We start from the raw sequence: 56,119 nt of genomic DNA, 5'->3' as shown, positions 1-56,119 counted from the left end.
CGAAGTGCGGCGTCTCGCGCGCCGCAAGGAAGACGGCAAGCGCGCGGGCAAGGTCGCGCAGAAAGTGTTGGACTGGGGCGTGCCCGTGCTCGAATCGTCGATCACGCTGATCGCGGACGGCAAGCTGCTATACCGTGGCCGCGACGCGATCGAGCTGGCGCGCACGGCCACGCTGGAGGAAGTCGCGGCGCTGCTGTGGGAATGCAGCGCGCGGCGCATCGCCGATGCGCCCGCCGCGCCGCTCGCCGCCGCGCAATGGTCGGCGTGGCTGAAGCTGTGGAGCGACAGCGCGCCGCTCGACCGCGCGCTGGTGCTGCTGCCCGCAGCCGCCGCGCAGATGCCGCGCGTCTGGGCGCTCGGCCGCGACGCGCAACTCGACAACGCCTGCGCGCTGATCCGGCTGCTGGCGGGCGCGATGATTTCCGCTGCGCCATCGAACGAGCCGCTGCACAAGCAGCTCGCGAGCGCGTGGGGCGTGCGCAATCGCGCACAGAGCAACCTGCTGCGCGCGGCGCTCGTCGCCTGCGCGGATCACGAACTGAATGCGTCGACGTTCACGGTGCGCTGCATCACGTCGACGGGCACGCATCTGTTCGGCGCCGTCGCGGGCGGACTCGCGGCGCTGTCGGGGCCTCGGCATGGCGGAGAAACGGCACGCATCGCCGCGTTGTTCGACGAAGCCGCGCGCGCCGCCGATCTGGACCGCTATCTCGCCACGCGGCTCGCGCATCCGGAGCATGGCGCGGCGGGTCCGGCGCTGTCGGGCTTCGGCCATCCGCTGTATCCGGACGGCGATCCGCGCGCGCGGCTGCTGCTCGATCTGCTCGGACAATGCGCGCCGGCGCGCTCGTCGCTGACCGAAGTGCAAAGGCTTGCGCGCGCCGTGCGCGACACGACGGGCGCCGAGCCGACCGTCGACTACGCGCTCGCGGCCATCGAGCGGGTGCTCGCCTTGCCCGCCGGCGCGGCCTTCACGCTGTTCGCCGTGGGCCGCGTGACGGGCTGGATCGCGCACGCGATCGAGCAGACCAGCGACGGCCGCCTGATCCGTCCGCGCGCAAGATACATCGGCGCGTATGAAGCGGAATGACGACGCTCGGTAGCACGAATTGCAAATCTGAAACCGCGCGTCAGGCCGTAAGCAGCCAGCGCGGCATCCACGTCCAGCGCATCGGGCGCCGCTGAACGCGCAGCGTGTCGCCCATTTCGCGCCCGCCGCCTGCAACCGTCAGCGACAGCCGCGCGCCTTCGCGTCCCGCGCTCACCCACGCGACAGCGCCGCGCTTCAGTTCGAACGACTCGCCCGGCGCGAGCCAATAGTCCTCGGCATCGCCTTCGACGGTCAGCCACAGTTCGCCCGCCAGCACGTTCACTGCGAGCGGCTGCGCGATCCGCCAGGCGCTCGCCGGCTCGCCGTGTTCGAGTTCGAAAGTACGGATTTCACGCATCGCAGTGCTCCTTGAATAGCTTTTTCGCTTGCATCCATTATTGGCGTGCGATGATGGCTGTCACATGCACAGTACTGAACAGTTTCCAAAGAACTGTACAGTCAGAAAACCTGACAGTTGCCGGCGCTTCGACCGTGACAGACGCACTGTCACCCAAAAAGGAAGCGCGAAGGAAGACACGCCATGAAGCTCGACATCGAACTGAACCGCGACAACGGTGTGCCGCTCACCGAACAGATCGTGAGCGGCGTGCAGGAATGGATACGCTCGCGCACCGCGCATCCGGGCGCGCGGCTGCCGTCGATCCGCCAGTTCGCCGCCGATAACGACATCAGCCGCTTTCCTGTGATCGAAGCGTATGACCGGCTCGTGTCGCTCGGCTATCTGGATTCGCGTCCCGGCTCGGGCTTTTACGTCGCGGAGCGGCATCGCGCGTCGATGGCGTGCCAGGGCGCATCCGATCCGCGCCGCGCCGAGGAAGAATCGGTGCACATTCTTCAGCAGTTCAATCATCCCGGCGAATCGCTGAAGCTCGGCAGCGGCTTCATCCCCGAGACGTGGCGCGACATGGACAGCCTCGCGCAGGCGATCCGCTACGTGTCGCGCACCGACGGCGCGAGCATGATCGACTACGCGACGCCGCTCGGCAACGCGTCGCTGCGCGAGCATCTGCAGGGGCGCGTCGCGCAGCTCGGCATCGAAGCGGAGGCGTCGCAGATCCTCATCACGATCGGCGCGAGCCAGGCGATGGATCTGTTGATGCGCTACATGCTCAAGCCCGGCGACACGATCTTCGTCGAAGACCCCGGCTACTACAATTTCAACGGCCTGCTGAAGCTGCATGGCGTGAAGCTCGTCGGCATTCCGCGCACGCGCACAGGACCCGATCTCGATGTGATGCAGGCGCAGTTGCAGCAGCATGGGCCGAAGCTCTTCTTCATCAACTCGGTGTTTCACAACCCGACGGGCACGACGGTCGCGCCGCCCGTCGCGTTCCGTCTGCTGCAACTGGCGCGCGAGCACGGCTTCAAGATCATCGAAGACGACATCTACGCCGACTTCCAGGCGGAGCCGACCGATCGCCTCGCGACGCTCGATCAGCTCGAACACGTGATCTACATCGGCGGCCTGTCGAAGACGCTGTCGTCGTCGCTGCGCATCGGTTATGTGATCGCGGACCACGCAACGATCAAGGATCTCGCCGACATCAAGATGCTGACGAGCATCGGCGGGTCGCGCTTCTCGGAAGCAGTGACCGTCGCGCTGCTCGAACGCGGAATGTACAGAAAGCATCTGGAAAGATTGCGCCGGCGCATGCGCGATGCACTCGGCGCGACCGTGCAGACGCTCGAGATGAGCGGCTGGCAGGTGTTCGAAAATCCGCTCGGCGGCAAGTTCGTGTGGGCGCGCGTGCCGCACGTCGACGATGCGCAGCGGCTCGTGGAATGTGGCGCGCCGCTCGGCGTGACCGTTGCGCCCGGCAGCTACTTCCGCCCGAACGCGGAAATGAGCCCGTGGATACGCATCAACGCCGCATTCGCGAACGATCCGCGCGCGCGCACATTCTTCGACGCGGCGGTGCAACTGGAGCCATGACGAACGACGAGGCGCGCGGCGTGCTAACGTTGCCTGCGTGCCTTTGCTCACGGCCTGCGCGCGTTTTGCTCGTGCGGCCCCGTCATACGGGCACAACGCTTTTTCCTTAGAATGTGGGCTCCCCCCGCCCAGCCGTTCTGCCTAGCGTTCATGTCCGAATCGACCGAAACGAGATCATCCGCCGACCATCACACTGCTCAAACCGCGCCCACTGCCCGCTCGCTGTCGGTGATGTTGTGGATCGTCGCGACGGGCTTCTTCATGCAGACGCTCGATTCGACGATCGTCAACACCGCATTGCCCGCAATGGCGACGAGTCTCGGCGAGCTGTCGTTGCGCATGCAATCAGTCGTGATCGCGTATTCGCTGACGATGGCCGTGATGATTCCCGTGTCCGGCTGGCTCGCGGACAAGCTCGGCACGCGCCGCGTGTTCATGACCGCGATCCTGATCTTCACCGTCGGCTCGCTGCTGTGCGCGAACGCGCATACGCTTACGCAACTGGTGATCTATCGCGTGCTGCAAGGCGTCGGCGGCGCGATGCTGCTGCCCGTCGGACGCCTCGCCGTGCTGCGCGTGTTTCCCGCCGAACGCTATCTGCCCGCACTGTCGTTCGTCGCGATTCCAGGGCTGATCGGCCCGCTGATCGGACCGACGCTCGGCGGCTGGCTCGTCAAGATCGCGTCGTGGCACTGGATCTTTCTGATCAATGTGCCCGTCGGCATCGTGGGCGTGATCGCGACGTTCGTCTTCATGCCCGACAGCCGCAATCCCGACACCGCGCCGTTCGACATCAAAGGCTATGTGCTGCTGATCGTCGGCATGGTGTCGATCTCGATGGCGCTCGACGGACGCACCGAGTTTTCCATTCAGCATGCAACGGTGCTGATGCTGCTGATTCTTTCGCTCGGCTGTTTCGTTGCCTACGGATTGCATGCGGTGCGCGCAACGAATCCGATCTTCTCGCTCGATCTCTTCAAGATTCACACGTTCAGCGTCGGCCTGCTCGGCAACCTGTTCGCGCGGATCGGCAGCGGCGCGATGCCGTATCTGATTCCGCTGCTGTTGCAGGTGAGCCTCGGCTATAGCGCATTCGAAGCGGGCCTGATGATGCTGCCCGTCGCGGCGGCCGGCATGTCGTCGAAGCGCCTCGTCACGAATCTCATCATGAAGTACGGCTACCGGCGTGTGCTGGTGTCGAACACCGTGCTCGTCGGCCTCGCGATGGCGAGCTTCTCGCTGACGAGCGTGCATCAGCCGCTGTGGCTGCGCCTCGTGCAGCTCGCGTTCTTCGGCGGCGTCAACTCGATGCAGTTCACCGCGATGAACACGCTGACGCTGAAAGACCTCGGCACGGGCGGCGCGAGCAGCGGCAACAGCCTCTTCTCGCTCGTGCAGATGCTCGCGATGAGCCTCGGCGTCACAGTCGCCGGCGCGCTGCTCACGACGTTCACGGGCATCATCCCGCGCGTGACGGCCGCGAACTCGCTGCCCGCGTTTCACGCGACATTTCTGTGCGTCGGCCTGATCACGGCGGCGACGTCGTGGATCTTCGCGCAGTTGTCGGCCGACATCCGGCAGCCCGCGAAGCGCGCCGATCCGCAGGAACGCACGTGATCGCGGCCCGGCCCCGAACGGGACGCGCATGATTCGCGGCACGCATCGGAACCGTTACGGGGCGCGTGCCGCACCATCGATGTGCGCGTCGTGCGCCACGCGCATGACAGCAGCCGCATTCCCGGCGCACAATCGAAGCACCCGAAGCACACGCGAAGCAAGACCCGAAGCAAGACCCGAAGCAAGACCCGAAGCAAGACCCGAAGCACGACCCCGCGCACGATCCGAAGGAAGCGGCTACGCACGACCGCGATCGACGCGATTCAGCCGCGATTCGGCCGCAAATGGCCGCGGCATTTCGTTCTGCGCATGTTTCTTGCTGACCTATCCTGTAAACTCGACCTGTCCGCGCAATGCGCGCGGCTTGCCTCGCTTTTCCACCGATGACCGACACGATGAGCATGATCGAACTCGATCCTCCCGGCTTCCAGACGCGCCCCGTGGCGGGCGACGAAGGCTCGCGCCGCACCGTCCGGTATGGCGCCTACACGGTTTTCAGCGTGTTTCAGCCTGTTTTCTCCGTTTCGCATCGACGCGCGATCGGCTATCACGCGTCGTTGCGCGCACACGATGAAAACGGCAAGCAGGTGCCGTCGGCGGAAGTCTTCACGCAGGCAGCACGCCGCGGCGATCTGCTCGAACTCGGACGTCTCGCGGAGTCGCTGCATCTGGGCAACTTCAACGCGTTCGACAGCCACGACGAATGGCTCTTCCTGAGCCTGCATCCCGCCGCGCTGATGGACACGAGCTACGGCGACGCGCTGCTCGCGGGCCTGAAGGCGCTCGGCCTGCCGCCGCAGCGCGTGGTGCTCGAAGTCTCCGAGCATTCGGGCGGCGAGACGACCCGCTTCACCGAAATCATCGATGCGTTGCGCAAGTCCGGTTTTCTGATCGCGCTCGACGGCTTCGGCGCGAAGCATTCGAACATCGACCGCGTGTGGAATCTGCGGCCCGAAATCGTCACGCTCGACCGCTGCATCCTCGCGCAGGCCACCGAGCATTCGCATATCGAGCGCGTGCTGCCCGGCATCGTGTCGATGCTGCACGAGTCTGGGCAACTGGTTCTGATGGGCGGCCTCTCCACCGAGCGCGATGCGCTGATCGCGCTCGAATGCAACGTCGATTTCGTGCAGGGCACATTTTTCGCGGGGCCGAGCGTCGAGCCCGTCGCGCGCCAGGCGACGGTGAAGCTCATGGACGAACTGTCGGCGGCGCTGCGTCAGCGCGTGGCCGAGCGCGAGCGCGCGCAGGCCGAGCGGCTCGCGCCGTTTGTCACCGCACTGGAAGCGGCGAGCACGCAGCTCGTCGAAGGCGAAACGATGGCCGATGCGACGGCGCCGCTGCTCGCGTTGCGCGAGACGGCGCGCTGCTTCCTGCTCGACGGCTCGGGCCGCCAGATCGGCGACAACGTCTTGCCTCAGGGCCGCGCGTCGCAACGCGCGAAGCGGTTCCGGCCGCTTTTGCATTCGGAAGGCGCGAGCTGGGAACGCCGTCCGTATTTCATTCAAGCCGTGCGCGCGCCAGGGCAGGTGCATCTGACGCCGCCATATCTGTCGATCAACGAGGCGCACCTGTGCGTGACGGCGTCGATCGCGGCTGAGACCGCGCGCGGCATGCAGGTGCTATGCGTGGATATCAACTGGGAGGTCGCCGCGCATCGTAACTGATGCCGCCTGGCTGCTGATCCGTTGCAAAAGCCGCAAGATCGCCGCGCGTCCGAAAACGCGCGCGGCGGGCGCGAGCCGCAGCGCGCCCGTCACGATGCGCAACGCGACGATGCGCTCGTTCTCGCCGATCGAAATATCGAGCAGCGCATCGATCTCGCCGTCGCGCATCAGCGCCACCGCGCTCGCGCCGTTCATCGATACCGTTTCCACCTGATCGCCATTGCCGTGCATCGCCAGCGTGTCTGCCACTCGTTCCGCCGACGCGACCGCGTCGACCAGTTCGGGCGCATCGCTGACCACGCTCGGCACCTCGCAGAAGAGCCGCACGAGCGCCACGCGGTCCTGCGCTTCCATCGCCGCCCGCAAGCGCTCGACGATGCGCGCATGCGCGGCGGGATCGGCGTGCTTCGCCGGCACGCCCTCGCGCCGCAAGCGCGTTTTCGCGCGATGCACGATCTGCCGGCAATGCGCGGGCGTCTTCGCGAGAATCTTCGCGATCTCCGCGTAGTCGCAATCGAATGCCTCATGCAGCACGAACGCGGCGCGCTCCTCGGGCTTCAGGCGCTCGAGCAGCAGCATCACGCCGTACGACATCTGCACGGCCTGCAACGCGAGATCTTCCGCCGACGGCGCAAGCCCATCGAGCCACGGGTCCGGCAGCCAGCCGCCCGAATGCGTCGCGCGCTCCGTCTGCAGATGACGCAGACGGTCGATCGCGAGGCGCGTCGTGACCGTCGTGAGCCACGCAGCGGACGAGCGCAACTCGCTGGCGTCGGCCGCGTGCCACTTGAGCCAGGCGTCCTGCACGATGTCTTCCGCTTCCGCGCGGCTGCCGAGCATCCGGTACGCGAGCGCGAAGAGCTTCGCGCGCACCGCTTCGAACTGCGCCGGCTTGTCTTGTGCTGACTGGTCCATGCATGCCACTCCTCTTGCGTTCCCATCAGTTCTCATCGGCTAGACGGACCAACCGCCCGAGATGTGACACGCCGACGCAAAAATTCTTCTGTCACGCGCGCCCACGCTTTCGCGTCTTGCGATGGGAGCCGCGCACGGCGCGGCCCTTTCGCACACACGAGCCCATCAGCGAGGAACGCATGCACCGTCATTTCATTTCACCGACGTACTCCGGATTCAATCTCGTGCCGACCGTCATCGAGCAATCGAACCGCGGCGAGCGCGCCTACGACATCTATTCCCGCCTGTTGCGCGAGCGGATCGTGTTTCTGGTCGGCCCGGTCAACGAACAATCGGCGAGCCTGATCGTCGCGCAGTTGCTGTTCCTCGAATCGGAGAACCCTGACAAGGATATTTCTTTTTACATCAACTCGCCTGGCGGCTCGGTCTACGACGGTCTCGCGATCTTCGACACGATGCAGTTCATCAAGCCCGATGTGTCGACGCTATGCACCGGCTTCGCGGCCAGCATGGGGACGTTCCTGCTCGCGGCGGGCGCGCCCGGCAAGCGCTTTGCGTTGCCCAACGCGCGCATCATGATTCATCAGCCTTCGGGCGGCGGCCAGGGCACGGCATCGGACATCGAAATCCAGGCGAAGGAAGTGCTGTACCTGCGCGAGCGACTGAACGCCGTGCTCGCGCAGCGCACGGGCCAGAGCGTCGCGCAGATCGAGAAGGACACCGACCGTGACAATTTCATGTCGGCGGATGCGGCGAAGACATATGGTCTGATCGACGACGTGCTCACGACGCGGGAAGCGGGTGTGATCGACGCCGCGCATCGCGCGATGTGACGGGCCGATGTGATGGGTCGATGTGAAGCGCCGACGTGAAGCGCCTAGCGCAGCCGCGCGGCCAGGTAGGATGAAACGACCGTCTTGTATTCGTCGACGAGCGGCTTGCGCTCTTTCGGCTTCGCGGCTGCGTAGAGCGGACTCAGGCTCTTCACAACCTGCAGCGTGACTTCGGCGACGCGAAACGCGTCGTCGTCCGACAACGCCGGACTGTAGCGTTGAAACTGTTCGGCGAACTTGCCCCGCAAGCGGTTGCGCGCGGCGGCATCGCGCCGGAAATTCAGCGACACTGACAGCAGCGGCAGATACGCGGGCCGCGCCGCCATGAAATCGACGATCAGCGCGAACAGCCGATCGACGAGTTCTTCGACGCTCCACGCCTGCGCCGCCTCGCTGAGCGCGCTCCATTGCGCATCCATTTCGTTGCCGTAGCGCGTGCGCAGCGCAAGCACGAGCGCATGCTTGTTCGGAAAGTATTGATAGACCGCGCCGATCGACGTGCCCGCGCGCCCGGCGATGGCCGTCATCGTCGCGGCCTCGAAACCGCGTTCGGCGATCACTTCGCCAGCCGCATCGAGCAGCGCATCGACGCGCTTCGCTGCGCGCTCCTGCTGCGGCACGCGCCGCACTTTCGGATTATCTGAGGCCGGACTCATATTTCTGTCGTATCATGATATGAGCACATCCTCACATATAGGTGACATATGGCGCAAGCGCTTTCCATCGACCCACGCAGCACGGCCATCGTGCTGATCGATCTGCAGAACAGCAACGTCGGACGGCAACTGGAGCCGCATTCGGCCGCCGACGTGGTCGCGCGTTCCCTGCGCGCCGCCGACGCGCTGCGCGCGGCAGGCGGCACGGTCGTGTTCGTGCGCGTCGATATCCCGCAACTGCTGTCGCTGCCCGCCGACGCGCCGCTGCGTCCGCGTGACGCGCCCGCCCCGCCGCCGCAAGCGTCGGAACTCGTGCCCGAATGCGACGTGCAGGCCGGCGACGTGATCGTGACGAAGCGCCAATGGGGCGCGTTCTACGGCACCGATCTGGAACAGCAATTGCGTCGCCGTGGCATCCGCACGATGGTGCTGACGGGCATTGCGACAAACTTCGGCGTCGAGTCGACCGCGCGCGCAGCATTCGATCGCGGCTACGAACTGGTCTTTATCGAAGACGCGATGTCGAGTTTCTCCGGCGACGTGCATCGCTTTCCCGTCGAGCATATCTTTCCGCGCATGGGCTTCGTGCGCTCGACGGAGGAATTCGTCGGCGCGGTTGCCGAAACGGGCTCGTTCGGCGGCGCCTGATCGTATTGCGCGCAGGCGGGTAATCGCGCAAGCACTCGATCGACGCCGCGTTGTATGAGACGATCGTGCCTGCACTTCATTGGAGAGATACATGGCGTCATCCCAGGATACCGTCAGCATGGCGCTGTTCTGCGATTTCGAAAACGTCGCGCTCGGCGTGCGCGACGCGAAATACGAGAAATTCGACATCAAGCTGGTTCTCGAACGGCTGCTGCTGAAAGGCAGCATCGTCGTGAAGAAGGCGTACTGCGATTGGGACCGCTACAAGGGCTTCAAGGCCGCGATGCACGAAGCGAACTTCGAGCTGATCGAAATTCCGCATGTGCGCCAGTCCGGCAAGAACTCGGCGGATATCCGGCTCGTCGTCGATGCGCTCGATCTCTGCTATACGAAGTCGCACGTCAACACGTTCGTCATCATCAGCGGCGACTCGGATTTCTCGCCGCTCGTGTCGAAGCTGCGCGAAAACGCGAAGCAGGTGATCGGCGTCGGCGTGCAGCGCTCGACGTCGGATTTGCTCACGGCCAATTGCGACGAGTTCATTTTTTACGACGATCTGGTGCGCGAGAGCCAGCGCGCCACCGCGAAGCGCGAGAGCGCGAAGGCTGCGCAACAGGCCGCGCAGCAGGCGATGAAGCGCGCGTCCGATGACGAGAAGCGCAAGGAAGATCTGGAAGCGCGCAAGACGAAGGCGATCGAGTTTGCCGTGCAGACTTTCGATGCGCTCGCATCGGAGCGCGGCGACAGCGGCAAGATGTGGGCGTCGGTGCTGAAGGACGCGATCAAGCGCCGCAAGCCCGGCTTCAACGAGACGTACTACGGTTTCCGCGCATTCGGCAATCTGCTCGAAGAAGCGCAGTCGCGCGGGCTTCTGGAAGTGGGCCGCGACGAGAAGTCAGGCACGTTCGTGTATCGCAGCGCGAGCGCCGTCGTGGGCACGAGCGATATCGCGAGTTCGCGCGACACAGGTGACGAATGGACCGCGATGCCCACAAGCGCTGCAATGGCTGAAACGGATGATGCGGTTGAAAGGCGCGAAGAGGATAGCCTGACCGTTGAAGACGCGGGAGCAGTCGAGCAGGCAGCCGTGCCACAGCACGAACACGCGGACAGCGAAAGGAACGGCGCACGCCGCAAGGGCCGCGGCACGCGCAAGCCTGCAGCAAAGAAGGCGAAGAAAGCGAGCAAGGCGAATACCGAGCGAACGGATGCCGCCGATACCGATGCCGGTTCACACGTTTCTGCCGATGCACCGCCCGTTACCGGCCACGTCGCAGCGGCAGAGCCGCATGTCATGACGCCTGACGCGGAACCTCAAGCAGCCAAGGCTCCCGCCGCCAAAAAGACGCCGCGTAAATCGGCGACGCGAGGTCGCCGCCCGCGCAAATCCGAGCCGACTGGCGACGCCGGTTGAGCAGTGTCATCCGTATTGGTCCGGATGACTAAAGATATACGTCGCACGCCCGGTGCAGCGGAAACAAAAAAGCCCTCGAAACGAGGGCTTTTCTCTGTGCAAATCCTGAACTTCAGGTCAAGCAAAAGAAGCAGGACTTACGCAAAGTTCTTTTCAGCGAAATCCCAGTTCACGATGTTCCAGTACGCTTCGACGAACTTCGGACGTGCATTGCGATAGTCGATGTAGTACGCGTGTTCCCACACGTCGATCGTGAGCAGCGGCTTTGCGTCCGTGGTCAGCGGCGTGGCGGCGTTGCTCGTCGACACCAGGTCGAGCGTTCCGTCAGCCTTCTTCACGAGCCATGCCCAGCCCGAACCGAACGTGCCGACTGCCGTCTTCGTGAATTCTTCCTTGAACTTGTCGAAGGAGCCCCACTTCGCATTGATCGCGTCCGCCAGCTTGCCCTTCGGCGCGCCACCGCCTTGCGGCGACAGGCTGTTCCAGAAGAACGTGTGGTTCCACACTTGTGCGGAGTTGTTGAAGACACCGCCCGACGACTTCTTGACGATCTCTTCCAGCGACAGCTTCTCGAACTCAGTACCCTTGATCAGATTGTTCAGGTTCGTCACATAGGTCTGGTGATGCTTGCCATAGTGAAATTCAAGCGTCTCTTCCGACATGTGCGGAGCGAGCGCGTTCTTTGCGAAAGGCAGCGGCGGGAGCGTATGTTCCATGGTGCTATTCCTTTGTATCTGTTTATGGGGAGTCTGCGGATAACGCTGTGGAGCACTCGATTGTAGGCGAGTTGGAATAACCCCGCAAACACAAGCCCTTTATGGTGTTCATTGCGAAAACGCGCGGCGCGGGCAGCGTAATTAATGCTCGCGCAACGCGTTTTCACACGTCATACGAAGGTCAAAAGTACTGTGCCTCGCGCACGTCAAAAGCCATCCGTAAGACGCGGCTGCACATCTGAAAGCGCGATGTCCGCAGAGCCTTCCGCGAGATGAAGCGTCATGCGCCGGCCGGGCTTCAACGCCGATGGCGCACGCACTGCGCGTCCGCTTTGCGCATCGAGAAGCGCCGCGTAACCGCGCTCGAGCGTGCGTTGCGGACTCAATACTTCGAGCCGCGCAGCAAGTGTTTCCACTCGGGCGACGTGTCTTTCATGCTGACGCAACAATGCACGCTCCATCCGTTCGCCAAGCCCATTCACGGTTGCACGATGCTGCGAGAGATCGGGACGCCAGCGCTGCCAGCGCATCTGCACGAGCGCGAAACGCGCGCGCGCATCGCGCACGGGCCGCGCGCCCGCCGACGCAAGACGCGCACATAGCTGCTGAAGATGCGTGCGTTGCCGCGCGAGTCTTTCAGCGGGCGATACGAGACGTCGCGAGAGCCAGTCGAGTTGTTGAGCGCGGCGCTCCATCATGCGGCCGAAGCCGCGCGCAAGCGATGCGTGCCGATGATCGAGATCGCGCAGCAGCAGCACGCGCTGCGGACTGACGAGTTCGGCGGCGCCCGTGGGTGTCGGCGCACGAACGTCGGCGGCGAAGTCGGCGATCGTGAAGTCGGTTTCGTGACCGACGCCGCTCACGACGGGCACCTCGCTCGCCGCGATCGCGCGCGCGAGCACTTCTTCGTTGAAGGCCCACAGGTCTTCGATCGAGCCGCCGCCTCGACAGACGATCAGCACATCCACTTCGCGCCGACGGTTCGCCGTCTCGACCATCGCGGCCAGCTTCGCGCCGACGCCCGCGCCCTGCACGGGCGCCGGATAGATCACGACGGGAATATGCGGCGCGCGGCGCGCGAGCGTCGTCAGCACGTCGCGCAACGCCGCCGCCTGCAACGACGTGACGATGCCGATCGAGCGCGGATGCGCGGGCAACGCGCGCTTGCGTTGCGCGTCGAACAGGCCTTCGGCTTCGAGTTGCGCCTTCAGACGCAGGAACGCTTCGTACAGCCGGCCCTGGCCCGTGCGGCGCACGGCTTCGACATTCAGCTGAAGCTCGCCGCGCGGTTCATACATCGTGACGAGCGCGCGCACTTCGATCTTGTCGCCTTCGCGCGGCGTGAATTCAGCGTACTGCGCGCGGCCACGAAACATCACGCAGCGCATCTGCGCCTGCGCGTCCTTGATCGAGAAGTACCAGTGTCCGCTGGCGGCGCGCGTGAAGTTCGACACTTCGCCGGACACCCAGACGAGGGGAAACGAGCGTTCGAGCATCGTCCCGATTGCACGGTTGAGCACCGATACGGGAACGACAGCATCGCCGCCCGCTCCGGCGGCAGACGAGAAAGGACTTTCGGAATTCATGCGAGGAATGGTGTGAACAGGCCGGACAGACGATAGACCGATCGGCCAGTCAGGTCCAGCACCTCGTCAGTGCCTTTAGCCGGATTGTTAAAAGTGTCCACATGTCGGGAGCGCCTTGGTTTGGCGGCGCGAAAGTGCTCAGGAGCCCACTTAATACCATCCAACTTCATGATTTTTAAACATTTTTTCGCCGACAAGAGTTCTCATTCGCCGATCCGAGGCTTGCGCGACGGCCTTTCCAACAGTTTGCAAGGGGCGTTCTCCACAAAGTTATCCACAGGTTATGGATTGAGCATGAGCGGTGCCTGCCCCGCGCACGAAAGCCGTCCCGACTTGCGGCCGACGCCGCTCGCGCGCTAGAGTGCCGGGTTCGGGCGCGCTCTGGCCGATATGATGCGCGCCCTGTCGGGGATGGTTCGTCTCGTGCTTGTCTTGCGCTTGGGCCGTTCGGTGGCTGACCCGCTGTTGCCGCATGGCCGTTGCCGCTTCGCTGTTGTCACATTGCAGTTGCCACTTTTGTCGTCCGCGTTTCGTGGTTCCCTTCGTCCCTGTCTTTCAACCGTCGGTGCAGCCGACCGCCCGGAGATGCCCGTTGATGTCCGCACTGTCCGTCCCGTCTGACGCGCCGCGCCGGCCGGCTTGCTTCCGATGAGCGAACTCGCGTCCCGCATCGAAGCGCGTATCGCGCGCGAGTGGCAGCAGCGCGGCCCGCTCGCGTGGGCGATGACGCCGTTCGCGTGCGTCTTCGGCGCGATCGCGCTCGCGCGCCGCGCCGCGTACTCGCTCGGCTGGCTGAAGTCAGTGCGCGTTCGTGTGCCCGTCGTCGTCGTGGGCAACGTGACGGTCGGCGGCACGGGCAAGACGCCAACGGTGATCGCGCTCGTGCAGGCATTGCGCAGCGCGGGCTTCACGCCGGGCGTCGTGTCGCGCGGCTATGGCGCGAAGATCACGCTTCCGACGCTCGTCACGCCGACTTCGAATGCAACGCAAGCGGGCGACGAGCCGCTGCTGATCGCGCGCCGCACGGGCGCGCCCGTCTTCGTGTGCCCCGACCGCGTGGCCGCCGCCGAGGCGCTGTGTCTTGCGCATCGCGATGTCGACGTGATCGTCAGCGATGACGGCCTTCAACACTACCGGCTCGAGCGTGACGCGGAGATCGTCGTGTTCGATCACCGGCTCGGCGGCAACGGCTTTCTGCTGCCCGCCGGCCCGTTGCGCGAGCCGCTGTCGCGCAAGCGCGACGCGACGCTGATCAACAATCCGTACGACCGCGCGCTACCGCCGTGGCCGAACACGTTCTCGCTGGAGCTTGCGCCCGGCGACGCCTGGCATCTCGACAATCCGCGCCTGCGCCGCCCGCTCGCGCAGTTCGCGGGCGAACGCGTGCTGGCGGCCGCGGGCATCGGCGCGCCGGAGCGCTTCTTTGCAACGCTGCGCGCGGCGGGCCTCGCGCCCGAGACGCGCGCGCTACCCGATCATTACGCGTTCAGCGCGAATCCGTTCGTCGACGTGGACGCCGACGCCATCCTGATCACCGAAAAGGATGCGGTAAAATTGGCGTCCTGGCATGATGCGCGGCTGTGGGTCGTTCCCGTCGAAGCCACGCTCGATCATCGCCTCATTGCACTTGTTGTGGAGAAAGTCCGTGGACGCTCGCCTGCTTGAAATCCTCGTCTGCCCGATCTGCAAAGGCCCACTCAACTACGACCGCGCCGCGCAAGAGCTGATCTGCAACGCAGACAAGCTCGCCTATCCGATCCGCGATGGCATTCCCGTGATGCTCGTCGACGAAGCGCGTCAGACGGTCGAGGGCACGCCCGTCGATCTGAATCCCGGCTCGGTTGCGTGACTCGCCTGCCGACTCCGCGCAGATGATGACGCGCAACGAGTCGCCGTAACCGACACGCTGTTGTCCGCTGACGGCAAGCGAAAGCACCGAACCCAAACGCGCCGCCGATCATGGCGGCGCTTTTTTCTCGACGCTTCGGACCCGCTCCGGACCTTATCGCGGCCCTTTACTCTGGCTCTTTCACGCTGGCCGTTTTACGCTGAGCCCCTTTCGAGCCTTCTTTAAGTCGAGCCCAACACGGCCGCTCCACCGATGACCGATACCCAGCACACTCCGCCCTTCATCGCCGTCGTTCCGGCGCGGCTTGCATCCACGCGCCTGCCGAACAAGCCGCTCGCCGATATCGGCGGCAAGCCGATGGTCGTGCGTGTCGCGGAGCGTGCGCTCGAATCGGGCGCGCAGCGCGTGCTCGTCGCCACCGATGCGCAATCGGTATTCAACGTCGCGCGCGCGCACGGCATCGACGCGATGATGACGCGTGCCGATCATCCGTCGGGCACGGACCGTCTCGCGGAAGTCGCGTCGCATTACGGATGGAACGAAGACACGATCGTCGTCAACGTGCAAGGCGACGAGCCGCTGATCGATCCCGCGCTAGTGCGTGGCGTTGCGTCGCATCTCGCGGCCACGGACGGCTGCGCGATCGCAACGGCCGCGCATCCGATCCACGAGCCGGCCGACGTGTTCAATCCGAACGTGGTCAAAGTGGTGCTGGACGCGCGCGGCGTCGCGCTGTATTTCTCACGCGCGCCGATTCCGTGGGCCCGCGACGCGTACCAGCCGCACTGGCCGAACGTCGCGCAAATGCCCGCGCCATCCGCCCCCGCCACCGTCTACCGGCATATCGGGTTGTACGCGTATCGCGCGAAGTTTCTCCGTACTTACCCGAGCTTGTCGATTTCGCCGATCGAGCAGGCGGAAGCCCTCGAACAGTTGCGCGCGATGTGGCACGGCGAGCGGATCGCCGTCCTCGTCACGCAGGACGCGCCACTGCCGGGCGTCGATACACCGGAAGATCTTGCCCGCGTACAGGCGTTTTTTAGGTCGTCTGTGTAAAAAGGCATGGCATAATCGGTCGTTCATGCGATTCATTCCGATATCGGTGCGCATCAATCGATATCGCCATTCGCCCGTAGTTATAAGCCGCTTGTTCTGTCGTCTGTTTCGCAGCGCCGTATATGACGTGCTGCGCGAAGCTCGCAGCGAAGACCTGCCCGACGGAACCAGCGTGCCACGAAAAATCAAGAGCGCAGGCTGCCGCAAATAGCGCGCAGCGCGCCGCACAGAATTTACATAGATCTGGAGATATCAAATGCGTTTGATCCTGTTGGGCGCTCCTGGCGCGGGCAAGGGCACCCAGGCCAACTTCATCAAGGAGAAGTTCGGCATTCCGCAAATCTCGACGGGCGATATGCTGCGCGCCGCGGTCAAAGCAGGCACGCCGCTCGGCATCGAAGCGAAGCGCTACATGGATGCGGGTGAGCTCGTCACCGACGAACTCATCATCAACCTCGTCAAGGAACGTCTGCAGCAGCCGGACTGCGCGAACGGCTATCTGTTCGACGGTTTCCCGCGCACGATTCCGCAGGCGGAAGCGATGAAGCAGGCGGGTGTGCCCATCGACTACGTGCTCGAAATCGACGTCCCGTTCGACGAGATCATCACGCGCATGAGCGGCCGCCGCACGCACCCGGCATCGGGCCGCACGTATCACGTGAAGTTCAATCCGCCGAAAGTCGAAGGCATCGACGACGTGACGGGCGAGCCGCTGATCCAGCGCGACGACGACAAGGAAGAGACGGTGAAGAAGCGCCTCGACGTGTATGTCGCGCAGACGAAGCCGCTGATCGACTACTACAACACCTGGGCGCAGAAAGGCGACGCGTCCACTTCGCTGAAGGCGCCGCAATACCGCCGCATCTCGGGCCTCGGCTCCGTCGATGAAATCCGCGCTCGCGTGTTCGACGCGCTGAAGTAAGCAGCACGCTTCGCCACGCAAAGCCGCGCAAGATACGAAGAACCCGCCTCTCACGGCGGGTTTTTTGTTTGGCATAGCACTTTGGCTTTCCGGCGCAGCCGTTCATTCGGAGCACTGAGCGGGCCGCACGCAATATCGGCGCACGCGTGACAGCCGTTGCCGTATTGCGCGGTTTGACGCGTCGGGTCGAGCCGTTAAAATCGTTCAGCGATAAATATTCGAATCACGCGATCAACGCATCCAATCAAGGAGAAGACATGGACATCAAGGGCAACGTGTTTCTGATCACGGGCGGCGCATCGGGGCTCGGCGCCGCGACGGCGCGCATGATCGCGGAAAACGGCGGCAAGGTCGTGCTCGCGGACCTGAATCACGAAACGGGCGAGACGCTCGCGCAGGAACTGGGCGGCGTGTTCGTCAAGTGCGACGTGAGCCGCGAAGACGATGCCGTGCAGGCCGTCGAAGCGGCGACGAAGCTCGGCACGCTGCGCGGCCTCGTCAACTGCGCGGGTGTCGCGCCCGCGATGAAAACGGTCGGTAAGGACGGCCCGCATCCGCTGCACTCGTTCGCGCGCACGATCTCGATCAACCTCGTCGGCACGTTCAACATGATTCGCCTCGCGGCCGCCGAAATGTCGAAGCACGAGCCGAATGCGCTCGGCGAACGGGGCGTGATCGTGAATACGGCATCCGTGGCCGCGTTCGACGGACAGATCGGCCAGGCCGCGTATGCTGCGTCGAAGGCAGGCGTTGCGGGCATGACGCTCCCCGTCGCACGCGATCTGTCGCGCAATGCGATCCGCGTGATGACGATCGCGCCCGGCATCTTCGAAACGCCGATGCTGCTCGGCATGCCGCAGGAAGTGCAGGACGCGCTCGGCGCGATGGTGCCGTTCCCGCCGCGCCTGGGCAAGCCGAACGAGTACGCGATGCTCGTCAAGCAGATCTTCGACAACCCGATGCTGAACGGCGAAGTGATCCGCCTCGACGGCGCAATTCGCATGCAGCCGAAGTGAGTGCAACGCGCGCCGTACACGAACGGCCGCTGCAATGAAAAACGCCTGCGCACTGTTCTGCGCAGGCGTTTTCGTTTGGGCCGGAGCGGCGCGTCAGCCGATCAATCGCGATCGTTGTGCGTGCGCTGCCGCAATTCGCTCAGCTGCGATTCGACGACCGTCGCGTCTTCGGCATCCGGCCGGTCGTCGAGATAGCGTTCGAGGTCTTCGAGCGCGGGCCGCAGGTAATCCAGCCGCGCATACGCGAAACCGCGATCGCGGACTTCCTCGATGTTCTCCGGCAACAGGATCACGAGACGCTGCTGCACGGCGAGCAGCCGCTGCCAGCGTTCCGTCTGCAGATACGTCGCTTTCAGGTTGCGCAGCATGCGCGCGACGATCTCGCGGCGCGTCGCCGGCTGCAGCAGCATGCGCAGGGCGCGGCTCACCGACTCGCCCGCCTTCGCGACATAAGGCTCGAGCATCTCGACCATCTCGTGTTCCGTCAGCGGATGCCCCGTGGTCGGGTCGATCATCGCGTCGCCTTCGGGCAGCGTGACGCGCAACAGGAAATGACCGGGGAACGACACGCCGCGCACGGGAATGTCGATCTGCGACGCCATCTCCAGATACAGCACCGCGAGCGAGATCGGAATGCCGCGCCGGCGTTTCAGCACCATATTCAGGTGGCTGTTGTCGGGATCGTAGTAGTCGTTGACGTTCGCCGCGAAGCCCAGTTCACGGAAGAAGTAGCGATTGAGAATGCCGACGCGCTGCTGGATGTCGGCGTCGTCGGGAATGCGGCGTTTGACGCGCAGCGCGAGTTCGTCTATCTCCGCGAGCACCGCTTGCAGATCGAGATCGGGATAGGCGTCCTGCGCGAGCGAGAGCGCCGTTTCAGTGAGCGGAAACCCATCGTCTTCGGCGACGAGCGCGCTGAAATAATCGAGAACCCGCGTCATCGTGATCACTTCACTCGCCTTTTGAAATACGCGTACTTGAAGCCCATCAGCCACAGCATACCGAAATATAGCGCGGCAAACAGCACCAGGCACGCCGCCAGCAGCACCATGCGCCGCACCGGCTGCGCATGCATGCCGATCCAGTCGAAGTTGATCGCGAACCAGTGCATGACGCCCGCGAGCACGAGACACGCGCCGATCATCTGCACGAAGAACACCGTCCAACCCGACGATGGCATATAGATGCCGCGCCGCCGCAAGCCGATGAAAAGGCACAGCGCGTTGACGCAAGCGCCAAGCCCGACCGACAGCGTCAGCCCCGCATGCGCGAAGATCGGCACGAACACGTAGTTGCTCAACTGCGTGACGACCAGCACGAAGACGCCGATCTTCACGGGCGTCTTGATGTCCTGCTTCGCGTAGAAGCCGGGCGCGAGGATCTTGATCAGAATGAGGCCGATCAGGCCGATGCCATACGCCGCCAGCGCACGCCCCACCATCACGACCGCGTTGCCGTCGAACTTGCCGTAGTGGAAAAGCGTCGCCGTCAGCGGCTCGGCGAAGAAGAACAGCGCGATCGCGCTCGGCGCGGCGAGCAGGAACGTCACGCGCAAGCCCCAGTCGAGCAGCGCCGAGTACTCGTGCGCGTCGGCATCGACGTGCGCCTTCGACAGGCTCGGCAGCAAGATCGTGCCGAGCGCGACGCCGAGCAGCGCCGTCGGGAACTCCATCAGGCGGTCCGCGTAGTTGATCCACGACACGGCGCCCGGCCCGATGTGCGACGCGATGTTCGTGTTGATGATGAGGCTGATCTGCGCAACGGACACCGCGAACATCGCCGGCACCATTTTCGCGAGCACGCGCTTCACGCCGCGATGCGCGATCGCCTTGAACGGATCGAGCCCGATGCGCGGGATCATGTCGATCTTCTTCAGGCCCGGCAGCTGCACGGCAAACTGCGCGACGCCGCCCGCGATCACCGCCCACGCGAGCGCGAAAACGGGCACCTTCATGTGCGGCGCGACGAACACGGCCGCGACGATGAACGCGACGTTCAACAGCACGGGCGCGAACGCGGGCAGCGAGAAGTTCTTGTACGTGTTCAGCACGCCCGACGCCAGCGACGTCAGCGAAATGAACACGATGTAAGGGAACATGATCCGCGTCATCGACACGGCCAGCGTGAACGCCTGGCCGTCGCTGCGCAGGCCGGACGCCACGACGAACACGACCCACGTCGCGCCCGCCACGCCCAGCAGCGAGAGAATCGCCAGCGCCCAGGCGAGCACCGTCGAGGTCGCATCGACGAGCGCCTTCGTCGCGTCGTGGCCCTTCTGGTTCTTGAACTCGGCGAGGATCGGCACGAAGGCTTGCGAGAACGCACCCTCGGCGGAAATCCGGCGCAGCAGATTCGGGATTCGGAAAGCGACGTAGAACGCGTCGGTGTACTGGCTCGCGCCGAATGCGCGGGCGATCAGGGTCTCGCGGGCCAGTCCGGTCACGCGCGAAAGCAGCGTGAAGCCGCTGACCGTCAGCAGGGCTCGGAATAGATTCATGGGGCGCTTATTATACGGGTGCGTCCAAGGCGGTCAGCATGTCAGGGCAAGATTCCTCTTAATCGGGACCGAATGGGACTGTTTTGCGCGAAATACGTTCGATTCGACGGCGAATTTGTGGGGAGATTGGCGTCTTTCGAGCGGTCGTGCGGGCTAGCGAGACCGTCCGCTCGCGACATCGGATGGCCTTCGACGGCGCACACGCCACCGGTCCTCACCCGTGAGTCAGCAAAGCCGAGACTGCACGCGGTTGCCACGTGTCTGATTTTGTTGCTATAATCGCCCGTTTCGAAGCTCGCTCACCTTACTGCCCTGCTCCATTGGAGTCGGAACGAGCGGGACTTCACGTAGTTCTCAGTTGTTTGTCTATTTGTTTGCGCCCTTGGGCAATCGCTCTCAGGGGTTCGATCTAAAAGCAGCGCCCGCCGCTATCAAAGGCAGGCACTGGAAACAGGAACAGGATAAGGAACCGTCATGGCTAACTCCGCACAAGCACGCAAGCGCGCCCGTCAAGCCGCCAAGGCAAACTCGCACAACTCGGCGCTGCGCTCGAAGTACCGCACGGCTGTCAAGGCTGTCCGCAAGGCAATCGAAGCCGGCGACGCAGCACAAGCCGCTGAAATCTTCAAGGCATCGGCAAAGACGCTGGACATCATTGCCGACAAGAAAATCGTTCACAAGAACAAGGCAGCTCGCCATAAGAGCCGCCTCGCTGCAGCCATCAAGGGTCTGCAAGCGCCCGCAGCGCAGTAAATTGTCGAATCCGGCAGCTCGCTCGCGCGAGCTGCTTCCTGTTTCCGCTGCGTCATCAAAGCCCGCCATCGCGGGCTTTTTTGTTTTTCGCGCGGCTGAGTATCACACCGCACGTCCTGCTTCGATCGATGATCGCGCGCGAAGCCGATCCAGTCGCACGCACAAAAAAACCCGCCGATGCGGGTTCCATTGTTCATCCAGCCTGCTGCCGATGCCGCGCGGACCCGGCGCCTGACTCAACGCGACGACGCTTTTTGCGCCTCATGCTCCGGCGGAAGCTCGCACGCCTCGGTGACGAGCAGATCGTTGTCCTTGGCGAAATTCATCACGAAGTCGAAAGCCATCGGCTCGATCTCCCGCAGCCGCGAATCGAGAATCACGCACTTCAGGTCGCCGATCATCGTGGGACGCACGTAGTGGGAATACTGAAGACGGGCGTTCGGCCCTTTCGCGCCCGGACCAAAACACGACATCACGCCCGCCAGTCGCTCCGACCAGTCGCTCGGACGAAACTTTCGCCCAGACGACGTGATGCCCTGAATGAAATACTCGGTTGGGGGTGTATCGGCCATGTACGAAACCCTGTGTGACTGCCCGGCGATCTGCCAGTGACGAGCCGGCGAAAGATGGCGCTGCCTGAAAACGCTGTTCAAACACGTCTTGCGACCACCCGAACCCACAGTGAATCCTGCATCGAGCCTTGGAGTCCGGCCGCCGCAGCGAGCCAGCGAGGACGCGAGGACGCTTCGGGCAGCGATCAGATGGCGCACGATACGGCGCATACCGGATGTGCGAAAGCCGTGTCCTGCAAGCGTGAAGCCTGCCCGCCGGGCTTTGAGAAAACTCCGAGATTATAGCGCAGCCAGGGTTTTTCCGCACTGCACACAAGCCCTTTGGAACAGTCCTTTGCACGTTGCGGCATATCGCCGATGCCTTTTGGCCGACTCGTCAAAACATTCAAAATCCTTTATGCTGCATTGAGTTACCACAAACGACGGCGGCCCAGTCCGGCAATTTCGCCCGGGTGAATCCGCCGTATTTGTTTCATGACCTCCAAGACAATCCGCCACTATCTGCAGTTCAACGATTTCTCGCTGGAAGACTACGAGTACGTGCTCGAACGCGCCCGCATCCTGAAGCGCAAGTTCAAGAACTACGAGACGTATCATCCGCTGCACGACCGCACGCTCGCGATGATCTTCGAGAAGAACTCGACGCGCACGCGCCTGTCGTTCGAAGCCGGCATCTTCCAGCTGGGCGGTCACGCCGTCTTCATGAGCACGCGCGACACGCAGCTTGGCCGCGGCGAGCCGATCGAAGACGCAGCGCAGGTCATCTCGCGGATGGTCGACATCATCATGATCCGCACGTTTGGCCAGGACATCATCCAGCGTTTCGCAGAAAATTCGCGCGTGCCCGTCATCAACGGCCTGACGAACGAATATCACCCGTGCCAAGTGCTGGCCGACATCTTCACGTACTACGAGCATCGCGGTCCGATTCGCGGCAAGACGGTCGCCTGGGTCGGCGACGCGAACAACATGCTCTATACGTGGATCGAAGCGGCACAGATCCTCGGTTTCAAGCTGCGCCTGTCCACGCCGCCGGGCTACAAGCTCGACCGTGGGCTGGTCTCGCCGGAAAGCGCGCCGTTCTACGAGGAATTCGACGATCCGAACGAAGCGTGCAAGGGCGCCGATCTCGTCACAACGGACGTGTGGACCAGCATGGGCTTCGAAGCCGAAAACGAAGCGCGCAAGAAGGCGTTCGCCGACTGGTGCGTCGATGCCGACATGATGTCGCGCGCGAACAAGGACGCCCTTTTCATGCACTGCCTGCCCGCGCACCGCGGCGAGGAAGTGAGCGCGGAAGTGATCGACGGGCCGCAGAGCGTCGTGTGGGACGAGGCGGAAAACCGTCTGCACGTGCAGAAAGCGCTGATGGAATTCCTGCTGCTCGGCAAGCTGAATCACTAGGCATCCGCGCAAACGCAGCACAAGCCGCCGGATCGATCTGGCGGCAAGCATTTCAAAGCAACAAGGCAACACGCAGATAAAACGCCGGGCAATAACCCGGCGGCAGACAGGCAGCAGAAAGGCGGCAAGCAGAAACGGGACATCGACGATGTCCCACGCCGACTCTCCAGCGGGGCGCACCGTCCTGCAACAACGCGTTGACTCGCTGGCCGCCGCACCCGAAATCGCGGGACATGCGGCGGTTTAGTGTCAAAATATGGTTTTTCCGCGCGCCGGACCGGCCGACGCGCTCAGTTCTCCCAGCTACGAGTTCACCATGAGCGATATCAACAAAGTCGTGCTCGCCTATTCGGGCGGTCTCGACACCTCCGTCATCCTGAAATGGTTGCAGGACAACTACGACGCCGAAGTCGTCACGTTCACGGCCGATATCGGCCAGGGCGAAGAACTGGAACCGGCTCGCAAGAAGGCGCTGCAACTCGGCATCAAGCCGGAAAACATCTATATCGAAGACCTGCGCGAAGAGTTCGTGCGCGACTTCGTGTTCCCGATGTTTCGCGCGAACACGATCTACGAAGGCGAATATCTGCTGGGCACGTCGATCGCGCGTCCGTTGATCGCGAAGCGCCAGATCGAAATCGCGCGCGCAAGCGGCGCACAAGCCGTGTCGCACGGCGCGACGGGCAAGGGCAACGACCAGGTGCGCTTCGAGCTCGGCTACTACGCGCTCGAACCGGGCATCAAGGTAATCGCCCCGTGGCGCGAGTGGGATCTGCTGTCGCGCGAAAAGCTGCTCACCTACGCGGAAAAAGCGGGCATTCCCATCGAAATGAAGCACAAGCAAGGCGGCGCGCCGTACTCGATGGACGCGAACCTGTTGCACATCTCGTTCGAAGGCCGTCACCTCGAGGACCCGAAGGCGGAAGCCGAACCGGAAATGTGGCGCTGGACGGTATCGCCGGAAGAAGCGCCGGATCAGCCGGAATACCTCGACGTCGAGTACGAGCACGGCGACCCCGTCGCGCTGAACGGCAAGCGCATGTCGCCCGCCGAAGTGCTGACCGAGCTGAACCGCCTCGGCGGCAAGCACGGTATCGGCCGCCTGGATCTCGTCGAGAACCGCTACGTCGGCATGAAGTCGCGCGGCTGCTATGAAACGCCGGGCGGCACGATCATGCTGAAGGCGCACCGCGGCATCGAATCGATCACGCTCGACCGCGAAGTCGCGCACCTCAAGGACGACCTGATGGCCCGCTACGCGTCGCTGATCTACAACGGCTATTGGTGGAGCCCGGAGCGCCGCGCGATCCAGGTGCTGATCGACCACACGCAGGAAAAGGTGAGCGGCTGGGTGCGCGTGAAGCTCTACAAGGGCAGCGTGTCGGTCGTCGCGCGCGACTCCAAGGAGACGCTGTTCGACAAGACCATCGCAACGTTCGACGACGACGGCGGCGCCTACAACCAGGCCGACGCCGGCGGCTTCATCAAGCTGAACGCGCTGCGTATGCGTATCGCTGAAAACGCACGCCGCAAGCGTGGCTAAGCGATAAAACGCTGCTGCAAAAAGGAAGCGCCGGGTTCACACCCGGCGCTTTTTTCATTTCAGACTCGCTTGAGTTCGCGTACAAGCGAGCCGTTCAAACTCAAAGACAAACCGGCTCAGCCTCCAGTTCGACGCCGAACCGCTGCGCCACGTCCTGCTGGATCGCTTTCGCGAGCGCCAGCACTTCCGCCCCGCTCGCGCCGCCGCGATTCACGAGCACGAGCGCCTGACACTCATGCACGCCCGCCGCCCCCATCGCGCGGCCCTTCCAGCCACAGCGGTCGATCAGCCAGCCCGCGGCGAGCTTCACGCGTCCATCCGCCTGCCGATACGACACGATCTCCGGCTCCTTCGCGAGCAAGGCGTCGAACTGCGCTGCGTCGACGACAGGATTCTTGAAGAAGCTCCCCGCGTTGCCGAGCGCGAGCGGATCGGGCAGCTTTGCGCGGCGCACGGCGACGACGGCATCGAAGATCGCCCGCGGCGTGGGCGTCGCATCGACCAGGCCGACGGCGGAAAGCTCGCGCGCGATGTCTGCGTAACCGGCGCGCGGCGTCCACGCTTTCGGCAATCTGAACGTCACCGACGTAATCACGAAACGGCCGCGCCCTTCCTGCTTGAAAAAGCTGTCGCGATAGCCGAAACGGCAATCGTCGGCATCGAATTCGACCGTCTCGCCCGTTGCGAGCTCGATTGCGCGCAGCGACGCAAAGCGCTCGCACATCTCCAGCCCATACGCGCCGATATTCTGGATCGGCGCCGCGCCGACCGTGCCCGGAATCAGCGCGAGATTTTCGAGGCCTGGCATGCCCTCTGCAAGTGTCCACGAAACGAAGTCGTGCCAGTTCTCACCCGCAGCGGCTTCGACGTACCACGCATCGGCGTCCTCGCGGACCCGCTTGCGGCCGCGCAGCCCGATTAGCAGCACGAGGCCGTCGAAATCGCCCGTCAACACGACGTTGCTGCCGCCGCCCAGCACGAGGCGCCGCAAGCCCGCCACGCGCGGATCGCGCACGGCCGCAAGCAGCTGCGCCTCGCTTTCGATATGGCATGCGAGACGCGCGCGCACATCGAAGCCAAATGTGTTGTGCGGCTTCAGCGGGAAGCCGGCGGTGAACGGGAGCAGATCGGACTCGGACATCAGGTGTTCTGGCAAGCGCCCTGCGAAGCGCGAACGGTACGGCGCAATCGGTTCGCGAGCCTTGGGCAAAAGGGAAAGGGGTCGGTAAAATGACACCGGTTCGTGATTATAGCGAGTGCGTCGCGCGCAGCCGTCTGACGTTAGGCGGAGCGCCGCCGCTCGATACAAATGGGAGAATGCAATGCCATCGTTTGACGTCGTCTGCGAAGCCAACATGATCGAAGTGAAGAACGCCGTCGAGCAGTCCAACAAGGAAATCTCGACGCGCTTCGACTTCAAGGGCTCGGACGCCCGCGTCGAGCAGAAGGAGCGCGAACTCACCGCGTATGCCGACGACGAGTTCAAGCTCGGCCAGGTGAAGGACGTGCTCGTGTCGAAAATGGCGAAGCGCAGCGTGGACGTGCGCTTCCTCGACTACGGCAAGATCGAGAAGATCGGCGGCGACAAGGTCAAGCAGGTCGTCACCGTGAAGAAAGGCGTGTCCGGCGATCTCGCGAAGAAAATCGTCAAGCTCGTGAAGGACAGCAAGATCAAGGTTCAGGCGAGCATTCAGGGTGATGCCGTGCGCGTGTCGGGCACGAAACGCGACGATCTGCAAAGTGTGATCGCGCTGCTCCGCAAGGACGTGACCGATACGCCGCTCGACTTCAACAACTTCCGCGACTGATGTGTGCCGACATGTGCCGTCCGCCGGACGGCGCATGTCGATTGCTTGGGTATACGGCTTGAGCAAGAAGCGGCGATGCGGCCTCGCCGCTGCTGCGAATTCAATGCTTGTGCGACGCCGGCCGCGTGGCCGCTTCCGCTTTCTTCTTGTCGCCGATGCGGCTTTCCTGCCCTGCCACCAGCTTCGCGATGTTCGCGCGGTGACGCCAGATCAGTAGCGCGCTCATCGCGACGATCGCCAGCGCAATCACGTTCGCGCCGAACAGAAAGCCGTCGAACAGCGGCGCGAAAATGGCCGCGCACAGCGCAGCAAGCGACGAGTAGCGCGTGAAGAACGCGACGATCAGCCAGGTCAGCAGCGTCGCGATGCCAAGCACGGGATTGATCGCGAGCAGCACGCCCGCCGCCGTCGCGACGCCCTTGCCGCCCTTGAAGCGAAAGTAGACGGGATACAGGTGGCCGAGAAAAACGGCGATCGCGGCGATCGCGACGGACGTATCGTCGAGTCCGAAACGCGCCGAGAAATGCCCGGTGAGCCACACGGCGATCCAGCCTTTGAACGCGTCGCCGATCAACGTGATAATCGCTGCCTTCTTGTTGCCGCTACGCAGCACGTTCGTGGCGCCGGGGTTCTTCGAGCCGTACGAGCGCGGATCGGCGAGTCCCATCGCGGCGCTGACGATCACGGCAAACGACACCGAGCCGATCAGATAAGCCACGACGGCGACAATCAGGTTTTCCATGTTGAAACTCTTATCAGTATTGGAAAGCGCAGCAAGCGGCGCAGGTCTCCTGGCAGCGCAGGCGCAACGGCGCACATTCTACCGCCGCGTTCACGCCGTTTTACAGATGCAGGCGCGCGCGTCAATCGACGCTCGCGCACTGCACCGGCTTCGCGGACAGCAGCGACGTGAGCACGCCCGGCGCGATGCTGACGAGAAAGCCGCGCCGCCCGCCGTTGATCCATATCCTGTCCAGTTCGAGTATGGTCGATTCGACGTACACGGGCATCGCTTTCTTCGTGCCGAACGGCGACGTGCCGCCGATCAGATAGCCCGAATGCCGGCTCGCCACTTCGGGCTTGCACGGCTCGACACGTTTCGCGCCGATCTGCCGCGCGAGATTCTTCGTCGACACCGTGCGATCGCCATGCATCAGCACGATCAGCGGCTTGGCCTGCTCGTCTTCCATCACGAGCGTCTTGACGACATGATGTTCGTCGACGCCAAGCTGCCGCGACGATTCACCTGTGCCGCCGTGATCGACGTAGTCGTACGGATGCTCGCCGAATTCGACCTTGTGACGGCGCAAGAACTGCGTGGCAGGGGTTTCGGAGACGTGTCTGGATTTACTCATCGGCGCATTGTAATGTCCGCGCGACGCATCGACCATTTGCCAGATGGCCAATTGTGCGCGTCCGCGGATTATGGCACGCTCGTTCGACAGCCTTCCGGCGCAGCGGCATGCAGCCGGTTCAGGCGCACGGATCGTCCATGAAGGAGACATCGTTGAAGCCAGTCTCACAGCCGCCTGACGTCGCGGTAGACGCGCCGCAGCGCATCGACGCCGCCGCCCTGCTCGCGTCGCTCCCAGCGCGCATCGCCGATATGCCGGCGCTGATCGCCGCGCGCGATCCCCAACGTGTCGCGCTGATCGAGGACGAACGGCGTCTCACGCGCGCGCAACTCGCGCAAGCCGTGGATGCCGTCGCCGCGCTGCTGGGCGAGCAAGGCGTGCGCGCCGGCGACCGCGTGATGATCGTCGCGGAAAACAGCATCGTGCAGATCGTGCTGCTGTTCGCGGCCGCGAAGCTCGATGCATGGGCGCTGGTGTCGAACGCGCGGCTGTCGGCGGGCGAACTCGATGCGATCCGCGCACACGCGCAGCCGCGCATCGTCACGTATGCCGTCGACGCATCGCCCGATGCGCGGCAGCACGCCGAACGCCACGGCGCGAAGCACGCGTCCGGCATCGACATCGACATCGGCGCGTGGTGCTACGCGGTCGACGACGCAGCGCAAGCGGAACCCGTCGAAACCGCCTCCGACCGTCAATGCGCCGCGCTGATCTACACCACGGGCACGACGGGCGCGCCGAAGGGCGTGATGCTGTCGCATCGCAACCTGCTGTTCATCGCGACGATGTCGAGCACGCTGAGGCGCGTCAACGCCGATGACGTCGTCTATGCCGTGCTGCCGATCTCGCATGTGTACGGGCTTGCGTCGGTGTGTCTCGGCAGCCTGTATGCGGGCGCGACGCTCAGGCTCGCGCCGCGCTTCTCGCCCGAAGCCGTGCGCCGCGCGCTCGCCGAAGAACGCGTGTCGATCTTCCAGGGCGTGCCCGCGATGCACGCGAAGCTGCTCGAATATCTGCAGGCAAACGGGCTGCCGTGGTCCGCGCCGCAACTGCGTTTTGCGTACTCGGGCGGCTCGTCGCTCGACGCCGCGTTGAAGGCGCGTGTCGAAGCCGTGTATGGCGTCACGCTTCACAACGGCTACGGGATGACCGAGAGCAGCCCGACCGTCTCTCAAACGATGATCGACGCGCCGCGCGCCGATTGCTCCGTCGGCCAGCCGATCCCAGGCATCGAAGTGCGTTTCGTCGGCGTAGATGGAGTGGATGTCGCGCAAGGCGAAGTCGGCGAACTGTGGGTGCGCGGCCCGAACGTGATGCTCGGCTACTATCGCAATCCGCAGCAGACGCAGGCCGCCATCACCGAAGACGGCTGGCTCAGGACGGGCGATCTCGCGCGTGAGGTAGCGGACGGTGCGCTGCATATCGCCGGGCGCAGCAAGGAGCTGATCATCCGCTCGGGCTTCAACGTCTATCCAGTGGAAGTCGAACAGGCGCTGAATGCGCATCCCGATGTCGTGCAGTCCGCGGTGATCGGGCGCGCGATCGAGGGCAACGAGGAAGTGGTGGCGTTCGTCGAGCTGATCGGTGGCGCGGCCACGACGCCCGCCGATCTGGCCGAATGGTGCGAAACGCGGCTCGCGCCGTACAAGCGTCCCGCCGAAATCAGGGTGCTGGCCGCACTGCCAGCCGCATCGACGGGCAAGATCCTCAAGCACCGGTTGCGCGATCTCGCATGAGCCGCGCGGTAACGGTTAGCGCAAGAAAAATCAGCCGCTCGAAAAATCAGCCGCAAGAAAGATCAGCAGCGAGAAAGCGATCACCCGCGCGGATGATGCGCCGCGTGCAGCGTCTTCAGACGCTCGCGCGCGACGTGCGTGTAGATCTGCGTCGTCGAGATATCGGTGTGGCCGAGCAGCAGTTGCACGACGCGCAAGTCGGCGCCATGGTTCAGCAGATGCGTCGCGAACGCGTGACGCAGCGTATGCGGCGACAGCGGCGCGTGAATATGCGCGGTCATCGCGTGGCGCTTGATGATGTTCCAGAACTGCTGGCGCGTCATGCCCTCGGCGCGCGCGGTGACGAACAGCGCATCGGCTGAACGCTGGCCGAGCAGCGCGGGCCGCGACTCGCGCAGATAGCGCTCGATCCACCCGTGCGCCTCTTCGCCGAACGGAATCAGCCGCTCTTTCGAACCCTTGCCCATCACGCGCACGACGCCTTCGTTCAGGCCGACTTCCACCGTCTTCAGCGTCACGAGTTCGCTGACGCGCAAGCCGCTCGCGTACATCAGCTCGAGCATCGTGCGATCGCGCAGGCCCAGCGGCGTCGTCACATCCGGCGCGCCGAGCAGCGCTTCGACCTGCGCTTCCGTCAGCGTCGACGGAAAGCGCGGCGGCTGCTTCGCCGAGCGGATGCGCAGCGTCGGATCGGCCGCCGCGCGATGCTCGCGCACGGCCCACGCGTAGTAGCGGCGAAACACGGAAAGACGCCGGTTCGCCGACGTCGACTTGTCCTTCGCGCGCGCGGCGCTATAGGCCGTCAGATCGGCTTCCGTCGCCGTATCCAGCGATGCATCGCGCGTGTCCGCGAGCCATTCGGAGAAAAGCCGCAAGTCGCCCCGGTACGCATCGAGCGTGTTGCGCGCGAGCCCATGCTCGAGCCACAGCGCATCGCAGAACGCGTCGATCGACGCGCCGCTCGTCAGCAGCAAAGGTGACGCGGGCCGCGCGTCTTCGGTCAGCACATCAGTCATGCGTAGGGTACGCCCTCGTGTTTCAGCAGCCATCGTTTGACGTTGCGATAGTAGCCGTCGCCGCCCGTATGCGCAAAGCCGCCGATGCCGCCCGACGCCACCACGCGATGACACGGAATCACGATCGGAAAGAAGTTCGATCCGCACGCCTGGCCGACGGCGCGCGGCACGCTGCCGATGCTCTTCGCAAGCTGCCCGTAGGTCAGCACCGTCCCCGGCGGAATCTCGCAGATCGCTTGCCACACGCGCCGCTGGAAAGGCGTGCCGACGCTGGCGAGCGGCAGATCGAAAGTGGCGGACGCGCGCTGCAAATAGTGCTCGATCTGCTCGACAGCCTGTTTCGCGAGCGACGACTGCGGCTCGACGTTCGCAACCGAATCGGGCAGATAGACGATTTCGCGCACGGTCTCGCCATCGGGCCCGCCCTGCACGCGCAAGCCGATCTTGCCGAACGGCGCATCGATCACTGCATCGAACATGATGTGCTCACCTCTTCCGGAAGGTCCATTCAACGTTGCTATGCCGCTTCCAGCGCCCACTCGACGTGCTCGCGCACGAGCGGCGACGGATCGTCGGCGCGCTTGCGCAGCGCGTCGACGATGGCGGCGCGCGCGTCGGCGGAAAGGCTCTGCGGCGCGGCCCGCAGCGCATTGCCCATGCCGACGGCGAGATTGCGCAGCCAGCACTCGTAGCCGATGCGGCGGATCGCGCTGCCCTGCATGCGCGTGTCGAAGTCCTCGGCGCTCCAGCCGAACAGTTCGACGAGTGACGCGCGATCGAGTCCATGACGCACGTCGAAATCGTCGACGGGCGCGGCCTGCGCGAACTTGTTCCACGGACACACGAGCTGGCAATCGTCGCAGCCGTACACACGATTGCCGACCAGCGGCCGCAAGTCCTGGGGAATACTGCCCTTCAGCTCGATCGTCAGATAGGAAATGCAGCGCCGCGCATCGACCTGATACGGCCCGACGATCGCGCCCGTCGGACATGCGCCGATGCAGCGCGTGCAACTGCCGCAATGCGCGCCCGGCGTTTCGGGCGCGCGTTCAGGCGCCGTCCCGGCATCCGTCGGCAAGGGAAGATCGACGAAGATCTCGCCGAGGAAAAAGAGCGACCCCGCATCGCGTTGCAGCAGCAAAGTATGCTTGCCGCGCCAGCCCGTGCCCGCCTTCTGCGCAAGCTCGACTTCGAGCACGGGCGCTGAATCGGTGAACACGCGATGACCATACGGGCCGACTTCCGCTTCGATCCGTCCGGCCAGTTGCTGCAGACGGTTGCGCATCACCTTGTGATAGTCGCGGCCGCGCGCGTAGATCGACACGACAGCCGCCGACGGATCGTCGAGACGCGCACGCTCTTCCAGTCGCCAGTCGTGCTGAACGCTTCGAGTGTCCGCGCTCGCACTTTCATCATCCTTTCGCACATCCGAAGAACGAGGCAAATGAGCGGGCAAATAGGCCATTCGCACGGAGATCACGCGTCGCGTTCCGGCCACAAGCTCGGCTGGCCGCGCACGTTTCATCCCATGTTTGGCCATATAATCCATCTCGCCGTGGCAACCCGCGTCGAGCCATGCAGCAAGGCCCGCTTCGGCGTTCGACAGGTCGATATCGCTGATGCCGACCGCGCCGAAACCCAGCTCGCGTGCCCAGTTCCGGATACGCAAAGCAAGCGCCGCCAGTTGCGCTTCATCGTAATGACGCGTGGCAGGTGCTTCGTCGTTCGCCGCACGGGGTGGCGAATGCGCGTCGGGACGTCGCTCCCGATCTTGCTCCGACAAGGCGTCGGGATGCTGCTGGCTTTGGTTCATAACGCCATTTTACGAGAATGCCCGATCAATCACGTCTCGCGAATCAACCGTCTGCTGCCGTCCTGCTGGAGCGCCATTTCGCGCTCGCGGACGAATCCGCCACGATGGCATTCGGCGAACGCTTCGCGCATGCAATCGACAGCGTGCGCAGCGCAGGCAGCGGGTCGGGCGACCTCGCATTCAGCGGCCTTCAGGTGCAGCTCTTCGGCGACCTGGGCGCCGGCAAGACGACACTCGTGCGCGCAACGTTGCGCGCCCTCGGACACACGGGCCGCGTGCGCAGCCCCACCTATACGCTCGTCGAGCCTTATGCGGTCGAACGGCCGGATGGGGAACTCGAGTTGTATCACTTCGATCTTTACCGTTTCAACGATCCGGCCGAATGGGCCGATGCAGGCTTTCGCGAGTACTTCGACAGCGGCGCTATCTGCCTCGTCGAATGGCCGCAACGCGCGGGCAGTCTGCTAGGCGTGCCGGATCTCGTGTTCTCGCTCGACGTCGACGGCGATGGCCGCAGGCTGGTCGCCCGGGCGTATAGCGAATCAGGAAAGGCATGTCTCGAAAGATGTTGATCAAACCGTTCCGCTCGATCGAATCGGCGGCCACGGCGACGCACAACTGGCGTCGCCGGCAGATTCTTCGCGCGGGCGCTTCCACCCTCGTCCTCGGGCTTGCCGCTCCTCGCTTCGCATGGGCGTCGTCGGTACTCGGCGTGCGCGTGTGGCCCGCGCGCGACTACACGCGCGTGACCATCGAGTCCGATCAGCCGCTGCAGAACACGCAGCAGATGCTGCAAGGCCCCGACCGGCTGGTGGTCGATCTGAACGGTCTCGACCTCGATCAGGCGCTGAAGGATCTCGTCTCGAAGATCGCGCCGAACGATCCGCAGATTCAATCAGTGCGCGTCGGTCAGTATCAGCCGCATGTGGTGCGGATGGTGTTCGACCTGAAGGGCTCGGTGAAGCCGCAGGTGTTCACGCTGCCGCCCGTCGGCACGTACAAGTACCGTCTCGTGTTCGATCTGTATCCCGCCGTCGCGCCCGATCCGCTGATGGACCTGCTCGCGCAGACGGAGCGCAAGCAGCAGCAGCTCGACAAGCTCAACGAAGAGTCCGCGCCGCCCGCCGCGACGCTGGGCGGCCCGACCACGCCGCCCGCCGACAACAGCGACGCCTTCTTCGAGAAGTACGCGCAGAACAACGGGCCCTCGTCTTCCGCACCCGCGCCGCGTCCGCCCGCGCATGCGGCGCCGGCGCCGCACACGCCTAAGCCCACGCCGACGCCCGCGCCGCCCGTCATCGCGCGCAACAACGACAACGATACGGATAACGAAGGCGACAACGGCGACGACACGTACAAGTTCACCACGCCGAAGAAGGGCAGCACGACGGTGCGCCTGCTGACGGTCGCGATCGATCCGGGCCACGGCGGCGAAGACCCCGGCGCGATCGGCGGCAGCGGCACTTACGAGAAGCACGTCGCGCTCGACATCGCGAAGAAGCTGCGCGCGAAGATCGACGCGCAGCCGAACATGCGGGCGATGATGACGCGCGACGCCGACTTCTTCGTGCCGCTGAACGTGCGCGTGCAGAAGGCGCGGCGCGTCGGCGCGGACCTGTTCGTGTCGATTCACGCGGATGCGTTCACGACGCCCGAAGCGAACGGCTCGTCGGTGTTCGCGCTGTCGGAGCATGGCGCGTCGAGCGCGGCCGCGCGGTGGATGGCGAACAAGGAAAACTCGTCGGATCAGATCGGCGGCATCAACATCAAGTCCGCCGATGCGAGCGTGAACCGCGCGCTGTTCGATATGTCGACGACGGCGCAGATCCGCGACTCGATGCGCTACGGCACATTCGTGCTGAAGGAAATCGGCGGGATCAACAAGCTGCACAAGGGCAGCGTCGAACAGGCGGGCTTCGCCGTGCTAAAGGCGCCCGACATTCCGTCGATCCTCGTCGAGACCGCGTTCATCAGCAACCCGGATGAGGAGCGCCGTCTGAACGACGACGCGTATCGCGAGAAGATGGCGAACGCGATCCTGAGCGGCATCAAGCGCTACTTTGCCGCGAACCCGCCGCTCGCGAAGAGCCGGATGACCTGAGTCCCAGGCTTTTCACTCATCCCGCGCCGCAAGCAAAACGGCCGCACTGCGAAGTGCGGCCGTTGCCGTTTTACGAGTCGCCAAAGATCAACTCGACGCGGTTCAACGCGCGGGCGCGAGCCTTTGCACGACCCAGCCGCCGAACACGTTGACAGCGAGGCCCGCCATCACGAGCGCCGCGCCGCCGATCTGCGCGGCCGACAGCGACTCGCCGAGCAGCACCGAGGCCGACGCAAGCCCGATGATCGGCACGAGCAGCGAGAACGGCGCGACCTGCCCCGCCGGATACCGCGACAGCAAGCGGCTCCACAGCACGTAACCGAGCAGCGTCGCGACGAACGCGAGGTAGACGATCGCGAACACCGACGTCGCGCCGATGCCCGTCAACGCAGCCTCGATGCGCTGCGGCCCTTCGAGCAGATACGACAGCGCGAAGAACGGCACGGGCGGAACGAGACTGCCCCACACGACAAGTCCGACCAGATCGACCTTGCCGACCTTCTTCGTGACGATATTGCCGAGCGCCCACATCACGGCGGCGCACAGCGTGAGGATGAAGCCGGTGAGCGTCATCGCGTGGCCGCCCTGCATGCCGATCACCGCGAGCCCGATCGCCGCGATCATGAGACCGAGCACGTTCTGCGCGCGAAAGCGCTCGTGCAGGAACAGCGCGGCAAAGCCGAGCGTGAAGAACGCTTGCGCCTGCAACACGAGCGACGCGAGACCGGCCGGCATGCCGACGTACATCGCCGAGAACAGGAACGCGAACTGGCCGAGCGAGATCGTCGCACCATACGCGATGAGCCAGCGCCAGGGCATCTTCGGCCGCCTGATGAAGAACACAGCGGGAATCGCGGCGAGCGTGAAGCGCAGGCCGCCGAGCAGCATCGGCGGCACGCCATGCAAGCCGACCTTGATCACCACAAAGTTCACGCCCCACGCGAGAACGACGACCAGCGCCAGCAGCAGGTCTTTCGGCGACATCTGGACTCCTCTTCTACTTGTTCTGAAAGAAAAGAGTGTAGCGGAGCGGCGGCAAAGGCATCTTCTGCTTTGCGAAACGCGTGCGCCCTGTCGCGTCATCCTCGCGCGCAGCCCGCCGGCATGGGCAGTAGAATGACCTGCCCTGTCCCCACCCATCGAGCCTGTCATGTCCTCATCGATCAAAGCGGTTCTCAAGCCTCATGTCCGCGACATCGGCAATCTGGCCGTGCGGCGCGTGCTGCCCGCGATGGCCGCGCGTCTCATCGGCCCGTTCATCTTCTTCGACCACATGGGCCCCGCGACGCTGCCAGCAGGAACAGGACTCGACGTGCGTCCGCATCCGCACATCGGCCTTGCGACCGTCACGTATCTGTTCGAAGGCGCGATCATGCATCGCGACAGCATTGGTTCCGAACAGAGGATCGTCCCCGGCGACGTCAACTGGATGACGGCCGGCCGCGGCATCGTGCATTCGGAGCGCACGCCCGAACCGGAACGCGCGAACGGCTCGACGGTGCACGGCATCCAGACCTGGGTCGCGCTGCCGCTCGCCGATGAGGACGCCGAGCCGTCGTTCGAGCATCATCCCGGCTCGACGCTTCCGGAGATCGAACGAAACGGCGTCATCTTGCGCATCATCGCGGGCACGTCGTTCGGTCATACGGCGCCCGCGCGCACGTTCTCGGGCACGCTGTATGCTGCCGCGCACTTTTCGCCCGGCAGCGCGCTTGCGCTCGAACCGGAGCACGACGAGCGCGGCGTGTACCTCGTCGACGGCGATCTGTCGCTCGACGGCCAGCCGCTCGAAGCCGAGCAGATGGCCGTGCTCGCGCCCGGCGAAACCGTCACGCTCGCGAGCGTGAAAGGCGCGACGGTGATGCTGCTCGGCGGCGAGAAGCTCGACGGCGAACGCTTCATCGAATGGAATTTCGTTTCGAGCTCGCGCGAGAAGATCGAGCACGCGAAGGCCGCCTGGACGAATCAGGAAATGGGCAAGGTGCCGGGCGAAACGGAATGGATCCCGCTGCCGGAGCGCAAGCCGCGCTAGACTCGCAAGCATCGGCAGGGGCGGCGCCGAAAGCGCAATGAAACCAGACGAATCGAAGACGGGCGTTGAAACCGCGCCGGCCGCCCCCATTTATTTTCAAGTACAGATTCAAGGAAGAGATTGCAATGGACACCACTCTCGCCACCTTTGAAAAGGACGTCATCGGCGCATCGATGCTCACGCCCGTACTGGTCGACTTCTGGGCGCCGTGGTGCGGACCGTGCAAGACGCTCGGCCCGATGCTCGCCAAGCTCGAAGCCGAGTACGAAGGCAAATGGCGTCTTGTGAAGGTGAACGTCGACGAGAACCAGGAACTGGCCGCGCACTTTCAGGTGCGCAGCATTCCGCACGTCGTCGCCTTCGCGGACGGACGCCCCGTCGATCAGTTCATCGGCGTGCTGCCGGAAGGCCAGTTGCGCCAGTTTCTCGACCGCCTCGTGCCCGACAGCGCGGAAGCGGCGCGCGCCGAAGCGGCCGTCGCGGTCTCCGAAGGCCGCCGCGAAGATGCGTATGACGCGCTGAAGGCCGCGCTTGCATTCGATCCGGGCTACGACGAAGCACGGCTCGATCTGATGGAACTGCTGCTCGAAGACCATCGCGTCGAGGAAGCGCAGAACGAAAACGATCTGCTGTCGCCGAAAACGACGCAGGGCATCGACGCGCGCTACAACGCGATCAAGACGCGGCTCGATGCCGTCGACGCCGCCGCCGATCTGCCGCCCACGGATGCGCTCGAAGCCCGCGTCGCCGACAATCCCGACGACCTCGAAGCGCGTTTCGACCTCGCGAGCGCGCTCATCGCGCGGCGCAAGTACGATCCGGCGCTCGAGCATCTGCTCGCGATCGTGCAGCGCGACCGCACGTTCCGCGAGGACATCGGCCGCAAGACGATGCTGTCGGTGTTCGATCTTGCCGCGCATCAGCCGGAACTGGTGTCGAAGTGGCGGCGCAGGCTGAGCGCGGCGCTGAACTGACCATCTCATTCCGACGCGGCATGAAAAAACGCGGCCACAGGCCGCGTTTTTCGTTGATGCAAGCGATGCGCTTCAGGCCGCCTGCTTCGCGAGCGCTCGCAACACATGCGACACGGCGGCAAACCCGAAGCTCGCCGTCACGCACACGCTCGATCCGAAGCCCGCGCAGTTCAGGCCCACGGGCCCATGATGACCGGGCGACGTCGTGACGTGCTCCGCCTCGTCGTCGATGTCGCAGACGGCTGCTTCCGGATAGATCAGCGGCTCGTCCGAATACACGGCGCTCACCTTGAACTTCGCTTTCGGCCCGCGCGGAAAGCCGTGCTGCTTGCGCAACTGGCCGCGCACTTTCGACAGCAGCGGGTCCTGAATGGTGAGCGCGAGATCATCGATGCGAATGCGCGTCGGGTCGAGCTGCCCGCCCGCGCCGCCGACGGTGATCAAAGCCTGCTTGTGCTCGACGCACCATGCGATCAGCGCCGTCTTCGTCCGCACGCTGTCGATCGCATCGATCACATAGTCGAAGCCGACGCCCAGCACCGCGTCGAAGTTATCCGGCTCGATGAAATCTTCGATCACGCGCACATCGCACTGCGGATCGATCAGCCGGATGCGCTCGGCCATCGCGTCGACTTTCGGCTTGCCATAGTTGCCGTCGAGCGCGTGAATCTGCCGGTTCGTGTTGCTCTCGGCCACGTTGTCGAGATCGATCAGCGTGATCTTGCCGATCGCCGTGCGCGCGAGCGCTTCCGCCGCCCACGAACCGACGCCGCCAATGCCGATCACGGCGACGTGCGCACGCTCGAACGCCGCCAGTGCATCCGCGCCGTACAGACGCGCAACGCCTCCGAAGCGGCGCGCGCGGTCGGATGCATCGTGCGTATGGTGCGTTCCGTGCGCGCTGTGGTCGGTAGTAAGATCGGATTGCTCGGTGACGAGAGGCGTGGACATGATGTATGACTTGGCGAATTCAGGCGTGAGCGTGCAGCTATCGTGCGGATATCCGCATGCATCCAAGCCCGTATTTTGCCTGATCGCGCCCGCAAGCGCCCGACGCGCACCGCCGCCTCTTCGCGCTCGAGCCGTCGATACGACAAGACTCAATACAGAAATTCGCGTCCTTCGCTATACTGGCCCCACTGTAGCGCTTGCATAAAAATATGAGCACTCTTGCCGACCTCCGCAAAAACTATTCGCTCGGTTCTCTCGACATCGCCGATGTCGATCCCAATCCGTTCCGTCAATTCGACAAGTGGTTCAAGCAGGCAGTCGATGCGCAACTGCCCGAGCCGAACACGATGACGCTTGCGACCGTCGACGCGCGCGGCCGACCTTCGGCACGCATCGTGCTGATCAAGGGTGTCGATGAGCGCGGCTTTGTGTTCTTCACAAACTACGAAAGCCGCAAGGGCCGCGAACTCGCGGAGAATCCGCACGCGAGCCTCCTCTTCTACTGGATCGAACTCGAACGCCAGGTGCGCATAGAAGGCACCGTCGTCAAGACGAGCGACGCGGAAAGCGACGCGTACTACGCGTCGCGGCCGCTCGGCTCGCGCATCGGCGCATGGGCATCGGACCAGAGCAAGGTGATTGAAAGCCGTGCGCTTCTGGAAGCGCGCGAACGTGAATTCAGCGCACAATACGGAGAGAATCCGCCGCGTCCGCCGCACTGGGGCGGATACCGGCTGATCCCCGACGCGATCGAATTCTGGCAAGGACGGCCGTCACGTCTGCACGACCGGCTGCTCTACACGCGCAGCAGCGGCGGCGCCGACTGGACGATCGACCGTCTGTCGCCCTGAGTCATCGATAGGCCGGCCCGGGCGCCGCATTGCGCATCCGATGCGCGACGGCGGCGCAGCACGCGGACGGCTGGATCGCGCGCTGCCCGGCGTTCGAATGCGCACAGCCAACGCATGCCAGGGAGGCACGCGCAGCGCACTGCGATCCAACAGGCTTTGCTTTGATTCATTGGACACGGAGAAATCACATGTTCTGGGAGAAGAAGCTGGCGCAGTGGGTAGAAGAAGTTAAAACGAAGGCCAATATTCCGGCGCGCCTCGTGCTGTGGGATGGCCAGCAACACGACTTCGGCACGTTCGCGGCGCCGCAGGTCACGCTGAAAGTGAATAGCGCTTCCGCGCTGCCCCTCCTGTTCGAACCGAGCCTCGACAATCTCGGCGAAGCCTACGTGAAGGGCAAGATCGACATCGAAGGCAAGCTGTCGGACATCATCAACATCGGCTATTCGCTTGCGCGCAGCACGGTGACGAACGCCAGCAAGCTCGCCCGCGTGCGGCGCTATTTCAACCACTCGAAAACGTCGGACAAGAAAGCGATCCAGTACCACTACGACGTCTCGAACGAGTTCTACAAGCTGTGGCTCGACGAGAACATGGTGTACTCGTGCGCGTACTTCGAGAACGGCGACGAAGACCTCGCCACCGCGCAGATCAAGAAGATCGATCACATCCTCACGAAGATCGGGGTGCAACCCGGCCAGCGCCTGCTCGACATCGGCTGCGGCTGGGGCGCGCTCGTGCTGCGCGCGGCGCAGAAGTTCGGCGCACAGTGCGTGGGCGTGACGCTGTCGCAGAACCAGTTCGATCTCGCGACGCAGCGCGTGAAAGCCGCTGGCCTCGAAGGCCAGATCGAAATCCGTCTGCAGGACTATCGCGATATCGAAGGCCAGTTCGACCGCGTGACGAGCGTCGGCATGTTCGAGCACGTGGGCCGCAAGAATCTGCCGACGTACTTCCAGAAGATTCACGATCTGCTCACCGACGACGGCATCGCGATGAATCACGGCATCACGTCGACCGATTACGACAGCGGCGAAACGGCGCTCGGCGGCGGCGAGTTCATCGACCGGTACGTGTTCCCCGACGGCGAGCTTCCGCATATCAGCCTCGCGCTCGAATCGATGCAGCGCGGCGGGCTCGAAGCGATCGACGTCGAAAGCCTGCGCCGTCACTATGCGCACACGCTCGACATCTGGACGGAAAACTTCGAGGCGAACGCGGAACAAGCGAGAAAGCTCGTCGACGACGAGAAGTTCCGCATCTGGCGCGTGTACCTCGCGGGCTGTGCGTACGCGTTCGAGAACGACGACGTGTCGATCTTTCAGGTCGTGTGCCGCAGGGCGGGACGCAGCGCGAAGACGCTGCCGTGGTCGCGCCGCTATATGTACGAGAAGGCGCTGTAGAATCGCGCAGCATACCGCTTCGGACGGCTATCGCGGCAAGTTGCGCCGGGGCGGCCCGAAGCAGGTGCGGTTCACATCAGCGCACTCTCTCTCGCAACGCATCGATGAAAGAAGAAACGCCGGAGCACTCCGCGCAACTCGACATGTTCGGCAATCCCGTCGGCGAAACGCCTGCCGCCGACGCTTCGCCGCCCACGGCGGCATCGGATGCCGCTTCCGGCACATCTCCCGATTCCTCTTCCAACACCGCTTCCGGCGCATCGTCCGCGCAGGCCGGCGCGCCGCCGAAAAAGCGCCGTGCGCGTGACGTCCTCGCCGCGCAGCCGTCCGCAGATATCGTCGAGCTCGCGAGCCAGTTGCCGCCGCACGTGCATCTGGGCACATCGACGTGGTCGTTTCCCGGCTGGAAAGGCATCGTCTACGGCGACGATTACAGCAACAGCAAGCTGTCGCGCGACGGCCTCGCGGCATATGGCGCGCATCCGCTGCTGCGCACGGTGAGCATCGACCGCTCTTTCTATGCGCCGCTCACGCTCACCGACTATCTGCGCTACGCGCAGCAGGTGCCGGATAACTTCCGCTTCATCGTGAAGGCGCCCGCGCTCGTCACCGATGCGACCGTGCGCGCCGAGCGTGGCGAGCCGGTGTCGGAGAACCCCTGCTTCCTGAACGCGCAACTGGCCATCGACGAATTCGTGCGGCCGTGCATCGACGGTCTCGGCAAGAAGGCAGGCGCGCTCGTGTTCCAGTTCTCGCCGCTGCCAAACGAAATGCTCGCGCAGCCCGCGCTTTTCGTCGAGCGGTTGACGGCGTTCCTGTCGGCGCTGCCGCCGCTCGAAGGCGACACCTGCTATGCCGTCGAAATCCGCGACGCGTGCCTTTTGACGCCGCGCCTGATCCGCGCGCTGAAGGCGACGGGTGTGCGGTACTGCGTCGGCATTCATGCGCGGATGCCCGATCCTTCGCGCCAGGCGGCGGCTCTCGCGATGCTCGACGAAGCGCCGTCGGGTCCGCTGATCGTGCGCTGGAGCCTGCATGGCGGCTTCAAGTACGAACAGGCGAAGGCGAAGTACGAGCCGTTCGACAAGCTCGTCGACGAAGACCCGGATACGCGTACTGCGCTCGCCGAACTCGCCGCGCGCTACGCGATCGCCGGCCAGCCGGTGCTGATCGCCGCGAACAACAAGGCCGAAGGCTCGGCGCCGCTGACCTGCGTGAAGCTCGCAGCGGAAATCGCGGCCGCGTGCGAGCGGCTTCGCAATGCGCAAGGGGAAAACGCGGCACAGACCGTATAGCCGATCTCAACTGAAACGCAGCGCAAGCCACTTGGGCCCGCGCTGCATGCAACGTCAAAAGCGCGCCGTGGCGCGGCTCGAGGATCAGCCGCCCGCCTTGATCCGATGAGCGAACTTCTGGCGGAACTTCGCCACCTTCGGCGCGACGACGAACGCGCAATAACCCTGATTCGGATGCTGCGCGAAGTAGTTCTGGTGATACGCCTCGGCGGGCCAGTAGTTGTCGCCGAGCGGCAGCACCTGCGTGACGATCTGGCCGTCGTAGATGCCTTCCGCGCCGATCTCGCGGATCGCCTGCAAGGCCATCTCGCGCTGCGCGTCCGTGTGCGTGAAAATCACCGACCGGTACTGCGTGCCGACATCGTTGCCCTGGCGGTTGAGCTGCGTCGGATCGTGGATCGCGAAGAAAATGTCCAGAATCTCACGGTAGCTGATACGCGCCGGATCGAACTCGACGTTGACGACTTCCGCGTGCCCGGTGTCGCCGTCGCACACCTGCTCGTACGACGGGCTTTCGACCTGCCCGCCCGCGTAGCCCGACTCCACGGACGTCACGCCATCGACGCCCAGATACACCGCCTCAAGACACCAGAAACATCCGCCGCCCAGCGTGGCGGTTTCGACCGACTGAATCATGTTCGCTCCTTGGATTGGCTCGCTCGCCTCGCCGCCGCGCTTCGATGCGCGGAACGGGCTGACTCGCCACAGTCACCTTGAAACCCGATGCTTCATCGCATCCGGCCGGCGGGACGTTCGTGCGGCACCGTCCTTCTGTTCGACGTGTGACGCACGCACCATCCATACCATGCGCGATTCGCGACATCAGGCGCAACCCTTGCGGCTCGCGACGGCGGATTGCGCCGCCACGCCGACCGCCTGCTGCGCCAGGCCCTCTGCGATTGCAGTTAAAATTGGGACAATTCGCCGAATTTCTACATGACCTTCAAACCGATTTTTTCCATCTGGTCGCTTCATCAAGCGGTCCGTTCGCCGGAATGCCTCACGCGATGAAGCGCGCCGCCCCGCCCAATTTCGACGATGCAGCGTTTCGCCGCGCACTCGGCCAGTTCGCGACGGGCGTCACCGTCATTACGACGCGCGCGCCGTCCGGCGCTCTGATCGGCATTACGGCCAGTTCGTTCAACTCCGTCTCGCTGACGCCGCCCCTCGTGCTGTGGAGCCTCGCGACACGCTCGGCGTCGATGTCCGTGTTCCAGGCGAACAGTCATTATGTCGTCAATGTGCTGGCCGCGTCGCAACTCGATCTGTGCAAGCGCTTCGCGACCGTCAAGGGCGACCGTTTCGAAGGCGTCTCGCATGCGGCGGGCGACACGGGCATGCCCGTGCTCGACGGCGCGCTCGCGTGGTTCGAATGCCATAACCGCAGCCGCTACCAGGAAGGCGACCACGTCATTTTCGTCGGCGAAGTGGAGCGCTGCGGCGTCAATGAAAGCGCCGGCCAGGTCCAGCCGCTCGTGTTTCAGAACGGCGATTTCCACGGGTTGAAGCCGCTGGGCTGACGGCTCGCGTCATTTCGGCGGCGGCGACGAGAAAGAAGGATTTCGCGGGTTTTTCGCGCGACGCGTTTATGCAACCCCGCGCCGCCCACGCGGCTATCCGTTCGATTGCACTTTCGCGCCCGACACCAGCGACACCGGCACGCCCGAATCCTCCTTGAGCGTCTGCAGCACGATGTTCGAGCGGATGTCCATCACGCCCGGCGCCTTGTAGAGCCTGCCGAGCACGAAATCCGAATAGTGCTTGAGATTGTGGGCGAGCACCCGCAGCAAATAGTGCGTCTCCCCCGTCACGACGAACGCGCCGACCACTTCCGGCCAGTCGCGCAGCGCTTCGGCGAAGCGCTCGTGCCAGTTTTCCTGGTCGTTGCGCATCGATACCTGCACGAACGCTTCCAGTTCGAAGCCGAGCACTTCGCGGTTCAGGCACGCCCGATAACGCTCGATCACGCCCTGCTCTTCCAGCAGGCGCAAACGGCGCAGACATGCCGACGGCGAAAGCGAGATTCGCTCCGCCAGATCGAGATTGCTGATTCGTCCTTCGTGCTGCAGCACCGTCAAGATACGGCAATCGGTGGCGTCGAGTGAGATCGCGTTCATTTTCGGTCTCCCTTTCCCGTTTGCCTCAAATTATGTTCCAAAGGGGTCGAAATAAACAGTTTTTTTAGCAAGCACATTTCGCTTCATGCCGCCTATCATCCAAAGATCGACGTACAACGATATGACAGACGCATGGAGACACTTTGGGATATCACGCCCGCCGTCGATACGGCGACGCCCGTCTGGCCGGGTGACACGCCCGTCGGCATCGAGCGCGTGTGGCGGATGGAGGCGGGTTCGCCCGTCAACGTCGCGCGGCTGACGATCTCGCCGCACACGGGCGCGCACACCGACGCGCCGCTTCACTACGACGCCCAAGGCGCGGCGATCGGCGCGGTGCCGCTCGATGCGTATCTGGGCCGCTGCCGCGTGATTCATTGCATCGGCGCGAAGCCGCTGGTGACGCCTGAGCACGTCGCGGCATCGCTCGACGGCGTGCCGCCGCGCGTGCTGCTGCGCACCTATCGCGCGGCGCCGACGACAGCCTGGGACAGCGGCTTCTGCGCCGTCGCGCCCGACACGATCGATCTGCTCGCCGCGCGCGGCGTGAAGCTGATCGGCATCGACACGCCGTCGCTCGATCCGCAGGAGTCGAAGACGATGGACGCGCATCGCCGCATACGCGCGCATCGAATGGCGATTCTCGAAGGCATCGTGCTCGACGCCGTGGAGCCCGGCGACTACGAACTGATCGCGCTGCCGCTCAAGCTGACGACGCTCGACGCGAGCCCGGTACGCGCCGTGCTGCGAGCGTTGCCAGGGTGACGACAAGCCTGACGACAACCCACAGCCTCGCGCCTCGACACACACTCTTTCGATCAACTCAACCGAACCATCATGAATCAACGTGACGAAGCACTCGCGCTCGACGCTGCCGATCCGCTCGCGCCCCTGCGCGATCAGTTCGCGCTGGCGTCGGGCGTCATCTATCTGGACGGCAATTCGCTCGGCGTGCCGCCCGCCGCAGCCGCGCAGCGCGCGCAGACGGTGATCGGCGCCGAATGGACGCAAGGCCTCATCCGCAGCTGGAACACGGCCGGCTGGTTCTCGCTGCCGCGGCGCCTCGGCAACAAGCTCGCGCCGCTGATCGGCGCGGCGCACAACGAAGTCGTCGTCACCGATACGATTTCGATCAACCTGTTCAAGGTGCTGTCGGCGGCGCTGCGCATGCAGGACAAGCGCGACCCGAAGCGTCGCGTGATCGTGTCGGAGCGCTCGAATTTCCCGACCGATCTGTACATCGCGCAAGGGCTGATCAAGCAGCTGGACCGCGGCTATGAACTGCGCCTCGTCGACGATCCGTCGGATCTGCCCGCCGCCATCACCGACGACGTCGCCGTCGTGATGATCACGCACGTCAACTACCGCACGGGCTACATGCACGACATGGCTGCGCTGACGCAGCTGATCCATCGGCAAGGCGCGCTCGCGCTGTGGGATCTCGCGCACTCGGCGGGCGCCGTGCCCGTCGATCTGAACGGCGTCGGCGCGGATTGCGCCGTCGGCTGCACGTACAAGTACCTGAACGGCGGTCCGGGCTCGCCCGCGTTCGCGTGGGTGCCGCATCGTCATCAGAGCGACTTCGAGCAGCCGCTGTCGGGCTGGTGGGGTCATCGCGCGCCGTTCGCGATGGACGCGACGTTCGCCGCCGACGACGGCATCGGCCGCTTCCTGTGCGGCACGCAGCCGATGGTGTCGATGGCGCTCGTCGAATGCGGGCTCGACGTGTTCCTGCAAACCGACATGCAGGCGATCCGCAAGAAGTCGCTCGCGCTGACCGATCTGTTCATCGAGCTGGTCGAAACGCGCTGCAAAGAATTTCCGCTCAAGCTCGTGACGCCGCGCGCGCATTCGCAGCGCGGCTCGCATGCGAGCTTCGAGCATCCGCACGGCTATGAAGTGATGCAGGCGCTGATCGCGCGCGGCGTGATCGGCGATTATCGCGAGCCGCATGTGCTCCGGTTCGGCTTTACGCCGCTGTACACGCGCTATGTCGATGTGTGGGATGCCGTCGAGCATCTGCGCGACGTGCTCGCGCACGAGACCTGGCGCGCCCCCGAATTCGCCGCGCGCGGCGCCGTGACCTGAGGAACGACGATGACCGATCACATGAAGATGATGGAAGAGAAGCCCGCGCAAGGCTGTCCGTTCGGACACGGCGGCACGCAGACGGCGCACCCCGATCACACCGGGCACGCGTCGCACATGGCCGCCGACGAAGACAAAGGCTGGCACGACGCGCAACTCGATTTCTCGAAGTCGATGAGCTATGGCGACTATCTGTCGCTCGGCTCGATCCTGCATGCGCAGCATCCGCTTTCGCCCGATCACAACGAGATGCTGTTCATCATCCAGCATCAGACGAGCGAACTGTGGATGAAGCTCGCGCTGTACGAACTGCGCGCGGCGCTTGCGTGCGTGCATCGCGATGAATTGCCGCCCGCGTTCAAGATGCTGGCGCGCGTGTCGCGGATTCTCGAGCAGCTCGTGCAGGCCTGGAACGTACTGTCGACGATGACGCCATCCGAATACACGTCGATGCGGCCGTTCCTCGGCAGTTCGTCGGGGTTTCAGTCGTATCAGTATCGCGAGCTGGAGTTCATGCTCGGCAACAAGAACGAGCAGATGCTCAAGCCTCATGCGCATCACCCGGATATTCATGCCGAAGTGAAGGCGGCACTCGAAGCGCCATCGTTCTACGACGAAGTGATCCGTCTGCTTGCACGGCGCGGCTTTGCGATCGATCCGTCGCGGCTCGAACGCGACTGGACGCAACCGACGCAGCACGATCCGTCAGTCGAAGCGGCCTGGCTCGAGGTGTATCGCAATCCGTCGCAGCATTGGGAGCTGTACGAGATGGCCGAAGAACTCGTCGATCTCGAAGACGCGTTTCGTCAGTGGCGCTTCAGGCATGTGACGACCGTCGAGCGGATCATCGGGTTCAAGCAGGGGACGGGCGGGACGAGCGGCGCGCCTTATCTGCGGAAAATGCTGGACGTGGTGCTGTTTCCTGAGTTGTGGCACGTGCGGACTGTTTTGTGATTTTTTTGTCTGCGACGGCTTTTCTGTTTTTTTGGCTTGCTGCCGGCATTCGCGATGCGTAGCCGTTTCAGCGTGCCGCTGGCATTCGCGTTTGCGCCTCGCGGCGCAGGCGTTGCCCCTGTGCGGGGCGGCACTTGCTTTTGTTTGCAAGGGCTTTTCTTGTGGTGTTTTTACCTTTGCGCTGGCATCCGCATATGCGCCTCGCGGCGCGGGCGTTGCCCCTGTGCGGGGCGGCACCTACTTTTCTTTGCCGCCGCAAAGAAAAGTAGGCAAAAGAAAGCGGGCTAACACCGCCAACCCTTGACCTCTACCCACGGGCTCTCAACGTCCCCATCGTTCGCGCGGCAGCGTGCTCGCTTATGTTCGTTGCCAACGCTCTCGCTAAACGCCTCACCCGCTTCATGCACGTGTGGCACGGCTAAAGGTATCGAACATTCAACGCCGTATGTCGGTAGTGAATGAGGGTTGCCGTGTCGTGCAGGACACCGCCGGTACTTGCAGGCGCATCGCGTAGCGAGGGTGTCCTGTGCGGCGCGAATGCCTACACACAGTTTGCCGCAAAGGGGCGTGGAAAACTTCGGTGTCGCGAGCCGCAACGCGAGTGCATGAAGCAGGTGAGGCATCCGTTAAATGCGCTGGCAACCTGCATGGGCCGGTAGATTGCCGTGTGAAGGACGGGGACGTTGAGAGCCCGTGGGTAAAGGTCAAGGGCTAGCGGCGTTAGCCCGCTTTCTTTTGCCTACTTTTCTTTGCGGCGGCAAAGAAAAGTAGGTGCCGCCCCGCACAGGGGCAACGCCCGCGCCGCGAGGCGCATATGCGGATGCCAGCGCAAAGGTAAAAACACCACAAGAAAAGCCCTTGCAAACAAAAGCAAGTGCCGCCCCGCACAGGGCCAACACCCGCGCCGCGAGGCGCAATCGCGGATGCCAGCGGTACGCTGAAACGGCCACGCAATCGCAGACGCCAGCGATAAAGGCGAAAAACCAACAGCATCACCTCGCCGTATACCCCCCATCAATCGGCAGCGTCACGCCACTGATCATCGAAGCCGCGTCGCTCAGCAAGAACAAAATCGGCTCGGCCACTTCACGCGGCTGCGCGAAACGCTTCAACGGAATCGCCTGCAATGCGGGATCGCGTTTCGCCGGTTCGCTCCACGCCTTCACGGCCATCGGCGTCAACGTCACCGTCGGATTCACGCTGTTCACGCGTATGCCATGCGCTCCAAGTTCGACGCAGAGGACACGCGTGATCGCATCCATCGCCGCCTTCGACGCGCAATAGCTCAGATGATCGTCGAGCCCGACGAGCGCCGCCTGGCTCGACACATTGACGATGCTGCCCGCGCGCTTCGCATCGATCATCGCGCGCGCCACATGTCGCGCAACCAGCGCCGCGCCGCGTGCGTTCACGTTCATCACGCTGTCGAAGCTCGCCGCCGTCGTATCGACGGCCGGTTCGAGCACCGTCGTGCCGGCACAATTCACGAGACCATCAAAGACATCGAGCGATGCCAGCGCGTCATCGATAGCCCCTTCATCGCCAACATCCAGAATCAAGGGCTCGCAGCCCGTCTCCTCCGCAAGGCTCGCAAGCTCGTTGACGTTGCGCGCCGCCGCGACGACTTGCGCGCCGCTCGCGCACAGTCGCTCAACGGTCACGCGGCCGATGCCGCTCGATGCGCCCGTCACGAGGTACGAGCGCCCGGAAAAATCGAAGGTCGCGTTCATTTCGCTTGCAGCCGGTGCATGACGGGCTTCAGTGCCGGATACAGATCCGTGTAGATGGAAAAGCGCTCCGCATACAGGGCCTGGCGCGCAGGATCGGGCTTCACGCGCTCGACGAGCCTGACCCAGCCGCCGCGCGCCGCTTCCTGCGAGATCAGCTTCACCCCATATGCCGCCAGCAGCGCCGCGCCCATCGGCGCTTCCACCTCCTGCTCGATCGTATAAACGGGAAAGCCGGTGACGTCCGCGATGATCGACATCCACAGGTCCGAATGCGCCGCGCCGCCGACGACGATCAGCTTGTCGTCAAGCGACTTCGCGCCCTTGCGCCCCGCGACGATGTTGTGTTGCAACGCGAACGCGACACCTTCGAGCACCGCGCGATACAGATGCGCGCGCGTGTGATAAAGACTCAGGCCGACGAACGCACCGCTCGCCTTCGCATCCCACACGGGGCTGCGCTCGCCCATCAGATACGGCAGGAACATCACGCCTTCCGAGCCCGCCGGTATGTGCGCCGCGTCTTCTTCGAGCAGCTGATGCGGATCGCCGTCCGGTATCGCTTTCGCCGCTTCGACTTCCGCCTGACAGAACTGCTCGCGATACCACGTCACCGATGCGCCCGCCGTAATCGCGCCGCCGAACACATAGATGTCGTGTTGACCGTTGAACACATGCGGCATGCTGACGAGACCGTGCCGCGCGTCGACGCTCTGGTTGATATAGCCCCAGCACATGCTCGTGCCGATCATCGCGACATGCTGGCCCGCGCGCGTGACGCCCGCCGCGTAGGTGGCCATTGCCGCATCGACGCCGCCCGCGACGATCGCCGTGCCCGCTTCGAGTCGGAGCTGCTCCGTCCATTGCGACAGCAGGCCGCCCACCACGTCCGACGATTCGACGAGATGCTCGGGCATCATCGTTGCGGGAATGCCGAGCATGTCGAGCGCTTCATCGGACCAGTCGCGTTTCGCGATGTCGTACACGCCGCCGATGTTGCCCGCCGAGCTGTGATCGACGGCCACTTCGCCCGTCAGCAGATAGATCACATACGCATTCGGCGGCAGGAAGAAGCGCGTATTGGCCCATACGTTCGGCTCGTTCTCGCGCAGCCACAGCATCTTCGTGTAGCCGTAATAGCTGTCGACGCCATTGCCTGTGATCGCATAGAGCCGGTCGAGATCGACGTTGTTGCGAACCCACTCGACCTGCGCCGTCGCGCGCCGGTCCATCCAGATCAGGCACGGATACAGCGGCTTCATTTCGCTATCGACGGGGATACCGGAGCCGCCATACAGGCTGCTCACGCACACGGCCTTGATCGCGTTCGACGCAACGCCCGCCTCGCGCGCTTTCGCGACACAGCGCGCAATGCATTCGACGACGGCCTTCATCCACACCGTCGGCCATTGCTCGGCCCACAACGGCTTCGGCGTATCGGGGTGATAGCTGCTCGAATGCTGCGCGACGATTGCGCCGTTCTCGTCGACGAGCACGGCCTTCGTGCTCTGCGTGCCGATATCGACGCCGATGACGTAATTCATAGTGTCTCCGTGTGCGCGCCTTCGACGCGCACTGTCTGTTTTCCTTCGGAATGACGGATCAGGCGCGGGACTATCGGGCCGGCTTCATCAGTACCTTGATCGAATCGAGCGAGTTCGCGACCTTGATCGCTTCGTCCCACTCTTCGAGAGAGAAGTCATGCGTGACGATGCCTTTCGATGTGACGAGCCCACGCGCCAGCAGGTCGATCGCGATCGGATAGCAGTAAGGCCCGAGATGCGCGCCGCGCACATCGAGTTCCTTGCGGTCGCCGATGATCGACCAGTCCATTGTAGTCTCGGCGCCGAACACGGAAAACTCGACAAAACGCCCGAGCTTGCGAATGAGGTCCATGCCCTGATTCACGCCCGCAGGCACGCCCGTCGTTTCGATGTAGACGTCGCAGCCGTAGTTGTCCGTCAACGACCGGATGATGACGAGCGCATCGTCGTTCTTCGGATTGATCGTCACGTCCGCGCCATATTCGCGCGCGAGTTCGAGACGCTCGTCGACGAGATCGATCACGACAAGTTTCTTCGGCGTTTTCAGGTGCGCGACTTGCGTCATCATCAGCCCGAGCGGACCCGCGCCCGCGATCACGACCACATCGTCCAGTTGAATGTCGCCGCGGTTGACGGTGTGAATCGCGCACGCAAGCGGCTCGATGATCGCAGCGTCTTCGAGCGAGATGCCGTCGGGAATCTTGTGGACGATGGCCGTCGGCGGAATGCGCATATATTCGGCCATGCCGCCGTCCGCGACTTCGCGCTGAAAGCCGAAGATGTTGTGTACTTCGCACATCCAGTACTGGCCGGATTTGCAGTAGCGGCACTTGCCGCACGGCACGATCTGCTCGGCGATCACGCGGTCGCCCTTCTTCACGCCGAAATGTTCCGCTGCGCCTTCGCCGAGTTCTTCGACGTAGCCGAAAAACTCATGGCCGGGAATCACGGGCGCCTTGACCCACGGGCTCGGGCCGCCCCAGAACATCTTCGCGCCCGAATGGCATTTGCAGTCGCTCGCGCAGATGCCGCACGCCGCGATGCGGATCACGAGTTCATGCGCGCGCGCCTGCGGTTTCGTCACGCGCTCGACGCGATAGTCCTTCGGCGCGTGGCACACGATCGCCGTCATGCTTTTGGTGTCCTGAGTGGTCATTGCATTGCCCTGCTTTTAAGGGGAGAACGAAGGAAAGGGAAATTCACTTCTTGCGGTCGCGGCTGATGTAGATCGCGAGCAGAATGATTCCGCCCTTGATCACGTTCTGCACGTATGGATTCACGCCGACCATGTTGAGTCCGTTGTTCAGCACGCCGAGCAGCAGCGCGCCGATCAGCGTGCCGATGATCGAGCCGCGTCCGCCCGATATCGACGTGCCGCCCATCACCACGGCCGCAATCGCATCGAGTTCGAAGCCGACGCCCGCATTCGGCTGGCCGCTCATCAGGCGCGACGTGAGCACGATGGCCGCGAACGACGACGTCAAACCCGCGAGCGTGTAGACGATCAGCTTCACGCGCGCGACGCGCACGCCGGAAAGACGCGTCGCCTGCTCGTTGCCGCCGATCGCATACACGTAGCGGCCGAACGGCATGCGTTCGAGCAGCAGCCACGCGATCGCATAGACGACGAGCATGATGAGCACGGGCGCCTGAATGCCGAATACTTTTCCGCTGCCGAAGAAGCTCACCCAGTCGGGCAAGCCGTCGATCGGATAGCCGCCCGTATAGATCAGCGCGAGGCCGCGCGCGATGCCCATCGTCGCGAGCGTGACGATGATGGGCGGCATGCCCGCGAACGCAACGAAGAAGCCGTTGCCGAAGCCGAAGCCGAGTCCGACCGCAATGCCGATCGCGATCGCCGCGACGCCGTTGAGCCCCGCGACCATCAGGCCCGCCGCGAGCGTGCCCGAGAGCGCCATCACGGAACCGACGGACAGGTCGATGCCGCCCGTCAAAATCACGGCCGTCATGCCGACGGCGATGATCGCGTTGATCGACACCTGGCGCAGCACGTTCTCGAGATTCGCCGCCGACAAAAAGCTGTCGCTCGCGAACACCATCACGATGCACACGACGAGCAAGCCGATGAACGGATAGAACAACGTCGAGCGTTTGATGCTCGCCCAGTTCAGCCGTAACGGCGCGCCTGGCGTATTGGACGCGACGGTCGATGTCTTGGGAGAAGTATCAGGCGTGTTCATGCTGCGTTGCTCCACGAGTGCCGGCTGTTGCACCAGCGGTTGCATAAGTCATCACGGCGTTCGATTCGATCTGGTCGCCTTCGAGCATCGCTTCGATGCGCCCCTGCCGGAACACGGCGACGCGATCGCACATGCCCACGATCTCCGGCAGTTCCGACGAGATCATGATGATCGAATAGCCGCGCGCAGTGAGTTCGCGCATCAGCAGATAGATTTCCGCTTTCGCGCCGACGTCGATGCCGCGCGTCGGTTCGTCGAAGATCAGGATGTTCGTGTGGTGATTGAGCCAGCGCGCGATCACCACTTTCTGCTGATTACCGCCCGACAGCGTCGCGACTTCGGTGTTCATCGTCGGCGCCTTCACGCCGACGCGCTTCATGATGTCGGCCGTTGCGCGCGCTTCGCTGCCGTGATCGATGAAGAAGCGCGCGGCGCGGTACTTGCCGAGGTTGTTGATCGAGATGTTCTGCTTGATCGAGAACGACGTGATCAGCCCTTCCGTCTTGCGGCTTTCGGGCAGGATGCCGATGCCGGACTTCAATGCGTCGGCGGGATCGGAGAGATTCGCCGGCGTACCGTTGATGCGAATGTCCTTCACATGCGCCGCGTCCGCGCCGATGACGGCGAGCGCCGTCTCCGTGCGCCCCGAGCCGACGAGTCCCGCAAAGCCGAGTATTTCGCCTTCGCGCAGCGTGAAGCGATTCACGGGGCCGTCCTTGTGCAACTGCAATGCGTTCACTTCGAGCACGACCCTCGCATCGGCGGGCAACGCGGGCTTCGGCGGAAAGCTGCTTTCGATCTTGCGCCCGACCATCATCTCGACGAGCCGGCCGACATCCGTCTTCGCCACATCCGTCATGCCGACATACTGGCCGTCGCGCAACACGGTGATACGGTCGCACACCTCGAAAATTTCTTCGAGGTGGTGCGAGATGAAAATCATCGCGACGCCGTGCCGCTTCAGGTCGCGCATGATCGTGAACAGATGCTCGGCTTCGGCGGGCGTGAGCGTGGCCGTCGGCTCGTCGAGAATCAGGATGCGCGCATTCAGCGACAGCGCCTTGCCGATTTCGACGAACTGCTGCTGCGCGACGGAAAGCTCGCGAATCGGCACGGACAGATCGATCGCGACGCCGAGCCGCTCGAAGATCTCCGCCGCCGCGCGCCGCATCCGCGTGCGATCGAGCATGCCGAAGCGATTGCGCAACTCGCGTCCGAGGAACATGTTCTCGACGGCGTTCAGATACGGAATCAGGCTGAACTCCTGAAACACGATGCCGACGCCCGCCGCGACGGCATCGTGATAGTTCGCGAAGTGCCGCGCTTCGCCTTCGATCACGATCGTGCCGTCGTCGGGCTGATAGATGCCGCACAGGATCTTCATCAGCGTCGACTTGCCCGCGCCGTTCTCGCCGAGCAGCGCGTGAATCTCGCCGCGCGCGATCTCGAGATGAATGCGCTGCAACGCCTTCACGCCGGGAAAGCTCTTCGTGATGTTGTCGAGTTTGAGGATCGTGTCCATCGCGTTTCCTTGTTCATGCAGTGACGCTTTGCCGAAGACACCAGCGCCACTGCATCGCCAACGCCTTGCTTACCAGCTGAAGCCCTTCGCGTTGTCCTTGTCGACGAGCTTCACGTCGACGGGAATCGCCTTCGGCACATTGGCGCCCCACTTCTTCGCAAGCGCCACGCCGATCGCAAGACGGATCTGGTCGCGCGGGAATTGCGCGGACGTTTCGATGAACTTCGAGTTCGGCTTCTGGATCGCGGTGATCGCTTCCGGTGCGCCGTCGACGCTCGTCAGCTTGATGTCCTTACCCGACGATTCGATCGCGGACAACGCGCCCATCGAGCCGCCGTCGTTCACGCTGAAGACGCCCTTCAGGTTCGGATGCGCCTGGATCATGTTCTCGGTGACGGACAGCGCCGTCGCGCGCTCCTGCTTGCCGTTCTGCGTATCGACGAGCTTCACGTTCGGAAACTTCGCGAGCGCCGCCTTGCAGCCGCGCACGCGTTCGAGAATCGGCACGACGGGAATGCCGTCGAGAATCGCCACTTCGCCGCTGCCGCCGATCGCTTTCGCGAGGTACTCGCACGACATCTGCCCCGCGTCGAAATTCTTCGAGCCGACGAACGAATCGACGGGACCGTTCGCGTTCGCATCGACGGCGACGACCACGGCGCCCGCTTTCTTCGCCGACGTCACGGCCGACTGGATGCCCGTCGAGTCGGTCGGATTGACGAGCAGAATATCGATCTTCTTCTGCAGCATGTCTTCGACGTCGCTCACCTGCTTGCTCACGTCGTGATGCGCATCGGTGACGACGACCGTCGCGCCGATCGATGCGGCCGCATCGTTCAGCGCCTTTTGCATCGTCACGAAGTACGGGTTGTTCAGTTCCTGGAACGTCATGCCGATTTTGAGCGGCGCGGCGTTCGCAGTCGCCGGCGCAAGAAGCGGCGCGCCGAGCATCACGGCGGCGAAGGTCAGCGCGGCGCGCAGGCGCAATGTGCGCGAAGGGTGCGAAGTGGTGTGCGTCATGGTTGTCTCCGTTTATGAGGATGAGTGCGTCTCTCGCGCGGTTTGCAGCGCGATGAGCAGGTGAAACGCGGGTGATGCTGAAGTGCTCTATGTCGCTGGGAGTGGCGAGCCCAGAGGCGGATACGCCGCATGCGCGTGGCTTCGCGCCCGCACGGCGGGCACGATCGAAGGCGCGTTCGCGATGCCCTTGCCGAGCGCCGCTGCCGCTTCGGACGCGTCGCGGCTCGCGTCGTTCAGTTGCTGGAAGCGGCGGAACTTCGAAGGAGCCATGCCCTTCGCCGTGAGGAACTGCCGGTTGAAGTTCGACAGGTTGTTGAAGCCGACCTTGTAGCAGATGTCGGTCACGCTCAGGTCGTCATCCATCAGCAGCTGGCACGCGAGATTGATGCGCATGCGGTTCACGTACTGCACGAAAGGCAGGCCCGTGTGACGGCGGAAGTATCGCGAGAAGGCACTCACGCTCTGCCCCGCGAGTTGCGCGAGATCGGATTCGCGCAACTCCGTCGCGAGGTTCTTGCCGATATACGACAGCACATGGTTGATGCGCGTCGATGCATAGCCGGTCGGGTCGCTCTGATACGCGGGGCTCGCGAGCAGTTCGCGGTCGCTCGCGTTCAGCAGGATTTCCATCATCGACAGGAACAGCACGATGCGGCGCAGGCCGCGCGCTTCGAGCAGTTCCATGAAGAGCGGCTGGATCGCGGCGCTCGTCTGCGCGCCGAACGACACGCCGCGCCGCGAATCGGCGAGCAGCGCTTCGAGCGTGCGCCATTCGGGGAAGCTCTCCGTGCAATGCGCGACGAAATCCTGGCCGAACTGCACGACGAGATTGCGCTGCGCGATCGTCACGCCCTCGGGCACTTCGCTGACCCAGTTGTGCGGCAGGTTCGGCCCCATCAGCAC

55 protein-coding genes (2 of these 55 cut by a window edge) are annotated in these 56,119 nt (G+C 64.0%); 28 read left to right on the top strand and 27 right to left on the bottom strand.

What is annotated here, in order from left to right:
- Positions 1-1,090, top strand: partial view of a citrate synthase family protein gene (locus tag VSR68_RS01015; protein ID WP_342938033.1) — the 3' portion only. It extends 143 nt beyond the left edge of the window; the window shows 1,090 of its 1,233 coding nt (coding positions 144-1,233); its start codon lies off the left edge, out of view; it ends in the stop codon at positions 1,088-1,090.
- A 40-nt stretch (positions 1,091-1,130) separates the two neighbouring features.
- Here the strand turns inward: VSR68_RS01015 and VSR68_RS01010 are convergent, their stop codons facing one another.
- Positions 1,131-1,448 (bottom strand): DUF2917 domain-containing protein, encoded by a 318-nt coding sequence (locus tag VSR68_RS01010; RefSeq protein WP_342938032.1) that lies wholly within the window; start codon positions 1,446-1,448, stop codon positions 1,131-1,133.
- Positions 1,449-1,631: 183 nt separating this feature from the next.
- Between VSR68_RS01010 and VSR68_RS01005 the strand changes: the two genes are divergently transcribed.
- The 3 genes from VSR68_RS01005 (at position 1,632) to VSR68_RS00995 (ending at position 6,328) form a co-directional block, all read left to right on the top strand.
- Positions 1,632-3,044: a PLP-dependent aminotransferase family protein gene (locus VSR68_RS01005; protein WP_342938031.1), complete on the top strand. Its 1,413-nt coding sequence runs from the start codon at positions 1,632-1,634 to the stop codon at positions 3,042-3,044.
- A 150-nt stretch (positions 3,045-3,194) separates the two neighbouring features.
- Entirely contained in the window at positions 3,195-4,661 is a 1,467-nt protein-coding gene (mdtD, locus tag VSR68_RS01000; RefSeq protein ID WP_342938030.1) for a multidrug transporter subunit MdtD, read from the top strand.
- Between the two features lie 395 nt (positions 4,662-5,056).
- Positions 5,057-6,328, top strand: a complete 1,272-nt coding sequence (locus VSR68_RS00995) for an EAL domain-containing protein (protein ID WP_342938029.1) — start codon at positions 5,057-5,059, stop codon at positions 6,326-6,328.
- On the opposite strand, the gene VSR68_RS00990 is transcribed toward VSR68_RS00995, so the two are convergent.
- Positions 6,284-7,243, bottom strand: coding sequence for a sigma-70 family RNA polymerase sigma factor (locus VSR68_RS00990; RefSeq protein WP_342938028.1), 960 nt, complete (start codon positions 7,241-7,243; stop codon positions 6,284-6,286). The genes VSR68_RS00995 and VSR68_RS00990 overlap by 45 nt on opposite strands.
- Before the next feature lie 179 nt (positions 7,244-7,422).
- On the opposite strand from VSR68_RS00990, the gene clpP reads away from it, so the two are divergent.
- Positions 7,423-8,076 carry an ATP-dependent Clp endopeptidase proteolytic subunit ClpP gene (clpP, locus tag VSR68_RS00985; RefSeq protein WP_342938027.1) on the top strand — a complete coding sequence of 218 codons (654 nt, stop codon included), beginning with the start codon at positions 7,423-7,425 and terminating at the stop codon, positions 8,074-8,076.
- Between the two features lie 44 nt (positions 8,077-8,120).
- On the opposite strand, the gene VSR68_RS00980 is transcribed toward clpP, so the two are convergent.
- On the bottom strand, positions 8,121-8,732 hold the full coding sequence (locus tag VSR68_RS00980) for a TetR family transcriptional regulator (protein ID WP_342938026.1): 612 nt from the start codon (positions 8,730-8,732) through the stop codon (positions 8,121-8,123).
- Between the two features lie 48 nt (positions 8,733-8,780).
- Between VSR68_RS00980 and VSR68_RS00975 the strand changes: the two genes are divergently transcribed.
- On the top strand, positions 8,781-9,380 hold the full coding sequence (locus VSR68_RS00975; RefSeq protein ID WP_342938025.1) for an isochorismatase family protein: 600 nt from the start codon (positions 8,781-8,783) through the stop codon (positions 9,378-9,380).
- 91 nt (positions 9,381-9,471) lie between these two features.
- Positions 9,472-10,794 (top strand): NYN domain-containing protein, encoded by a 1,323-nt coding sequence (locus VSR68_RS00970; protein WP_342938024.1) that lies wholly within the window; start codon positions 9,472-9,474, stop codon positions 10,792-10,794.
- A 137-nt stretch (positions 10,795-10,931) separates the two neighbouring features.
- Here the strand turns inward: VSR68_RS00970 and sodB are convergent, their stop codons facing one another.
- The 3 genes from sodB to VSR68_RS00955 form a co-directional block, all read right to left on the bottom strand.
- Positions 10,932-11,510 (bottom strand): superoxide dismutase [Fe], encoded by a 579-nt coding sequence (gene sodB, locus VSR68_RS00965; RefSeq protein WP_087739436.1) that lies wholly within the window; start codon positions 11,508-11,510, stop codon positions 10,932-10,934.
- Positions 11,511-11,716: 206 nt separating this feature from the next.
- Positions 11,717-13,096, bottom strand: a complete 1,380-nt coding sequence (gene xseA, locus VSR68_RS00960; RefSeq protein WP_342938023.1) for an exodeoxyribonuclease VII large subunit — start codon at positions 13,094-13,096, stop codon at positions 11,717-11,719.
- Complete coding sequence (locus VSR68_RS00955) at positions 13,093-13,293, bottom strand: hypothetical protein (RefSeq protein WP_342938022.1); 201 nt, start codon at positions 13,291-13,293, stop codon at positions 13,093-13,095. Before VSR68_RS00955 ends, xseA begins: the two co-directional genes overlap by 4 nt.
- Positions 13,294-13,744: 451 nt before the next feature.
- Between VSR68_RS00955 and lpxK the strand changes: the two genes are divergently transcribed.
- The 5 genes from lpxK (at position 13,745) to VSR68_RS00930 (ending at position 17,939) form a co-directional block, all read left to right on the top strand.
- A complete protein-coding gene (gene lpxK / locus VSR68_RS00950) occupies positions 13,745-14,761 on the top strand; it encodes a tetraacyldisaccharide 4'-kinase (RefSeq protein WP_342938021.1) in 1,017 nt (338 codons plus the stop codon).
- Positions 14,742-14,945 (top strand): Trm112 family protein, encoded by a 204-nt coding sequence (locus VSR68_RS00945; RefSeq protein ID WP_342938020.1) that lies wholly within the window; start codon positions 14,742-14,744, stop codon positions 14,943-14,945. Before lpxK ends, VSR68_RS00945 begins: the two co-directional genes overlap by 20 nt.
- Positions 14,946-15,197: 252 nt before the next feature.
- Positions 15,198-16,001 (top strand): 3-deoxy-manno-octulosonate cytidylyltransferase, encoded by an 804-nt coding sequence (gene kdsB / locus VSR68_RS00940; protein ID WP_342938019.1) that lies wholly within the window; start codon positions 15,198-15,200, stop codon positions 15,999-16,001.
- Between the two features lie 256 nt (positions 16,002-16,257).
- Entirely contained in the window at positions 16,258-16,923 is a 666-nt protein-coding gene (gene adk / locus VSR68_RS00935) for an adenylate kinase (protein WP_342938018.1), read from the top strand.
- A gap of 257 nt (positions 16,924-17,180) precedes the next feature.
- Complete coding sequence (locus tag VSR68_RS00930; protein ID WP_342938017.1) at positions 17,181-17,939, top strand: 3-hydroxyacyl-CoA dehydrogenase; 759 nt, start codon at positions 17,181-17,183, stop codon at positions 17,937-17,939.
- Positions 17,940-18,040: 101 nt separating this feature from the next.
- Here VSR68_RS00930 and VSR68_RS00925 read toward each other — a convergent pair whose 3' ends face one another.
- Complete coding sequence (locus tag VSR68_RS00925; RefSeq protein WP_342938419.1) at positions 18,041-18,880, bottom strand: SirB1 family protein; 840 nt, start codon at positions 18,878-18,880, stop codon at positions 18,041-18,043.
- Between the two features lie 5 nt (positions 18,881-18,885).
- Entirely contained in the window at positions 18,886-20,436 is a 1,551-nt protein-coding gene (gene murJ, locus VSR68_RS00920) for a murein biosynthesis integral membrane protein MurJ (RefSeq protein ID WP_342938016.1), read from the bottom strand.
- 474 nt (positions 20,437-20,910) lie between these two features.
- Here murJ and rpsT point away from each other — a divergent pair, with 474 nt between their 5' ends.
- Entirely contained in the window at positions 20,911-21,189 is a 279-nt protein-coding gene (rpsT, locus tag VSR68_RS00915) for a 30S ribosomal protein S20 (protein WP_054916931.1), read from the top strand.
- Between the two features lie 236 nt (positions 21,190-21,425).
- On the opposite strand, the gene VSR68_RS00910 is transcribed toward rpsT, so the two are convergent.
- Complete coding sequence (locus VSR68_RS00910; RefSeq protein ID WP_342938015.1) at positions 21,426-21,761, bottom strand: DUF3579 domain-containing protein; 336 nt, start codon at positions 21,759-21,761, stop codon at positions 21,426-21,428.
- 474 nt (positions 21,762-22,235) lie between these two features.
- Here VSR68_RS00910 and argF point away from each other — a divergent pair, with 474 nt between their 5' ends.
- On the top strand, positions 22,236-23,165 hold the full coding sequence (gene argF, locus VSR68_RS00905; protein ID WP_342938014.1) for an ornithine carbamoyltransferase: 930 nt from the start codon (positions 22,236-22,238) through the stop codon (positions 23,163-23,165).
- A gap of 316 nt (positions 23,166-23,481) precedes the next feature.
- Entirely contained in the window at positions 23,482-24,708 is a 1,227-nt protein-coding gene (locus tag VSR68_RS00900; protein ID WP_342938013.1) for an argininosuccinate synthase, read from the top strand.
- Between the two features lie 100 nt (positions 24,709-24,808).
- On the opposite strand, the gene murB is transcribed toward VSR68_RS00900, so the two are convergent.
- On the bottom strand, positions 24,809-25,849 hold the full coding sequence (gene murB, locus VSR68_RS00895) for a UDP-N-acetylmuramate dehydrogenase (RefSeq protein ID WP_342938012.1): 1,041 nt from the start codon (positions 25,847-25,849) through the stop codon (positions 24,809-24,811).
- 181 nt (positions 25,850-26,030) lie between these two features.
- Here murB and VSR68_RS00890 point away from each other — a divergent pair, with 181 nt between their 5' ends.
- Complete coding sequence (locus tag VSR68_RS00890; RefSeq protein WP_087739445.1) at positions 26,031-26,516, top strand: YajQ family cyclic di-GMP-binding protein; 486 nt, start codon at positions 26,031-26,033, stop codon at positions 26,514-26,516.
- A gap of 100 nt (positions 26,517-26,616) precedes the next feature.
- Here VSR68_RS00890 and plsY read toward each other — a convergent pair whose 3' ends face one another.
- Positions 26,617-27,258: a glycerol-3-phosphate 1-O-acyltransferase PlsY gene (gene plsY / locus VSR68_RS00885; protein WP_090865636.1), complete on the bottom strand. Its 642-nt coding sequence runs from the start codon at positions 27,256-27,258 to the stop codon at positions 26,617-26,619.
- A gap of 121 nt (positions 27,259-27,379) precedes the next feature.
- Positions 27,380-27,871, bottom strand: a complete 492-nt coding sequence (gene ybaK, locus VSR68_RS00880) for a Cys-tRNA(Pro) deacylase (RefSeq protein ID WP_342938011.1) — start codon at positions 27,869-27,871, stop codon at positions 27,380-27,382.
- Positions 27,872-28,023: 152 nt separating this feature from the next.
- On the opposite strand from ybaK, the gene VSR68_RS00875 reads away from it, so the two are divergent.
- The gene (locus VSR68_RS00875) at positions 28,024-29,607 is read left to right on the top strand and encodes a class I adenylate-forming enzyme family protein (protein ID WP_428983436.1); all 1,584 of its coding nucleotides are present in this window, start codon (positions 28,024-28,026) and stop codon (positions 29,605-29,607) included.
- A gap of 80 nt (positions 29,608-29,687) precedes the next feature.
- On the opposite strand, the gene xerD is transcribed toward VSR68_RS00875, so the two are convergent.
- The 3 genes from xerD to queG are packed head-to-tail and all read right to left on the bottom strand — an operon-like array spanning position 29,688 to position 32,307.
- Positions 29,688-30,623: a site-specific tyrosine recombinase XerD gene (xerD, locus tag VSR68_RS00870; protein ID WP_342938009.1), complete on the bottom strand. Its 936-nt coding sequence runs from the start codon at positions 30,621-30,623 to the stop codon at positions 29,688-29,690.
- A complete protein-coding gene (locus VSR68_RS00865) occupies positions 30,620-31,102 on the bottom strand; it encodes a methylated-DNA--[protein]-cysteine S-methyltransferase (protein WP_342938008.1) in 483 nt (160 codons plus the stop codon). Before VSR68_RS00865 ends, xerD begins: the two co-directional genes overlap by 4 nt.
- A gap of 38 nt (positions 31,103-31,140) precedes the next feature.
- The gene (gene queG / locus VSR68_RS00860; protein WP_428983442.1) at positions 31,141-32,307 is read right to left on the bottom strand and encodes a tRNA epoxyqueuosine(34) reductase QueG; all 1,167 of its coding nucleotides are present in this window, start codon (positions 32,305-32,307) and stop codon (positions 31,141-31,143) included.
- A gap of 146 nt (positions 32,308-32,453) precedes the next feature.
- On the opposite strand from queG, the gene tsaE reads away from it, so the two are divergent.
- Together tsaE and VSR68_RS00850 are read left to right on the top strand one after the other, a co-directional pair.
- Complete coding sequence (gene tsaE, locus VSR68_RS00855; RefSeq protein WP_342938006.1) at positions 32,454-33,008, top strand: tRNA (adenosine(37)-N6)-threonylcarbamoyltransferase complex ATPase subunit type 1 TsaE; 555 nt, start codon at positions 32,454-32,456, stop codon at positions 33,006-33,008.
- Positions 32,990-34,537: an N-acetylmuramoyl-L-alanine amidase gene (locus VSR68_RS00850; protein WP_342938005.1), complete on the top strand. Its 1,548-nt coding sequence runs from the start codon at positions 32,990-32,992 to the stop codon at positions 34,535-34,537. Before tsaE ends, VSR68_RS00850 begins: the two co-directional genes overlap by 19 nt.
- Before the next feature lie 102 nt (positions 34,538-34,639).
- Here VSR68_RS00850 and VSR68_RS00845 read toward each other — a convergent pair whose 3' ends face one another.
- Positions 34,640-35,521 carry an EamA family transporter gene (locus VSR68_RS00845; RefSeq protein ID WP_342938004.1) on the bottom strand — a complete coding sequence of 294 codons (882 nt, stop codon included), beginning with the start codon at positions 35,519-35,521 and terminating at the stop codon, positions 34,640-34,642.
- A gap of 166 nt (positions 35,522-35,687) precedes the next feature.
- On the opposite strand from VSR68_RS00845, the gene VSR68_RS00840 reads away from it, so the two are divergent.
- Together VSR68_RS00840 and trxA are read left to right on the top strand one after the other, a co-directional pair.
- Positions 35,688-36,569, top strand: coding sequence for a pirin family protein (locus VSR68_RS00840; RefSeq protein WP_342938003.1), 882 nt, complete (start codon positions 35,688-35,690; stop codon positions 36,567-36,569).
- 125 nt (positions 36,570-36,694) lie between these two features.
- Positions 36,695-37,543, top strand: coding sequence for a thioredoxin (gene trxA / locus VSR68_RS00835; protein WP_342938002.1), 849 nt, complete (start codon positions 36,695-36,697; stop codon positions 37,541-37,543).
- Positions 37,544-37,615: 72 nt separating this feature from the next.
- Here trxA and tcdA read toward each other — a convergent pair whose 3' ends face one another.
- Positions 37,616-38,494, bottom strand: coding sequence for a tRNA cyclic N6-threonylcarbamoyladenosine(37) synthase TcdA (gene tcdA, locus VSR68_RS00830; protein WP_342938001.1), 879 nt, complete (start codon positions 38,492-38,494; stop codon positions 37,616-37,618).
- A 209-nt stretch (positions 38,495-38,703) separates the two neighbouring features.
- On the opposite strand from tcdA, the gene pdxH reads away from it, so the two are divergent.
- The 3 genes from pdxH (at position 38,704) to VSR68_RS00815 (ending at position 42,043) form a co-directional block, all read left to right on the top strand.
- The gene (gene pdxH / locus VSR68_RS00825) at positions 38,704-39,345 is read left to right on the top strand and encodes a pyridoxamine 5'-phosphate oxidase (protein WP_342938000.1); all 642 of its coding nucleotides are present in this window, start codon (positions 38,704-38,706) and stop codon (positions 39,343-39,345) included.
- Positions 39,346-39,533: 188 nt separating this feature from the next.
- Entirely contained in the window at positions 39,534-40,748 is a 1,215-nt protein-coding gene (locus VSR68_RS00820) for a cyclopropane-fatty-acyl-phospholipid synthase family protein (protein ID WP_342937999.1), read from the top strand.
- A gap of 104 nt (positions 40,749-40,852) precedes the next feature.
- Positions 40,853-42,043 (top strand): DUF72 domain-containing protein, encoded by a 1,191-nt coding sequence (locus tag VSR68_RS00815; protein ID WP_342937998.1) that lies wholly within the window; start codon positions 40,853-40,855, stop codon positions 42,041-42,043.
- An 84-nt stretch (positions 42,044-42,127) separates the two neighbouring features.
- Here the strand turns inward: VSR68_RS00815 and msrA are convergent, their stop codons facing one another.
- Together msrA and VSR68_RS00805 are read right to left on the bottom strand one after the other, a co-directional pair.
- Positions 42,128-42,679, bottom strand: coding sequence for a peptide-methionine (S)-S-oxide reductase MsrA (gene msrA, locus VSR68_RS00810; protein WP_342937997.1), 552 nt, complete (start codon positions 42,677-42,679; stop codon positions 42,128-42,130).
- Positions 42,680-42,865: 186 nt separating this feature from the next.
- Positions 42,866-43,018 (bottom strand): hypothetical protein, encoded by a 153-nt coding sequence (locus VSR68_RS00805; RefSeq protein WP_342937996.1) that lies wholly within the window; start codon positions 43,016-43,018, stop codon positions 42,866-42,868.
- Positions 43,019-43,050: 32 nt separating this feature from the next.
- Here VSR68_RS00805 and VSR68_RS00800 point away from each other — a divergent pair, with 32 nt between their 5' ends.
- Positions 43,051-43,563: a flavin reductase family protein gene (locus VSR68_RS00800; protein ID WP_342937995.1), complete on the top strand. Its 513-nt coding sequence runs from the start codon at positions 43,051-43,053 to the stop codon at positions 43,561-43,563.
- 93 nt (positions 43,564-43,656) lie between these two features.
- On the opposite strand, the gene VSR68_RS00795 is transcribed toward VSR68_RS00800, so the two are convergent.
- On the bottom strand, positions 43,657-44,160 hold the full coding sequence (locus tag VSR68_RS00795; protein WP_342937994.1) for an Lrp/AsnC family transcriptional regulator: 504 nt from the start codon (positions 44,158-44,160) through the stop codon (positions 43,657-43,659).
- A 132-nt stretch (positions 44,161-44,292) separates the two neighbouring features.
- Between VSR68_RS00795 and kynB the strand changes: the two genes are divergently transcribed.
- The 3 genes from kynB (at position 44,293) to kynA (ending at position 47,202) form a co-directional block, all read left to right on the top strand.
- Positions 44,293-44,925, top strand: a complete 633-nt coding sequence (gene kynB, locus VSR68_RS00790) for an arylformamidase (RefSeq protein ID WP_342937993.1) — start codon at positions 44,293-44,295, stop codon at positions 44,923-44,925.
- 72 nt (positions 44,926-44,997) lie between these two features.
- Positions 44,998-46,248, top strand: a complete 1,251-nt coding sequence (gene kynU / locus VSR68_RS00785; protein WP_342937992.1) for a kynureninase — start codon at positions 44,998-45,000, stop codon at positions 46,246-46,248.
- A gap of 9 nt (positions 46,249-46,257) precedes the next feature.
- The gene (gene kynA, locus VSR68_RS00780; RefSeq protein ID WP_342932544.1) at positions 46,258-47,202 is read left to right on the top strand and encodes a tryptophan 2,3-dioxygenase; all 945 of its coding nucleotides are present in this window, start codon (positions 46,258-46,260) and stop codon (positions 47,200-47,202) included.
- A 992-nt stretch (positions 47,203-48,194) separates the two neighbouring features.
- Here kynA and VSR68_RS00775 read toward each other — a convergent pair.
- The 7 genes from VSR68_RS00775 to VSR68_RS00745 form a co-directional block, all read right to left on the bottom strand.
- A complete protein-coding gene (locus VSR68_RS00775) occupies positions 48,195-48,932 on the bottom strand; it encodes an SDR family oxidoreductase (RefSeq protein WP_342937991.1) in 738 nt (245 codons plus the stop codon).
- Entirely contained in the window at positions 48,929-50,473 is a 1,545-nt protein-coding gene (locus tag VSR68_RS00770; protein WP_342937990.1) for an FGGY-family carbohydrate kinase, read from the bottom strand. The genes VSR68_RS00775 and VSR68_RS00770 overlap by 4 nt, the downstream gene beginning before the upstream one ends.
- Before the next feature lie 70 nt (positions 50,474-50,543).
- Positions 50,544-51,629: an alcohol dehydrogenase catalytic domain-containing protein gene (locus VSR68_RS00765; RefSeq protein WP_342937989.1), complete on the bottom strand. Its 1,086-nt coding sequence runs from the start codon at positions 51,627-51,629 to the stop codon at positions 50,544-50,546.
- Positions 51,630-51,672: 43 nt separating this feature from the next.
- Positions 51,673-52,674 (bottom strand): ABC transporter permease, encoded by a 1,002-nt coding sequence (locus VSR68_RS00760; protein WP_090865599.1) that lies wholly within the window; start codon positions 52,672-52,674, stop codon positions 51,673-51,675.
- Positions 52,661-54,196 carry a sugar ABC transporter ATP-binding protein gene (locus tag VSR68_RS00755; protein WP_342937988.1) on the bottom strand — a complete coding sequence of 512 codons (1,536 nt, stop codon included), beginning with the start codon at positions 54,194-54,196 and terminating at the stop codon, positions 52,661-52,663. The genes VSR68_RS00760 and VSR68_RS00755 overlap by 14 nt, the downstream gene beginning before the upstream one ends.
- A gap of 69 nt (positions 54,197-54,265) precedes the next feature.
- Entirely contained in the window at positions 54,266-55,216 is a 951-nt protein-coding gene (locus tag VSR68_RS00750) for an ABC transporter substrate-binding protein (RefSeq protein WP_342937987.1), read from the bottom strand.
- A gap of 87 nt (positions 55,217-55,303) precedes the next feature.
- Positions 55,304-56,119, bottom strand: the 3' portion of a protein-coding gene (locus tag VSR68_RS00745; RefSeq protein WP_342937986.1) for an AraC family transcriptional regulator. Its footprint extends 186 nt past the window's final position; the window shows 816 of its 1,002 coding nt (coding positions 187-1,002); its start codon lies off the right edge, out of view; its stop codon occupies positions 55,304-55,306.

Source organism: Paraburkholderia phymatum, from assembly GCF_038900715.1.
GTDB classification, from domain to species: Bacteria; Pseudomonadota; Gammaproteobacteria; order Burkholderiales; family Burkholderiaceae; genus Paraburkholderia; species Paraburkholderia phymatum_A.
The sequence above is the reverse complement of the archived record's forward strand: the minus strand, read 5'-3'. Positions and strand labels throughout refer to the sequence as shown.

Bases quoted from the DNA above. Each gene is read 5' to 3' on its own strand.
- VSR68_RS00815 (WP_342937998.1), top strand. From the start codon at position 40,853: ATGAAAGAAGAAACGCCGGAGCACTCCGCGCAACTCGACATGTTCGGC.
- adk (WP_342938018.1), top strand. From the start codon at position 16,258: ATGCGTTTGATCCTGTTGGGCGCTCCTGGCGCGGGCAAGGGCACCCAG.
- VSR68_RS00820 (WP_342937999.1), top strand. From the start codon at position 39,534: ATGTTCTGGGAGAAGAAGCTGGCGCAGTGGGTAGAAGAAGTTAAAACG.
- argF (WP_342938014.1), top strand. From the start codon at position 22,236: ATGACCTCCAAGACAATCCGCCACTATCTGCAGTTCAACGATTTCTCG.
- VSR68_RS00750 (WP_342937987.1), bottom strand. From the start codon at position 55,216: ATGACGCACACCACTTCGCACCCTTCGCGCACATTGCGCCTGCGCGCC.
- VSR68_RS00755 (WP_342937988.1), bottom strand. From the start codon at position 54,196: ATGGACACGATCCTCAAACTCGACAACATCACGAAGAGCTTTCCCGGC.
- VSR68_RS00850 (WP_342938005.1), top strand. From the start codon at position 32,990: ATGTCTCGAAAGATGTTGATCAAACCGTTCCGCTCGATCGAATCGGCG.
- tsaE (WP_342938006.1), top strand. From the start codon at position 32,454: ATGCCCGATCAATCACGTCTCGCGAATCAACCGTCTGCTGCCGTCCTG.
- xseA (WP_342938023.1), bottom strand. From the start codon at position 13,096: ATGAATTCCGAAAGTCCTTTCTCGTCTGCCGCCGGAGCGGGCGGCGAT.
- plsY (WP_090865636.1), bottom strand. From the start codon at position 27,258: ATGGAAAACCTGATTGTCGCCGTCGTGGCTTATCTGATCGGCTCGGTG.
- VSR68_RS00770 (WP_342937990.1), bottom strand. From the start codon at position 50,473: ATGAATTACGTCATCGGCGTCGATATCGGCACGCAGAGCACGAAGGCC.
- VSR68_RS00805 (WP_342937996.1), bottom strand. From the start codon at position 43,018: ATGAAGCGACCAGATGGAAAAAATCGGTTTGAAGGTCATGTAGAAATT.
- murB (WP_342938012.1), bottom strand. From the start codon at position 25,849: ATGTCCGAGTCCGATCTGCTCCCGTTCACCGCCGGCTTCCCGCTGAAG.
- trxA (WP_342938002.1), top strand. From the start codon at position 36,695: ATGGACACCACTCTCGCCACCTTTGAAAAGGACGTCATCGGCGCATCG.
- lpxK (WP_342938021.1), top strand. From the start codon at position 13,745: ATGAGCGAACTCGCGTCCCGCATCGAAGCGCGTATCGCGCGCGAGTGG.
- ybaK (WP_342938011.1), bottom strand. From the start codon at position 27,871: ATGAGTAAATCCAGACACGTCTCCGAAACCCCTGCCACGCAGTTCTTG.
- VSR68_RS01010 (WP_342938032.1), bottom strand. From the start codon at position 1,448: ATGCGTGAAATCCGTACTTTCGAACTCGAACACGGCGAGCCGGCGAGC.
- rpsT (WP_054916931.1), top strand. From the start codon at position 20,911: ATGGCTAACTCCGCACAAGCACGCAAGCGCGCCCGTCAAGCCGCCAAG.
- VSR68_RS00980 (WP_342938026.1), bottom strand. From the start codon at position 8,732: ATGAGTCCGGCCTCAGATAATCCGAAAGTGCGGCGCGTGCCGCAGCAG.
- pdxH (WP_342938000.1), top strand. From the start codon at position 38,704: ATGAGCACTCTTGCCGACCTCCGCAAAAACTATTCGCTCGGTTCTCTC.
- kynB (WP_342937993.1), top strand. From the start codon at position 44,293: ATGGAGACACTTTGGGATATCACGCCCGCCGTCGATACGGCGACGCCC.
- VSR68_RS00795 (WP_342937994.1), bottom strand. From the start codon at position 44,160: ATGAACGCGATCTCACTCGACGCCACCGATTGCCGTATCTTGACGGTG.
- kynU (WP_342937992.1), top strand. From the start codon at position 44,998: ATGAATCAACGTGACGAAGCACTCGCGCTCGACGCTGCCGATCCGCTC.
- mdtD (WP_342938030.1), top strand. From the start codon at position 3,195: ATGTCCGAATCGACCGAAACGAGATCATCCGCCGACCATCACACTGCT.
- msrA (WP_342937997.1), bottom strand. From the start codon at position 42,679: ATGATTCAGTCGGTCGAAACCGCCACGCTGGGCGGCGGATGTTTCTGG.
- VSR68_RS00910 (WP_342938015.1), bottom strand. From the start codon at position 21,761: ATGGCCGATACACCCCCAACCGAGTATTTCATTCAGGGCATCACGTCG.
- VSR68_RS00930 (WP_342938017.1), top strand. From the start codon at position 17,181: ATGGACATCAAGGGCAACGTGTTTCTGATCACGGGCGGCGCATCGGGG.
- VSR68_RS00970 (WP_342938024.1), top strand. From the start codon at position 9,472: ATGGCGTCATCCCAGGATACCGTCAGCATGGCGCTGTTCTGCGATTTC.
- VSR68_RS00995 (WP_342938029.1), top strand. From the start codon at position 5,057: ATGAGCATGATCGAACTCGATCCTCCCGGCTTCCAGACGCGCCCCGTG.
- VSR68_RS00765 (WP_342937989.1), bottom strand. From the start codon at position 51,629: ATGACCACTCAGGACACCAAAAGCATGACGGCGATCGTGTGCCACGCG.
- VSR68_RS00775 (WP_342937991.1), bottom strand. From the start codon at position 48,932: ATGAACGCGACCTTCGATTTTTCCGGGCGCTCGTACCTCGTGACGGGC.
- VSR68_RS00890 (WP_087739445.1), top strand. From the start codon at position 26,031: ATGCCATCGTTTGACGTCGTCTGCGAAGCCAACATGATCGAAGTGAAG.
- VSR68_RS00975 (WP_342938025.1), top strand. From the start codon at position 8,781: ATGGCGCAAGCGCTTTCCATCGACCCACGCAGCACGGCCATCGTGCTG.
- tcdA (WP_342938001.1), bottom strand. From the start codon at position 38,494: ATGTCCACGCCTCTCGTCACCGAGCAATCCGATCTTACTACCGACCAC.
- VSR68_RS00925 (WP_342938419.1), bottom strand. From the start codon at position 18,880: ATGACGCGGGTTCTCGATTATTTCAGCGCGCTCGTCGCCGAAGACGAT.
- VSR68_RS00760 (WP_090865599.1), bottom strand. From the start codon at position 52,674: ATGAACACGCCTGATACTTCTCCCAAGACATCGACCGTCGCGTCCAAT.
- VSR68_RS00865 (WP_342938008.1), bottom strand. From the start codon at position 31,102: ATGTTCGATGCAGTGATCGATGCGCCGTTCGGCAAGATCGGCTTGCGC.
- VSR68_RS00990 (WP_342938028.1), bottom strand. From the start codon at position 7,243: ATGGACCAGTCAGCACAAGACAAGCCGGCGCAGTTCGAAGCGGTGCGC.
- clpP (WP_342938027.1), top strand. From the start codon at position 7,423: ATGCACCGTCATTTCATTTCACCGACGTACTCCGGATTCAATCTCGTG.
- kynA (WP_342932544.1), top strand. From the start codon at position 46,258: ATGACCGATCACATGAAGATGATGGAAGAGAAGCCCGCGCAAGGCTGT.
- kdsB (WP_342938019.1), top strand. From the start codon at position 15,198: ATGACCGATACCCAGCACACTCCGCCCTTCATCGCCGTCGTTCCGGCG.
- VSR68_RS00845 (WP_342938004.1), bottom strand. From the start codon at position 35,521: ATGTCGCCGAAAGACCTGCTGCTGGCGCTGGTCGTCGTTCTCGCGTGG.
- sodB (WP_087739436.1), bottom strand. From the start codon at position 11,510: ATGGAACATACGCTCCCGCCGCTGCCTTTCGCAAAGAACGCGCTCGCT.
- VSR68_RS00840 (WP_342938003.1), top strand. From the start codon at position 35,688: ATGTCCTCATCGATCAAAGCGGTTCTCAAGCCTCATGTCCGCGACATC.
- xerD (WP_342938009.1), bottom strand. From the start codon at position 30,623: ATGACTGATGTGCTGACCGAAGACGCGCGGCCCGCGTCACCTTTGCTG.
- VSR68_RS00800 (WP_342937995.1), top strand. From the start codon at position 43,051: ATGAAGCGCGCCGCCCCGCCCAATTTCGACGATGCAGCGTTTCGCCGC.
- VSR68_RS01005 (WP_342938031.1), top strand. From the start codon at position 1,632: ATGAAGCTCGACATCGAACTGAACCGCGACAACGGTGTGCCGCTCACC.
- murJ (WP_342938016.1), bottom strand. From the start codon at position 20,436: ATGAATCTATTCCGAGCCCTGCTGACGGTCAGCGGCTTCACGCTGCTT.
- VSR68_RS00900 (WP_342938013.1), top strand. From the start codon at position 23,482: ATGAGCGATATCAACAAAGTCGTGCTCGCCTATTCGGGCGGTCTCGAC.